We start from the raw sequence: 56,997 nt of genomic DNA, 5'->3' as shown, positions 1-56,997 counted from the left end.
GCACTTCATCGTGACCGGTGAGGTACAGGTCCTGGGAGCCTACGACTGGCAGGTCGTCGGTGCGCTTGACTTCGAACATGGTGTTGCTGGTCCACTGGCTGTTCTGCCAGCTCCACACTTGCCCGGTGAACTCGCGGAAGTTGATTTCCGGGTCGAAGTTGGTGGCAAAGTATTTGCCGTGCGAGCCAGCATTGACGTCGAGGATGTCGATCGAATCAATGCGGTCGAAATATTCTTGCTGCGCCAGTGCGGCGTAGGCATTGACCACACCCGGGTCGAAACCGATACCGAGAATGGCCGTGATGTTCTTCTGTTGGCATTCCTCGAGGTGTTTCCACTCGTAGTTGCCATACCAGGGCGGCGTTTCGCAGACCTTGCCCGGCTCTTCGTGGATAGCGGTATCCAGGTAAGCCACGCCGGTGTCGATGCAGGCACGCAGGACCGACATGTTGAGGAAGGAGGAGCCGACGTTGATCACGATCTGGGACTCGGTCTCCAGAATCAGCGATTTGGTCGCTTCGATGTCCAGCGCGTTCAGGGCATAGGCCTTGATTTCCGCAGGCTGCTTGAGGCTGCCCTTGGCGTTGACGCTGTCGATGATGGCCTGGCACTTGGAGATGTTACGCGACGCGATAGCAATACGACCGAGTTCGTCGTTGTGCTGCGCGCACTTGTGGGCCACCACCTTGGCGACACCTCCCGCACCAATGATAAGAACGTTCTTCTTCAATTTGTTTCTCTCTCCTTAAAATCCGCCAGCTTACGAGAGGCTGGACAGGTAATCGTCAAAACCGAACTCACGAACCACCTCGACAGTACCGTCGAGTTGTTTCACTGCAATGGACGGCATTTTCAGGCCGTTGAACCAGTTCTTCTTGACCATGGTGTAACCCGCGGCGTCAACGAACGACAGACGGTCGCCGATGGCCAGCGGACGCTCGAATTGGTATTCACCGAAGATGTCTCCGGCCAGGCACGACTTGCCGCATACCATGTAGGTGTGATCGCCTGCGCTTGGGGCGAGTTTCGCGTCCAGGCGGTAGATCAGCAGGTCCAGCATGTGGGCTTCGATGGAGCTGTCGACCACGGCCAGGTTCTTGCCGTTGAACAGGGTGTCGAGCACGGTCACTTCCAGCGAGGCGCTCTGGGTGATCGCTGCTTCGCCCGGCTCCAGGTAAACCTGCACGCCGTATTTCTGCGAGAAGGCCTTCAGGCGCGCGCAGAACTGGTCCAGCGGATAACCTTCGCCGGTGAAGTGGATGCCGCCGCCCAGGCTTACCCACTCGACCTTGTGCAGCAGGTGGCCGAAGCGCTCTTCGATGGTCGACAGCATCTGGTCGAACAGGCTGAAGTCGCCGTTTTCGCAGTTGTTGTGGAACATGAAACCTGTGATCTCGCCGATCACCTTCTCGATTTTAGCCGGGTCCCATTCGCCCAGGCGGCTGAACGGACGAGCCGGGTCGGCCAGCAGGTAGTCAGAGCTGCTGACTTGCGGGTTGACGCGCAAGCCGCGGACCTTGCCGGCGCAGGCAGGGGCGTGGCGCTCCAGCTGGCTGATGGAGTTGAAGATGATCTTGTCGCAGTTGTCGAGCATCTCCTCGATCTCGTCATCTGCCCAGGCCACGCTGTAGGCGTGCGCTTCGCCGGCGAACTTCTGGCGACCCAGTTTCAGCTCGTACAGCGAGGAGGAGGTGGTCCCGTCCATGTATTGCTGCATCAGGTCGAACACCGACCAGGTCGCAAAGCACTTGAGGGCCAACAGGGCTTTCGCACCGGAGTTCTCGCGCATGTAGGCGATCTTTTCCATGTTGCGCAGCAGCTTTTGTTTGTCGATGAGGTAGTACGGCGTTTTGATCATTTCGTGGCCTCCAGCAATGCCAGCCGAAAAAGGACGGCGATTGTGCCTTCACTCGCAGGGGATCGAAAGGGCGAAACCGATTTTTTGCGTCCATATGCGACGCAGCAGCGCGGAATTGCCCATTGCTGAAACATTTTGACGCCTGTTTGACCGCTCAAGCCCCCGCCTGCCTGACAACTCTTTCACTGTGCACAGCTTTTGTTTCAGCCATCATTTGGCAATCAAAAGCGTGACAAAATGTCGCAATTGCTTCCAGGCGAGTAAGATAGGCCCCCTGATTTTTTCAGCCCCTCATTTTTTCGGACGGAGCCTGCGTCGAGCGTCGTGAAAGACCGACCTCCGGGGCATCCCTTCGGGCATGTATTGATAGAGCAAATAGAGAAAAGGCGATTACTGATGACCAAAACTTCGCGACCTTTATATATTTCATACGCTGGTCCCTCGCTGCTGGAGATGCCGCTGCTCAACAAGGGCAGTGCTTTCACGCCGCAGGAGCGTGTGGATTTCAACCTGATCGGCCTGTTGCCACAGAACGTTGAAACCATCGAAGAGCAGGTGACCCGCGTTTACAACCAGTACCAGCAATGCGCGAGCGATCTGGACAAGCACATCTACCTGCGCTCGATCCAGGACAACAACGAAACCTTGTTCTTCCGCCTGCTGGACTCGCATCTGGAAGAGATGCTGCCGATCATCTACACCCCGACCGTGGGCCAGGCGTGCCAGGAATTCTCCAAGATCTACCGCACCCACCGCGGCCTGTTCATTTCCTACCCTGACCGCGACCGCATCGACGACATCCTGCGCAGCGCAACCAAAGATCGCATCAAGATCATCGTGGTGACCGACAGCGAGCGCATCCTGGGCCTTGGCGACCAGGGCATTGGCGGCATGGGCATCCCGATCGGCAAGCTGTCGCTGTACACCGCCTGTGGCGGCATCAGCCCGGCCTACACCCTGCCGATCGTGCTGGACGTGGGCACCAACAACCAGGAACTGCTGGACGACCCGATGTACATGGGCTGGCGCCACAAGCGCGTGACCGGCAAGGAGTACGAAGACTTCGTTGCACTGTTCATCGAAGCCGTTCAACGCCGCTGGCCGGACGTGCTGCTGCAGTTCGAAGACTTCGCCCAGACCAACGCCATGCCGTTGCTGGAGAAGTACCGCGACGAGCTGTGCTGCTTCAACGACGACATCCAGGGCACCGCGTCGGTGGCCGTGGGTACCTTGCTGGCCGCGTGCAAGGCCAAGAACGAAACCCTGGGCCAGCAGCGCGTGGTGTTCCTGGGCGCAGGTTCAGCCGGTTGCGGCATCGCCGAGCACATCATCGCGGCCATGGTCATCGAAGGCCTGAGCGAAGCCGAAGCACGCAAGCGCGTGATGATGGTCGACCGTTTCGGCCTGCTGACCGACAGCATGGACAACCTGCTGGACTTCCAGAAGAACCTCGCACAGAAAGCTGGCGACGTGGCGGGCTGGTCGTCGTCCGAAGAGTATCCGGGCCTGCTCGACGTGGTCACCAACGGCAAGCCGACCGTGCTGATCGGTGTGTCCGGCCAGCGTGGCCTGTTCACCGAGCAGATCATCCGCGAAATGCACAAGCACTGCGCCAAGCCGCTGGTGATGCCGCTGTCCAACCCGACCTCGAAAGTCGAAGTCACGCCGCAGGAAGTCCTGACCTGGACCAACGGCGACGCGCTGGTGGCCACCGGTAGTCCGTTTGCACCTGTGACTGTGGGCGATCGCACGTTCCACATCGCTCAGTGCAACAACTCCTACATCTTCCCGGGCATCGGCCTGGGCGTGATCGCGGCAAAGGCTACGCGCATCACCGACAAGATGCTGATGGCAGCGTCCAACGCGCTGGCTGAATGCTCGCCGATGGTCACCGGCAAGGGCGATGCAGTATTGCCGCCGCTCAAGGAAATTCAGGAAGTGAGCAAGAAGATCGCCCTGGCCGTGGCCAAACAGGCCCAGGCTGAGAACGTCGCGCTGGAAACCACCGAAGAGATGCTGGTGGAAGCCATCGAGCGTCACTTCTGGATGCCCAACTACCGCAGCTATCGCCGTAGCGCGGTGTAAGCCCGACTCGACGCAGTCCTCGTAGCAGCACGGCTTGCCGGCGGGGGCGGTGTGTCAGCCGACATATCCGTCACTGACCCACCGCTCCCGCCGGCAAGCCGTGCTGCTACGGGGAACTAGTGGAGTATGTAAAAGACCGCCTCACAAGGCGGTCTTTTGTTTTGCAGCAAAAGACTTCAGGATGACCCATCGATAGAAAACAACAAAATCATCGAGGGACGCATGCAAACGGACAGTGTGCTCTATGACTATGTGATCGTCGGCGCGGGCCCTGCCGGGTGCCTGCTGGCCAATCGACTGTCACACATCCCCTCCCATCGTGTGCTGCTGCTCGAAGCGGGCGGGCAGGACAACTACCCCTGGATTCACGTGCCGGTGGGTTACCTCTACTGCATCGGCAATCCGCGCACCGACTGGTGCTTCAAGACCGAAGCCGAACCCGGTCTGAACGGGCGCGCGCTCAACTACCCGCGGGGCAAGGTCTTGGGTGGCTGTTCCTCGATCAACGGCATGATCTACATGCGCGGCCAGTCCCGCGACTACGACGAGTGGGCTGCGCAGGGCAACAAGGGCTGGGGCTGGCAGGATGTGCTGCCGATCTTCAAACGCTCCGAAAGCCACTACGCCGGAGACTCCGAATTGCACGGCGCCAAGGGCGAATGGCGGGTAGAGCAGCAGCGGCTGTCATGGACATTGCTCGACGCGTTTCGCGAAGCGGCTGCCCAGACCGGCATCGCTTCGATCCCCGACTTCAACGGTGGCGACAATGAAGGCTGCAGCTATTTCCAGGTCAATCAGCGGCGCGGCGTGCGCTGGAATGCGTCCAAGGCGTTTCTGCGGCCAGTCGCCCAGCGCCCGAACCTGACCGTGATGACCGGCGCCGAAGTCTCGCGGATCGAATTTGAAAACGGCCGCGCCAGTGCCGTGCTGGCCAGGGTGGGCGGCCAGGAGCGCAAGCTCGGTGCTCGTCGTGAAATCATTCTCTGCTGTGGTTCGATTGGCTCGCCCATGGTGCTGCAACGCTCAGGGATAGGCCCGCGTGCGCTGTTGGAGAAGCACGGCATCGGCGTGCGGGTGGAACTGCCCGGTGTGGGCGCAAACCTTCAGGATCACCTGCAATTGCGTCTGATCTACAAGGTCAGCAACGGTCACACCCTGAATCAGATGGCGGGCAGCCTCTGGGGCAAGATGAACATGGGGTTGCGGTATGCGCTCAATCGCAGCGGGCCGCTGGCCATGGCGCCGAGCCAACTCGGTGCGTTTGCCCGGTCAGGCCCCGAGCAGGCCACCGCGAATCTGGAATACCACGTGCAACCCCTGTCGCTGGAGCGCTTCGGCGAACCCTTGCACGGCTTTCCAGCCTTCACCGCATCAGTGTGCGACCTGCGCCCGCAAAGCCGGGGGACTGTGGAAATCCGCTCGCCTCACGCCGACGCCGCGCCGATCATTCGCCCCAATTACCTGAGCCACGAGACCGACCTTGCGGTCGCCGCCGACGCCATCCGCCTGACCCGCCGCATCGCCGCCGCCCCGGCACTGGCCAGCTTCGAACCGGTGGAATACCTGCCCGGCGCCAGCCTGCAAAGCGAAGAGGAACTGCGCCAGGCCGCCAGCACCATCGGCACCACCATCTTCCACCCGGTGGGCACCTGCAAGATGGGCCACGGGCGCGACGCGGTGGTCGACGACCGGCTGCGGGTCCATGGCGTCACCGGACTGCGCGTGGTCGACGCCTCGATCATGCCCACCATCACCTCCGGCAACACCTGCTCGCCCACGGTGATGATCGCCGAGAAGGCAGCGCAGATGATTATCGAGGATGCCCTCATGCTTGGCCGCACCACGACGGACGGAATCGCCGCAGCACCTGAATACGCGACAAATCCCCTGTAGGAGCGCGCTTGCCCGCGATGGCGTCGTGTCAGGTTCACCGTCGTCGCGGGCAAGCGCGCTCCTACAGGGGCTGTGTTGAATGCAAGGAATTTGCGAGGAAAAGTCCTACAGCAAAAGAAGTCGCATCCCACCATTTGTTCGCATCCTTTTCACAAAAAATTGATGGCCAGCTGCCTAAAGTTTGCGATGTCGAAAGAGTTTTTGTTGCTCTTGATCGGCGGTGCCTTTTTTAGCCAAGTAGAGCCCCATGTTGAACGTAAAAGCAGTTCGCCCCGAGCTTGTGACTGTGCTCGCCAGTGCCTTTTTGTTGCTCGGTTTTAACCTGACGCTCTGGCAGCATTTGTTCACCATTACCGAATTCAACGGTAAAGGCCTGTTATTGCGCGGCGCTTTTGCGGTGATGGTGTTCTGTGCGTTCAATATTTTCCTGACCCTGTTTGCCTTCAGGAAAGTGCTTAAACCCGTGTTGATTGCGTTGTTCATGATCAGCGCCGGTGTCGCTTATTTCATGAGTCAGTACGGTGTATTGATTGACTCCGGCATGTTCCGCAACTTCGCCGAAACCGACGTCTCGGAAGTTCAAGGCCTGTTGTCGTTCAAGTTGGCGGCGTACTTGTTATTGCTTGGTGTTCTTCCTTCCGTCGTTCTCTGGAAAGTGCCGGTCAACTATCGTCGCTGGCCCCGTGAGGTGCTGAGCAAAGTAGTGGTCAGCGCGGTGTGCGCCGGTGTCATCGGCGGTGTTGCATTGATGAATTATCAGGGCTTGTCGTCGCTGTTCCGCAACCACCACGAGTTGCGGCTGATGGTAGTGCCCAGCAACTACATCGGTGCCTCCGTGGGCTACCTGAGCGAGCAGGTCAAGTCCGCGCAACAGCCCTTCGTCAGTATTGGCAAGGACGCGAAACTGGCCGCTGACTGGCAGCAGCACAAGCGCAAGTCGCTGACGGTGCTGGTGGTGGGCGAAAGTGCGCGGGCCGAGAACTTCGGTATCCTGGGCTACAACCGCGATACCACGCCGCAACTCAAGAAAGAACGTGGTCTGCTGACTTTTACTGATGTGCATTCCTGCGGCACGGAAACCGCTGTCTCGGTGCCGTGCATGTTCTCCGACATGGGGCGCAAGGACTACAGCGCAAGCCAGGCCAAGAACCAGGAAGGCATGCTCGACGTGCTCAAGCGCGCCGGCCTTGACGTGATCTGGCGGGACAACCAGTCAGGCTGCAAGGGCACCTGCGACCGTGTGACCCTGCAGGACGTCAGCAACCTCAAGGATCCGGTGCTGTGCGCCAATAACGAATGCCGCGATGAAATCCTGCTTCAGGGCCTGCAGAACTTCATCGACAACCTGGATAAAGATACGGTACTGGTGCTGCATCAGATGGGCAGCCATGGCCCTGAATACTTCAAGCGTTACCCGAAAGAGTTCGAAAAGTTTACCCCGGTGTGTGAAAGCAATGCGCTGAACAATTGCTCCCGGGAAAGTATCGTCAATGGCTATGACAACACTCTGTTGTACACCGACCATGTATTGGCATCCCTGATCGATATCCTGCGCACCAACCAGGACAAAGTGGACACCGCCATGTTGTACCTGTCCGATCACGGCGAATCGCTGGGTGAATACAACCTGTTCCTGCACGGCACGCCTTATATGCTGGCGCCGGATCAACAGAAACATGTGCCGATGATCGCCTGGTTCTCGGATAACTATCAGCAGTCGTTCGCCGTTGATACCCATTGTTTGCAGAAGGAACGTAATGCGCCTTTGAGCCAGGACAACCTGTTCCACTCGATGTTGGGATTGTTGAAGGTTCAGACCAGCGTTTATAACCCGTCGCTGGACATGTTTGCCGGTTGTCGGGGGATTTATACGGACGGGGTACTGGCCAATGAATGAACAGGCGACAGAGCGCGATCAGGTGCAGCAATACGTGCAACGCCATGAGCAAGGGCTGGCCCGCCGCCTGAGCCTGTGGCGCGATGCGCAACTGGCGCGCCAGGCGCTGCGCGATGCCGGCGAGCCGGGGCTGGTGCTTGATGTACCCTCGGGCGCCGGGCGTTTCTGGCCGGTGCTGGCCGAACACGCCAACCGGGTGATTCTGGCGGCCGACCCCTCGACCGACATGCTCGACGTCGCCAAGGCGCAGTCGGCCGAGCCCGTAAGCAAACGCATCCGCACCTTCCAGAGCTCGCCGCTTTCCATTGGCCTGCCTGCCAACGCGGTGGACTGCATCTTCTGCATGCGCCTGTTTCACCATATTGCCGACGGCGAACGGCGCATGGCGATCCTGGAGGAGTTTTACCGGGTGACTCGTGATACCGCCATCGTCGCCTTGTGGGTCGATGGCAACATCAAGTCATGGCGGCGCAAGCGTCAGGAGGGCAGCCGGCTGGGAGCCGACGGCCATCCGCAATCGCGCAATCGTTTCGTGGCCTGCCGGGCCGAGGTCGAGTCCGAGTTCCTGGCGACGGGCTTTCGTATCGTCACGCACCACGATTTCCTGCCGGGCTACGCCATGTGGCGCGTGTACATCCTGCGCAAGAACAGTTGATCGCTCCGATGAACGGTCGTCATCCTTTGCGATATCGATAAACACTCCACATGAAGTTGTTCAAGACTTGCAGGACGGATGCCCGGTAAACGCTCATAGCGATATATACTGCGCGCCATTCTTCAAGGGAGAGCCGTGTGGCCATCGATATTCACTGGATTCGCGACGACGACAGCCTCGCCCTTCATTGCGCACAGTGGCAGAAGCTGCCATTCGTCGCTCTCGACACCGAGTTCATGCGGGTCGACACTTTTTATCCCATCGCCGGGCTGTTGCAGATCGGCGACGGCTCGCGGGCTTTTCTGATCGATCCCTTGCTGATCGGCGACTGGCAACCTCTGGCTGCACTGCTGGAGAACGCCGACGTCATCAAGGTCGTTCACGCCTGCAGCGAAGATCTGGAAGTGCTGTTGCGCCTGACCGGCAGCCTGCCGGTGCCGCTGTTCGACACCCAACTGGCCGCCGCCTATCTGAACCTGGGGTTCTCGATGGGCTATTCGCGTCTGGTGCAGGAAGTGCTGAACATCGAGCTGCCCAAGGGTGAAACCCGCTCCGACTGGCTGCAGCGGCCGTTGTCGGAGACGCAGATCAGCTACGCCGCCGAAGACGCGGTGCACCTGGCCGAGGTCTACAGCCTGCTGCGCCCGCGCCTGTCGGACGAGAAGTACGCCTGGGTGCTGGAAGACGGCGCCGAACTGGTCGCCAACCTGCGCCGCGAAACCGATCCTTACGAGGTCTATCGCGAGGCCAAGCTGGCGTGGAAGCTGTCCCGGGCGCAACTGGCCGTTCTGCGCGAGCTGTGTGCCTGGCGCGAAACCCAGGCCCGCCTGCGCAATCAGCCGCGCAACCGGGTCCTGCGCGAGCACTCGCTGTGGCCGCTGGCCAAGACCCAGCCGGACAACCTCGCAGCGCTCGCGAAAATCGAAGACATGCACCCCAAGACCGTGCGTCAGGACGGCGAGTTTCTGCTCGACCTGATCAAGCAGGCCGGGAGTGTGTCGCCTGATCTGTGGCCGCCGGCGTTGCCCGAGCCGCTGCCGATCGAAGCGTCGAATGTACTCAAGAGCCTGCGCACTATCGGCCAGCAGCAAGCCGAGCGCCTGGACATGGCGCCGGAGCTGATGCTGCGCAAGAAGACGCTGGAAGCCTTGCTCAAGACCGGGTTCCCTGACGGTCCTTATAAACTGCCCGATTCGCTGCGTGGCTGGCGCCGCGAATTGATGGGCCAGATGCTGCTCGACAGCCTGGCCAATGCCGGAGAACAGCCTTGAAACAGATTTGCTCCATCTATCGCAGCCCGCGCAAGAACGAGATGTATCTCTACGTGCTCAAGAGCGAGGCCCTCGAGCGCGTGCCCGAAGGCCTGCTCACCGTGTTCGGCAAGCCGGTGCATGCTTTCGACCTGGTCCTGAGCCCCGAGCGTACGCTGGCCCGTGAGGACATCCACGCCGTCCTGGCCAATCTGGAGAAGCAGGGCTATCACCTGCAGATGCCGCCGGCCGAGGATGAGTACATCGAGCACCTGCCCGAAGAGTTGCTGCGCCGCAACGACCCGGTCTGATCGACGACTGCCCCTGCAACTCATCGCAGGGGGTTTACCGGACCGTTGTCTGCGTCTGGCCTGCGCCGTTGCCTGTCAAAGGGCCGGGGCGCCGGGCGCGATGCGGTCGCATGTCTTGCTTTTTCGAGTTTTTAATTCATGCGCGTGCTGATTGCCGAACACGATTACGTCCTCTACACCGATTTGCTGCGCAAGGCTGCTCCCGAGATCGAGATCCTGAGCAGTGGCGATTCCGCCGAGCTTGCGAAAATGGCCGCCGATACGCCGATCTGGCTGGGCCAGCCTGACCTGCTGGCCACGCTGTTGCGCCAGGGGCATTCGCCGCAATGGCTGCAATCGACCTGGGCCGGGATCACGCCGCTGCTGGCCGAAGGTCTGCAGCGCAATTACCGGCTGACCCGCGCCGTCGGAATCTTCGGTCAGGTCATGGCCGAATTCGTGCTGACCTACATGCTGGTGCATGAGCGCGAGGTGCTGGCGCGGCTGGTCAGCCAGGTGGAGCGCAAGTGGGACACGCGCACCGGTCCTGGTCTTGCCGGGCGCAAGGCGCTGATTGTTGGCACCGGCGATATCGGCGTCAGCGTGGCGCAGTTCCTGGTGCCGTTCGGCGTCGAGGTCTACGGCATAGCCTCCACCGCTCGCGAGCTGGCTCCGTTCAAGGAAGTCGCGGCGTTGCAGGATCTGCCGCGTCTGGTGGGGGAGGTGGATTTCGTCATCAACCTGCTGCCCAACACGCCGCAGACCCACGACATCTATGACGCGAAGCTGTTCGCCAGCTTCAAGCCGTCGGCGCTGTTCATCAATGTCGGGCGGGGTGTGGCGGTGGTGGATGCCGATCTGGTCGAGGCTTTGAAGGAAGGCCATCTGGCGGGGGCGGTGATCGATGTCTGCCGTCAGGAGCCATTGCCCCAGCGTCACCCGTTCTGGACCGCCTGGGGCCTGCTCCTGACCGGCCACAGTTCGGCGCCGACCTCGCCTGCTGCGATGACCCAGCTGTTCGTCGACAACCTCAAGGCCTACACGGCCGGTGAGGCGCTGCGCGGCGAAGTGGATTTCGCAAAAGGGTATTGATCCGCCGCAGCCTGTAGGAGCGCGCTTGCCCGCGACCGCGGTGTGTCAGCCGCTGAAGATGTGCCTGACACACCGCAGTCGCGGGCAAGCGCGCTCCTACAGGTCTTCGTTTAACGATGGAACTTACAAACTGAAATCCCCTTCAGCCGCCAATTCCGTCAACGGTCGGCGTGGGCTTGGGGTTTCGCGGGCTTGCAGGTATTCGGCCAGGGTCGACTTGTCGCCCAGTTTGCCGATCGCCACCGCCGCATGCAGCGCGTAGCCTTCCGGAATCTTCAGCTCCTTGCGGGTCAGTTCCTGATCGAAACCGGCCATGCCATGGGTGTGCCAGCCGCTCAGGCTTGCTTGCAGCGCCAGATGCCCCCAGGCGGAACCTGTGTCGAAGGTGTGCCACAGCGCAGGCGTTTCTTCGCTGGCGCCCGGTGCGGTGAAGGTGGTCTTGGAAATCACGATCACCAAGGCCGAGGCATGCTGTGCCCAGCCACGGTTGAATTCATTGAGCAGACCCAGGAAGCGCTCCCAGTTCGGCGTGTCACGGCGCGCGTAGAGAAAGCGCCATGGCTGCGAGTTGTAGGCCGACGGCGCCCAGCGGGCCGCCTCGAAGAAGCTCAGCAGGGTTTCCTGCGGGATGCTCTCGCCGGTAAAGGCCCGTGGCGACCAGCGATTGGTGAATTGCGGGTCAATGGCGTATTCGGCAACGCGAAGGTTGGCGCTCATGTTTGCAGGTCCTGAAGGTTGAATGAATCGCAGGGCCGGGTGCGGCCTGCGGGGACAATCGGATGGGCCGTGGACGGCAGGCATCGTCGAAAATACGGGGTCGTGCGCGTGTCGCAAGGGGCGCTCTGGCGCGGGCGTGCGAGGGCATAAAGCTACTGCGCGGCACCGCAACTGACAAGTGTGCGCTTACCGACAGTCGCCAACGCTTGGCCCGGCTGCGATGTGCCACTAGACTGGCGGCCTTTTCATTAGTCGATACCGATCCTCGCGAAATCATGGCCGCCAAAGTCGAACCGTTCTGGATGCGCAAAACCCTCGACCAACTCGATCCGGTCGAGTGGGAATCCCTGTGCGACGGTTGCGGCCTGTGCTGCCTGCAAAAGCTCGAAGACGAGGACGACGGCAGCGTCTACTACACCCGCATCGCCTGCCAGTTGCTGGACCTGAACACCTGCCAGTGCACCGATTATCCGAATCGCAAGGCCCTGGTGCCCGATTGCATTCAGTTAACGCCCGGTCAGGCCGATGAATTCAAGTGGCTGCCGCCGACCTGTGGCTACCGTCTGGTCAGCGAAGGCAAGGACCTGCCCCTGTGGCACCACCTGGTGTGTGGCGACCGCGAGCAGGTTCACAAGCAACGCATTTCCCAGTCCGGGCGCATGCTCAGCGAAAAGAGCGTGGCCGAAGATGACTGGGAGGATTACCTGATCTTCCGCGCGGGCTGATTCGCCCGGCGCCTCGTCACCCGATCCAAGAGCCTGTGGTTTCAGGAGTGGTCTGCTCGTGCGTTATCAACTGCCGTTGTGTGCTGCTGTTCTTGTTTTCAGCCTGCCGGTATGGGCGGCGAAGAAAGTCGACCTGGATTACCACATCACGTTGCTGCCCCAGAGCGACCAGGCCCAGGTGCGCCTGACGCTTGAGCAGGGCACGGCGGTGCGCAGCCTGGACCTGGACTTGGGCGAGCAGGGCCAGTTCAGCGATTTCAGCGCCGACGGCCAGTGGTCAACCGCCGCGGCCCGTACCGGCAACGCACTGCGCGGCGTCTGGAAGCCCGGCAGCGGCAAGGCGACGCTGACCTACCGCGTGCACATCGACCGCCACGCCCCCGACCCGCTCAACGGTAAACCCCGCTATGCCAGCCGCATGACCGCCGATTGGGCGCTGTTTCGCGGCGAAGACCTGGTGCCCAGGGCGCGCCTGGATCAGCAGGACGGCATACGCCTGCAAACCCGCATGACGGTCGATTTGCCGTCCGGCTGGAAAAACGTCGAAACCTCTTGGCCGCGCATCGGCAAGAACCGCTTTCGTATCGATGACGTCTCGCGTCTGTTCGACCGCCCCAACGGCTGGATGCTGGCCGGCAACCTGATCAATCGCCGCGCCAGGCTGGGCGAGACCGACGTCACGGTCAGCGCGCCGAAAGGGCAGGGCATGCGCCGCATGGAAACCCTGACCCTGCTCACATTCGTGTGGCCCAGGCTGCAAGCGGTGTTCCCGCGCACCCCGGACAAACTGCTGGTGGCCGGCGCCAGCGAGTCCATGGCGCGCAATGCCGGCGCCGCCCATGACTCGATCTACCTCAACGCCAATCGCCCTCTGATCAGCGAGAGCGGGGCCAGCCCGTTGCTGCGTGAATTGGTGCAGGTGTTCGGGCGCATTCAGGTGCGTGATCGCAGCGACTGGATCCGCGCAGGCGTTGCCGAGTATTACTCGGTCGAATTGCTGCGTCGGGCCGGTGGCATGACCCAGGATCGTTTCGAGGACTGGCAATCGATTCTCACGCGACTGGGGCGCAAGGTGACGACCCTGCGTGCCGAGCACGTCGATCCGGGGATGACCGCCCGAGCGGCGATGCTGTTGTCGGCGCTGGATCAGGAAATCCGTCAGCAGACCCGCGACCAGAAATCGCTGGATGATGTGATTCAGGGGCTGGTGCGGATGGGCAAGGTGAGCACCGAGGACTTCGTGCAGCTTGCCGCAGGAGTGATTGGCGAGCCGTCGAAGGTGCTGGCTACTTCGTTGCTGCAATAGTGGCCTGCCCCTGACGGCGGGCAGGCCACGTGTCGCTTACTTCAGGTTACCGCTCAGGAACTGCTTGAGGCGCTCGCTCTTGGGGTTGCCCAGCACGTCGTCCGGGTGACCGATTTCTTCGATCTGGCCCTGGTGCAGGAACACCACTTGATTGGCCACTTTGCGCGCAAAGCCCATCTCGTGGGTCACCAGAATCATGGTCCGGCCTTCTTCGGCCAGCCCCTGAATCACCTTCAAGACTTCGCCGACCAGCTCCGGGTCCAGCGCCGAGGTCGGTTCGTCGAAGAGCATGATTTCCGGCTCCATCGCCAGCGCCCGGGCAATCGCCACGCGTTGTTGCTGGCCGCCCGAAAGGAACGCCGGGTATTGATCGGCGACGCGGGCAGGCAGGCCGACCTTCTCCAGGTACTTGCGCGCACGGTCTTCGGCTTCGGCCTTGGACACGCCCAGCACCCGGCGCGGGGCCATGGTGATGTTCTCCAGCACCGTCATGTGGCTCCACAGGTTGAAGTGCTGGAATACCATGGCCAGGCGTGTGCGAATGCGCTGCAGCTCGGCAGGGTCGGCCACGTGCATGCCGCTGGCGTTGCTGACCATCTTGACCGGCTTGCCGTCCAGGGTCATGGCGCCGTCGTTGGGCTGTTCGAGAAAGTTGATGCAGCGCAGAAAGGTACTCTTGCCCGAGCCGCTGGCGCCGATCAGGCAGATCACGTCACCGACGTTGGCCTTGAGCGACACACCTTTGAGCACTTCGTGGTCGCCGTAGCTTTTGTGCAGACCATCGATGGTCAGTTTGTACATGTCAGGCAATCCTCAAGGAGAAAGTAGGTAGCCGCTGCGAAAGGCCTCGGTGCCGGCGACATGGGCTATCACCATGCCGGCCGTGGCCATGCGTCGCAAGGAGCGGGCGTACATGAGTCCGGCGTTGGTCGCGTGGACCGGGGTCACCTGATCGTTGATCGGGTCGATGACCTCGGCGATCAGTTGACCCGCCTCGACGTATTCGCCCGGCAGGGTGCAGAACACCAGCAGGCCGCCTACAGGGGTGGCAACCGGTTCGACCGCCGCCAGGGGCGTCGCCGGATAAATCAGTTCAGGGGCCGGCGCAGGCACGCCGGCGATGGCGCCGTACTGCATCAGGTAACTGATGATCGCCTGGCAATCGCGGCTGCCCAGGGCGTGATTCACGTCCCCCTGGCCGCGCAGTTCCAGGGTTACGGAAAAGCTGCCCAGCGGGATCGGGAAGCGCTTCTCGAAGCGCTGCTGCAATTGCCACCAGACCAGCGTGAAGCATTCGTCGAACGACTGCCCGCCCGAATCGGTCGCCAGCAGGCTCGCCTGTGCGCCCAGATAGCGCGACAGCGGCTCGACCCGGGACCAGGCTTCCGGCGTGGTGTACAGGTGCTCCACCGATTCGAAATCGCAGTGCAAGTCCAGCACCATGTCGGCGTCGCAGGCCAGGGTCTGCAAAGCCAGGCGCAACGAATCCAGTTGAGTGGAGCCGCTGCGCGCTTGCAATGCAGCGCGCAGGCTCTTGCGGATCAGCGCCACGTTGCTTTTCGGGTCATCGCCCAGAAGCGGCTCGACTTCATCGCCCACCTGTTGCGCCACATCGACGAACCAGCGGTTGAAGTTCTGCCCGCTTTCCAGCTCGTAGCGGCCCAGTGGGGTGTCCATCAGGACCTGTTCCAGGCCGATCGGATTGGCCACCGGAACGATGACGATTTCCCCCAGCAACTGGCCGGCCTTTTCAAGCTCGGCCAGGCGTTGCTTGAGGTACCAGGACACCAGCATGCCGGGCAGTTCGTCGGCGTGCAGGGAGGACTGGATATAGATCTTGCAGGCACCGTCCTGCGGGCCGTAGTGAAAGCTGTGAATCTGCCGCGCGGTGCCTGGCACCGGCGACAGCAGGTCATGAGTCTGGTGGCGCATCTGCGAGTCCTAGTGAGTCGGGCCGAGGAAGGCCAGCCAGCGGCGTTCGGCCAGGCGGAACAGGCCCACCAGCATGAAGGTGACCGCAAGGTAGATGAGGGCGGCGATGCCGAACGACTGGAAGGTCAGGAAGGTCGCCGAGTTGGCGTCCCGCGCAACCTTGAGGATGTCCGGCACGGTGGCGGTGAAGGCCACGGTGGTGGAGTGCAGCATCAGGATCACTTCGTTGCTGTAGTAGGGCAGCGAACGACGCAACGCCGACGGCATGATGACGTAGGTGTACAGGCGCCAGCCGGTCAGGCCGTAGGCCTTGGCCGCCTCGACCTCGCCGTGGTTCATGCTGCGGATGGCACCGGCGAAGATTTCCGTGGTGTAGGCGCAGGTGTTCAGGGCGAAGGCCAGGATGGTGCAGTTCATCGCATCGCGAAAGAACGTGTTGAGCATGGGCTGGTCGCGCACCACCTCCAGGCTGTAGATCCCGGTGTAGCAGATCAGCAACTGGATATAGAGCGGTGTGCCACGGAACAGGTAGGTGTAGAACTGCACCGGCCAGCGCACCAGCGGGTTGGGTGACACGCGAGCGATGGACAGCGGGATCGAGGCGATGAAACCGATGGCGATCGAGGCGCTGAGCAGCCACATGGTCATAGCAAGGCCAGTGATGTTCTGCCCGTCGGTGTAGAGAAACGCGCGCCAGTATTCTTGCAGCAATTCGATCATCGTTGAGCCTCCCGGCTGCCTGCGGCGTAACGCCGTTCAGCCCAGCGCAGGGCGAAGTTGGAGACGCTGGTGATGACCAGGTAGATCAGCGCCGCGAGCACCAGGAAATAGAACAGTTGATAAGTGCTTTTGCCCGCGTCCTGCGAGGCCTTGACCAGGTCCGCAAGGCCGATGATCGACACCAGTGCCGTGGCCTTGAGCACCACTTGCCAGTTGTTGCCGATACCTGGAAGGGCGAAGCGCATCATCTGCGGAAACACCACGAAGCGAAAACGCTGGCTGCGGCTCAGGCCGTAGGCGGTGGCGGCTTCGACCTGGCCACGGGGCACCGCGAGGATCGCGCCACGGAAGGTTTCGGTGAAGTAGGCGCCGTAGATGAAGCCCAGGGTGATGACACCGGCGGCGAAGGGATCGATCTCGATGTAGTCCCATTCCATCGCTTCGGTAAAGGTCGTCAGCCAGGTTTGCAGGCTGTAGAAGATCAGCAGCATCAGCACCAGGTCCGGTACGCCACGGATCAGCGTGGTGTAGACCTGTGCCGGAATCCGCAGGATCGCAGCCTTGGACAGTTTGGCACTGGCGCCCAGCAGGCCAAGCACGATGGCCAGCAGCAGCGACATTACCGAGAGTTTGACGGTCATCCAGGTGCCCTGAAGCAGCAGCGGGCCGAAGCCCTTGAGGCTGAACGCGGACAGTCCCAGGTTTTGCAGGAGAGTTTCGAACATGTGGAACCTATGCAGTCAATAAAAACGCCCATCGTGCTCAGAGGGGGGATTCGGATGACCCCCTGAACGCGACAGGCGTTTGTTTTCTTACTTACCGCTGTACAGATTCAGATCGCCGAAGTGCTTCTTCTGGATCTCGGCGTATTTGCCGTCATCGTGTAACGCTTTGATACCTTTGTCCAAGAGCGCTTTCAGGTCTTTGTTACCTTTGGCGATGCCGACGGCAGTCTTGGCTGGCAGCAGTGGATCGTCGATAGGCTTGCTGACTTCGTAGTCGGCGCCTTGTGGCGACTTCAGGAAGCCCAGTTCGGCTTGCAGCATGTCTTGTACGGAGGCGTCCAGACGACCGGACACCAGGTCAGCGTAAACCTGGTCCTGGTTGGCGTAGGCCTGGGTCTTCACGCCAGCCTTGTCCAGGATGGCCTTGGCGTAGGCTTCCTGAATGGTGCCTTGCTCGTAGCCAACGGTCTTGCCCTTGAGCGACGCGGTGTCAGCCGACAGGCCCGAGCCTTTCTTGTAGACCAGGGAAGTCGGGCCGGAGAACAGTTCGCTGGAGAAGTCGATGACTTTCTCGCGAGCCGGGGTGACGGTCATGGAGGAGATCACGCCGTCGAACTTGTTGGCTTTAAGACCGGGAATCATGCCGTCGAAATCGCTTTCGACCCACTTGCACTTGACCTTCAGCTCGGCACAGATCGCGTTGCCCAGGTCGATGTCGAAGCCCACCAGGCTGCCGTCGGCAGCTTTCGATTCGAACGGAGCGTAGGAAGGGTCAACGCCGAAACGCAGCTCCTTGTACTCCTTGGCCATTGCGTTGCCAGCGGCCAGACAGATGGCCAGTGCAGAGAGGGTCAGCCATGCTTTTTTCATCGTTCAGTCCTTAAAACCAAATTGAGCGTTGGGAACACGCGAAGGCTTGCTACCGGCGGGTGCCAGACTGAAAAAAGACAGCAATTTCCGAACCAAAGAGACGAACGTGCGTTTTAAATGTACGGAGTTGTCGCAATGATGACTTTGAGCCATCTATTGTCTTTTTATCAGGCGCCGCAGGCAGGGGGAGATTAGCGGAAATGGTTCGAAAGGGCGCGTAAAACTTGTGGGAGCGCGCTTGCCCGCGAACGCTTTTGAAGTACACAGGAAAATTCGAAACACTTTGCAAACCGAACGTGCGCAGGTCGCGGGCAAGCGCGCTCCTACACGGCGCAAATTTCATGACTCAAGAACGACCTCGTGCACCAGAACGGTGCTCAGGCCAGCAAATCCTGCAAGGTCGCCAGGGTGTCGGCCTCGGCCACAGGCTTGTCCAGCCGCCAGCGGAGCATCCTCGGGAACCTTACGGCGATGCCGCTCTTGTGGCGTTTGGACAAGGCGATGCCTTCAAACCCCAGTTCGAACACCAGGGTCGGGGTAACACTTCTCACCGGGCCGAATTTTTCCACCGTGGTCTTGCGGATGATCGCATCGACCTTGCGCATCTCTTCATCGGTGAGCCCCGAATAGGCCTTGGCGAAAGGCACCAGAGTTCGTTCGCTGGCGTCTGGCGGGCCGTCCCACACAGCAAAGGTGTAGTCGCTGTACAGGCTGGCGCGGCGTCCGTGGCCGCGCTGGGCGTAGATCAGCACGGCATCGACGCTGAACGGATCGATCTTCCATTTCCACCAGACGCCCATGTCCTTGGTGCGCCCCACGCCATACAACGCATCCCGCGCCTTGAGCATCATCCCTTCGACGCCGAGGCTGCGCGACGCTTCGCGCTGGCGCCCGAGGTCGAGCCAGTCCTTCCCGGTGAGCACCGGCGAAGGCATTAGCACCGGGCTGTTGGCCTGGGCGATCACCCGCTCCAGTTGAGTGCGTCGCTCATGCTGCGGCCGGCTGCGCCAGTCGTGGCCATCCCACTCCAGCAGGTCGTAGGCCAGGACCACCACCGGCACCTCGTCGAGGATCTTCTTGCCCAGCGTCTTGCGGCCGATGCGTTGTTGCAGCAGGGCGAAAGGCTGGACCGAGGGCGCAGATTCGCCCGGTTCGGCAGGCGAGGGCGTGCTGAGGGCGAAGGCGTTTTCGCCGTCGGGGGCGGGATTCGACGGCTTCCATACGACGATTTCGCCGTCGATGACCGTGCCATCGGGCAGGCATTGGGTCAGGCTGTGCAGCTCCGGGAAACGATCAGTGACCAGCTCCTCACCCCGCGACCAGATCCACAGTCGTCCTTCGCGCTTGACCACTTGCGCGCGGATGCCGTCCCACTTCCATTCCACCTGCCAGTTTTCGGCAGGGCCGAGCAGGGTCTCGAACTGGTCCACCGGTTGTTGCAGTGCGTGGGCGAGAAAAAACGGGTAGGGCTGGCCGCCGCGCTGGGCGTGTTCGTCGTCCGACTCTTCGGCGATCAGCTTCAGGTAGCCTTCGGCGCTCGGGCGATGGGACAGGTCGGTGTAGCCCACCAGGCGCTGGGCCACCCGTTTGCTGTCGATCTCGGCCAGCGCCGCCAGTGCCCGGGTCACCAGCAACTTCGACACGCCGACGCGAAAACTCCCGGTGATGAGTTTCAGGCAGACCATCAGCGACTGGCGATCCAGTTGCGCCCAGAACGTCGGCAGCCGCTCTTGCAATTCCTCCGGTGGCAGGCCGCGCAAAGGCAGCAGCTTGTTCTCCATCCAGCTCGCCAGGCCTTCGTCGGAGCTGTGCTCGGCCTGAGGCAGGAGCAGCGACAGGGTTTCAGCCAGATCGCCCACGGCCTGATAGCTCTCCTCGAACAACCATTCGGGCAACGCCGAAAGCTGCATCGCCTGCTCGCGCAGCAGGCGCGTGGGCACCAATTGACGAGGACGGCCGCCGGCGAGGAAGTACACAGCCCAGGCGGCATCTTCCGGTGCTGCGTGGGCGAAGTAGTGCTGCATCGCCGCAAGCTTGGCGTTGCTGGATGTGGTGGCGTCGAGCTGAGCGTACAGTTCGGCGAAGGCTTTCATGACGCAGTCTCTTGCTCGGGCTGCTCTTTGGCGGGCGCGTCGTCTTCTTCGTCGCCGTATTCGGTGGTGAAACCCTGTGCGTCCAGGCCCAGTTCACGCAGGTAGCGCACCAGCACCGCGACCGAGCCGTGGGTGACCATCACCCGTTCGGCCCCGGTGTTTTCGATGGCCCACAGCAGGCCGGGCCAGTCGGCGTGGTCGGACAGCGCGAAACCTCGGTCCACCCCACGGCGCCGCCGCGTGCCGCGCAACATCATCCAGCCGCTGGCAAAGGCATCGCTGAAGTCGCCAAACCGCCGCATCCAAGTGCTGCCCCCAGCCGAGGGCGGGGCAACGATCAGGGCCTGGCGCAGGGCCGGGTCGGTCTTCTTGAAGTCACCTGCGTACCGGGTTTCGGGGATTCGTATCCCGGCTTCACGGTAGACACGATTGAGCGGCTCCACCGCGCCGTGGACCAGGATCGGGCCGATGCTCGGGTCGATGCCGTGGAGGATTCGCTGGGCCTTGCCGAAGGAATAGGCGAACAGCACGCTGGCCTTGCCCACGGCCGCATTTGCCCGCCACCAGTCGTTGATCCCGGCGAAGATGTGCGCCTGGGGCTCCCACTGGTAGATGGGCAGGCCGAAGGTCGATTCGGTGATGAAAGTGTGGCAGCGCACCGGCTCGAATGGAGCGCAGGTGCCGTCGGGTTCGACTTTGTAGTCGCCGGACGCGACCCAGACTTCGCCGCCGTATTCGAGCCTGACCTGCGCCGAACCCAGCACGTGGCCGGCCGGGTGCAGGCTCAGTTTCACCCCGTGGTGGGTGATGGATTCGCCGTACTCGAGGGTCTGCAGGTTGATGTCCCGGCCCAGCCGCGAGCGCAGGATGCCTTCGCCGGGAGCTGCGGCGAGGTAGTGCTGGTTGCCGGTGCGGGCGTGGTCGCCATGGCCGTGGGTGATGACCGAACGCTCGACCGGACGCCACGGGTCGATATAGAAATCTCCGGGCGGGCAGTACAGGCCTTCGGGGCGGGCGATGACAAGGTCCATGGGCTTGGCCGGGGTGGAGGGCTTGTCAGGTAGAGCAGCGGGGGGATCGAGAAGTTCGGTCTGTTTACCTACAGGAGCGCGCTTGCCCGCGACAGCGGTGGACCAGATGCATCATCAACATCTGACCTGCCGCAATCGCGGGCAAGCGCGCTCCTACAGCGACAGCGGTGTGTCAGCCACATCGTCCACCCTGACTTACCAGGTCCCCCTGTAGGAGCGCGCTTGCCCGCGACAGCGGTGGGCCAGATGCATCATCAACATCTGACCTGCCGCCGCCGTTGTAGGAGTGAGCTTGCTCGCGATTGCGGTGTGTCAGGCAGCGGTGATGTGCCTGAAAGGACGAATCGCGAGCAAGCTCACTCCTACAGGTTTGCGTGTTGCCTGGGGTTACTTCCCAGGCGTCAGCGTCAACCGTTGCTTGCCATACACCTTCTCGAAATTCTCCGGTTGCATCGGCACCGACATGTACAGCCCCTTGACCCACGGATCGATTCCGTCGGCGTAATGAGGGCTGGCAGGGTTGCCCGACTGGCCGCCCGCGTTCTGCGCCATCATCGGTTCCTGCTGGGCGAAGTCGACGATCATGCGCATCGCCGGGATCACCGCTGCGTCGAAGTCCTGGCCCCAGTGGAAGCCCGAAGCGTTGAGCGTCGTGTGGTCGCCGCCGGCTGCCATCGGGCCCTTGATCGTGCTCGCCTTGCTACCCCCGAGGGCCGCGGTGATCTGCGCGCTTTGCGAGGTCCATTTGTACTGGTGCAGCTTGCCCCACTGCCAGGCCTTGTGGTCAGCACCCAACTGGCTTTCGCCGGCAGTGATTGCCGCCGCCAGGCTGCGGGCGAGGATCGCGGGTTTGTCTTCCTTCTGTGGGGTTTTGACGTCGTCCCAGTAAGGACTGTCCTCGCGCCCCAGCAGGTGGTCGGCCTGTGGCGAGTAGGAAAGGTCTGCGCTCTGCACCAGCGCTTTCCAGGCCGGGCTGCTTTCAGGGCCCAGTTCATCGAGGAAGATCTGCCGCGCGCTTTCCTGCAGGAACAGCTCATAGATCGCCGCGTCAGCCGACACCGGCGACAGGCGCCCGTCGAACGCCATCAGCCGGCTCAGTGCTTCGCGAGCCTTGTCGCGGTCGCCGGCCGGGAGTGCGTCGATGGCCTGTTTCAGCGGCGTGGCCATGCCCGGCGCTTCGAACATCTTCTTCAGTTTGGCCGCGAAGGTGGTGGTCTGGTCGTACTGCATGCCGATGGTGCTGCGGGTGTCCTGCTTGCCGCTGCCTGCCAGTTGCGCGATGCGCTCTGCACGCTCGGGGTAATCCCAGGAGTTGGACAACTGCATGCCATAGCCCTTGGGCATGGTGCGCTGGTTGGCCGTGGCGATCCAGCCTTGCTGCGGATCCTGATCGTAAGGATGCAACATGGCGTCGGCGTAACCGTCCCAGTCGAAACGGCTTTCCCAGCCCGGCGACGGAATCAGGCCCAGGCCTTCGCGACGGTTGGGGTAGCGGCCAGTGACCTGCCAGCCGGTGTTCGAGGCATCGGCGAACACCATGTTCAGGGTAATGCCGCGGATTTCCCGGGTGGTGTCGAAGGCGCGCTCCACGTTCTGCGCGCGCGTCAGGTCGAACAGTGCGTCCAGGGATTTGTCGTCCTTGGCGTCCGGGGTCTGCAGGGCGATGCCCAGACCGTTGGCCAGTTGCGCCGAAGCGCCGTTGAGCAGGCCGCCATGGCGCGTCGTGTAGGCCGCCTCGCGCACGGGCCGGTCACCGCGCACGAAATAGGTTTCCTCGTGGGCGCCAGCAGGCACCCACTTGCCGTCGGCCATGACCATCAGGCGGTTGCCTTCGCGCTTGAGTTTCTCCAGGAACAGGTCCTGGTTGTCACCCATGGCCGGGCCCATGCCCCAGGCCAGCTTGCCGTTGAAGCCCGACAGCACCAGCGGGAAACCGGCCACGGTGGCGCCTGCAGCCTGGTACTTGGGCGCGCGAATCTGCACGAAATTCCACATCGACGGCAGCGTGGCCGGCAACTGGCTGTCGGTGGCCAAGAGGCTCTTGCCGGCACGGGCGCGTTGCGGGGCGATCACCCAGTTGTTGGAGGCCGACACGCCCAGCAGGTTGAGGTCGGACAGTTGCAGGGCGGCCTTGTCCAGGTCGCTCAACCCAGGCAACTGAGTGCCCAGGTTCAGGCCCTTGAGTTTGTCTGCTTCGGCGAACGGCAACTCTTCGTCAGGGTAGGTCGGCAGCAGCCACGCCAGCTTCTCGGGCCCGACCTTCTGCGCCAGTACCAGCGAGGAAATCTCTTCCTGCAGGTTCACCGACAGGCTGAAGTTGAGCAGCGCGAAGATCAGCGCCGAGTCTTCCGGCTTCCAGTACTCGGGTTTGTAGCCAGCATCGGCCAGGTCCGCAGGCAGCTTGTCGCGGTAGCGGAACAGGTAGGCGTTGACGCCCCGCGCGTAGACTTCGAAGAAGCGCTTGAGACGAGGCGAGGAGGCGTTGTACAGATCGCCCGCAGTCTGCTTGAGGTTGGCGGCGCGCAGCATGCGATCCAGATCCAGCGCGCCGGGCCCTGCGATTTCCGACAGACGGCCCTGCGCCAACAGGCGCATTTGCACCATTTGCGAGATGCGGTCGCTGGCGTGAACGTAACCCAGGGTGAACAGCGCGTCATGGAAGGTGCTGCTTTCGATCAGCGGCATGCCCAGGTTGTTGCGGCGCACCGAGACGTTCTGCGCCAGGCCCTTGATCGCGTATACACCGCTGGTGGGCGGCAGGTTGTCACGGTCTTCGCCGCCCAGTTGGCATCCGGCGAGGCTCAACAGCCCCATCATGGCAGCGGCCGTGCCGAGTCGGGATTTCAAAGGAAAGCGGGCTGGCGAGGCCATGATGTAGCTCCTGCGGAGGGATGCGTTTGGAAACGCGCTACGTTAGTGAGCAGGCAGGCGCCGTGCAAGCGGAAGGCGGGGGTATTTTCACGATTTTGCAGCCCCCGTAGCAGCACGGCTTGCCGGCGGGGGCGGTGTGTCTGTATCGGATACGTCGACTGACATACCGCTCCCGCCGGCAAGCCGCGCTGCTACGGGGCGTGGGGTGACGTCAAACGTCCATCACGCGCCGTGGCATTTCTTGAATTTCTTCTCGCTGCCGCACGGGCAAGGATCGTTGCGGCCCACGTCCTTGAGCGCGTTGCGTGCAGGCTCCTGGGGTTCGTGGTTGCAGTGCGGACCGTGCACGTGGCCGTGGTCATGATGGTGGTCGTGATGGTCGTGATCGTGGTTGCAGTCAGGACCGTGCACGTGGGTTTGCTGGTTCATGGGGTTACTCCGGAATCAAATCGCCGGGGATTATCTCGCCATTGCGATCAATACGCACGCTGTGTCCGAAGATAAATCCGGTCTTGAGCTTGCCTTCCAGCCGGTAATGAATAGGCTGGTTGGGTTTGCCGAGCATCCGCGTGACGTCCTTGAGGTGTTCCCACAGGTTGGTGCGGATCGGCACCGTGAAATTGCGGTGGCTGTTGCCCTTGACGATGAACCAGTCGCTGTAATCGCCGTCTGCTATCAAGATGTCGTTGAGAATCACCTTGTAGCGCAGGCCGCGCACCCAGATGCTCGCGTCATTGGGATTGTCGACGCGAAAGCGCAGCTTCATGTCCTGCTTGAGCAGCTTGGCCTTGACCACGTCAACCCGAAGCAGCTTGACGTTGGCATCCTCGGCGCCGCCAGTGAACAGCGACGCACAGCCTGATGACGCCAGCATCATGAAGATGCAGAGGACCCGGATAAGTTTTGCCTGAAATACCATTGATTCACTCCCTGTCGGGTCTTGAGTCTAGCAGCAGCCGGTTCAGGGCAACTCGCCGTTCTAAAGAGCCTGCGCCATACTTACGCCATGTGTCGAAGGAGTATTGACCCATGAAGTTGTACGAAATTGTTTTTTCCGGCCAATTGGTACCCGGCGCACAACTTGATCGCGTCCAGGCCAACCTGGCCAAGCTGTTCCAGGCCGACGCCCAGCGCATCGCCTTGCTGTTCTCCGGGCGGCGGCTGGTGTTGAAGAACAACCTCGATCAGGCAGGCGCTGAAAAATATCGCTCGACCCTTGAGCGCGCTGGCGCCCAGGTACAGGTGCTGGAAATGCCGGGGCAGGTGACGGCCGAGCCGGAACCGGCGCCGGTCGAAGTGGAAGAGGTCGAACTGGCACCGCCGCCGGATGAGCCAAGCTGGACGCGCAGATCCTCATTGGTTGCGCCATTGGCGAAGGGTGAAGCCAAAGGCGGGCCTGCGTCAAAGCTCGAACCGCGGGACGTCTACATGGCGGCGTTCGTCGATGTCGAGGCGCCGGATTTCACCTTGTCCGAACTGGGCAAGGATGTGCAGGACCCCAAAGCCGCCCCGGTGGCGCCGCGCCTTGATCTGTCCGGCCTGAGCCTTGCGCCAGCGGGCAGTGACATGGGGCAGGAGAAATCCGAAGAGCATGTGCTGGTGCCGGATGTTTCACATCTGAAATTGGCGTGAGTCGCACGTTGTGGCAAAGAAACCCCTGCACACCACAAAGTCGCTGTAGGAGCGCGCTTGCCCGCGATTGCGTTGTGTCAATCACCCTTGTAGGGACAGATACTCAGCAATCGCGGGCAAGCGCGCTCCTACGGGAATGTCAAATCCGACTCAGGCCATATAGGCCGAACAACACTTCTTGAATTTCTGCTCACTGCCACACGGGCATGCATCGTTGCGTCCGGCCTTGAGTTGCACGGTGGGGTCGATGAAATACCAGCGGCCCTGGTTCTGCACGAACGCCGAACGCTCGTGGTGGCTGTGCTCGCCGCCTGCATCGTGCCAGCGGGCGGTGAAGGTCACGAACGCATGCTCGGGCTTGCCGCCCAGCAACTCGGCACTCTCGACTTCCAGTCCCAGCCAGGTGCTCTGCGCACTCCACTGGCTGATCGACTCCCGATCCAGACTGCCTTTCTGCACGGGCAGCGTGGTGTCCAGCAGATAGTCCACCAGGCCCAGTACGTAGGCGCTGTAGCGCGAGCGCATCAGGGCTTCGGCACAGGGCGCAGGATTGCCTGCGTGATAGCGACCGCAGCAGCCGTCCAGAAGGTCGCCGCTGCCACAGGGGCAAATTGCACTGCTCATGTTGCGGATCTCACCACCAATACTTGCCAAAGTTTTCCGGGTTGGCCCAGAACTTCGCGTTCAGCCAGTCCGGCACCTGTTTGTATTCGCGCAGGTCGTAGGTGAACAGCGTCAATACCTGATCGTCCCGGGCGAAGCGCTCGCTTGCTTGCAGGGCCAGCGAATAGAAATCGGTTGTCTGCCAGCCGCAGGCGTTCAGGTCGGCCAGAACGGCGATGCGGCTGGCGTTGAGGTTGCGGATGCCGCCCAGCAGCTCCAGGCCTGCGCGTTTGGGGATGTGTTCCAGGCAATCGACCACCAGCGCCAGATCGAAGCGCTGCCCGGCCAGGTCCGCAGGCAGCGGGCCAGGGGCGGCCTGCGCCAGTTCGGTGTCCGGGTGCGCGTCCTTGAAGGCCTGCAGGGCCGGAAAACTGTCGGCGCCGATCAGCAGCAGCCGCTTGGGCGCGTAGCGGTCCAGCAGGGTGGCCAGCGCTTGCTGGGGCGTGCGGGTGGAGAAACTGTCGGTCATCGAAATCCCTCAATTGAGCTCGCAAGGTTAGCCTGCCGAAGGATCGTGGCCTAGTGCTTGAACTTTTTTATCGCTGGCCATGACAAAGGCTACGAAGTAGAGGCAAATGGCTATTTCAATAAAACACCCGGTTTTCCTGCCTCTGGCGGGCTTTGAGAGTGGAAAACTGGCTAGGGGCCGTCTTTACTGCATTTCAGTCGGTTTAAGCCGATACCAAAGGAGAAGAACTGTATGAGCATGATTCGCACAGCGTTACCTCTGATTTTGGTTACCAGTGTGTTGACCGGCTGTGCCGGCTTGCAAAAAACCGACTGGCCTCTGTGCGCCGCCGGTGGCGCGCTCACCGGCGCTGCAATCGGTGCATTCCAGACGGCTTCCGTTGCGGCGGGGCTGGGTGGTGCGGTGGGTGTGATGGCGGGCGCCTATTGCTGGGTTCACGGTGACGGCGATGATGATGGCGACGGCGTTCTGAACAGCGTCGACAAGTGCCCGAACACGCCAAAAGGCACGCCTGTCGATGCGACCGGTTGCCCGATCGTGACGCCAGCGCCTGAGCCAGTAGCCCCTGTGGTGCTGCCGAAGGAAGAAGTCATCACGATCCGTGACGTGCATTTCGAGTTCAACAAGGCGACGCTGACTCCAGGCGACAAGCAACAACTGGATACGGTGGCTACCAAGTTGAAAACCGAGGCGTCCAACGTGCAACTGCATGTGAGCGGCCACACTGACAGCGTGGGCAGCGATGCCTACAACCAGAAACTGTCGGAGCGTCGTGCGCATTCGGTGACGGATTATCTGGTCGGTGCCGGTGTCTCGCGCAGTGCGTTCGTGTCGGTCGAAGGTGATGGCGAGAGCCGTCCTGTGGCGGACAACAAAACCGCTGAAGGTCGTGCGTTGAACCGTCGTGTCGAGATCAAGATCAATCGTTGATTGATGGCGCTACACAAAAGCCCCGCTTCGGCGGGGTTTTTCATGGGCCGAATCCGGCGTTCGAACCCATGACATTTTGACCTTCCTCTGGAAAAGTCGGCCCCTTCGCCGTACTGTGCGCGAAGCGTTTTTTTGCGCCAGAAAACTAAAAATACCAGGGGCGTGTCATGAAGCTGTTCTGCGGGTTGGGGAAAATCCTGACATTGGGATTCTGGGCGGTGGTGCTGGCCAGTCAGGCCATGACCCTGCCGGTGCCCTTCGAATTACTGTTCAAACTGGCGGGCGTGTTGCTGATCTCGGTTCACGTGCTTGAGCTGCTGTTTTTCAACGCCAGCCTGCGGGGGCGAGCGCATCCCTGGTCTGACCGTTTCAAAATCCTGATCTTTGGCATTTTTCACCTGCAATCCTTCGGTCGCCGGCAGGCGGAGGTTCACCATGCGTAATGCGTTGTTGATGACGGCGGGCGTGCTGTCGGCCCTGAGCAGCTCCCTGGTGTTGGCCCAGGCCATTTCGGTGGAGCCGCACTCGTTGATGCGCCTGCCGAGCAACACCAGCGTGTTGCAGCTGGATCGCCTGGAAGTCGCCGACTACGGCACCTTGCTGATTCCCGCCGGGTTGACCGAAGTGCAGGTCGGAAAACTGGTGATGGGCCATGAGTCGCGCATTGCGATCGTGCCCGGCACCGAGCCGTTCAAGCTGCAAGTCAGGCAGGGCGAGCTGGGCAGCGGTGCGCAGATCACCGCCCGTGGTGCGCCGGGCACCTTCGAGAAGGCGCCTTTGCCGGGTCGCAACCTGAACCTGCGGGTTGAGCAGCTGAATGCGGACCTGCTGTCCATCGATGCGCGGGGCGGTGCGGGTTCGCCCGGTTATGTGGGACTGGACGGCGGCAATGGCAAGGATCCGGGCTGCACCTGGGGCTCGGCCAGCCGTGGCTTCGACGGCGATAACGGTGGCAACGGCCGCGATGGCGCACCGGGCGCGCTGGTGCGTCTGGAACTGCCCCAGAGCTTTCCCGATGACCGGGTGAAGGTCAACGTGCAGGGCGGCGCCGGTGGCGTCGGCGGCGAAGGCGGGCGCGGCGGCAAGGGCGGTACGTCCAAGGGTTGTCTGGTGTACCGGGCCGACGGTGCCAAGTCGGGCAAGAACGGCGAGAAAGGCCAGACGGGCTCTGTCGGGCCAGCGGGCTCCGTCAGCGTCCGCAAGCTTTAACGTGCTGTAGGAGCGCGCTTGCCCGCGACCGCAGGGTGTCAGACACCTTTTTGTTGTCTGACACCCTGCGGTCGCGGGCAAGCGCGCTCCTACGGGTGGGGTAGGTTGGCGTGCCGCAAAAAATTAGAACCCCGGCCGCGCTGCGGCGATCGCCACCACTGCAATCCCCACCAGCAGATTGATACCCACCAGCCGCCGGATCCCGCCCAGCGCCGCGGCCCCTTCGGCCCATTGCTCTGCCGCCACGGCCTTCTGCAACTGCGGCAGGTTCAGGGTCGAGATGCGCAGAAACAACGCCACCATCACCACATACAGCCCGATCATCACCTGCACATAGCGTGGCGCGGTCTGGAAACCGCTGAAATTGATGTTGATCATCCCGATCCCCGTGACCGGCAGCATGATCACCGCGCACCAGACCCAGACGAAAAATCGCGGAAACACCTGCGCCCACAACTTCAGCCGCATCGGGCCTTCGAGGGCTGCGATGACCGCTGGTCGCAGAATCATCCAGGCAAAGAACATCCCTCCTACCCACAAGACCGCAGATAACACATGCAAGGTGTAGACAAAGGCTACAGGCGACATCGAGAACTCCGATCTGCACAGAAAGAATTAGCGCGGTATGATAGCCGCCCCGCTGCGACCACTGATAATTTATCCAGCGTTTTTTCATTTGCAACCCTGTGACGCCGAGCCAGCTACCCAGCCCATGATCAGTACCGAACTCAAATCCCAGATTCAGGGCGCCTATTCGCGTTTCCTCGAAGCCAAGAGCCTCAAGCCTCGCTACGGCCAGCGTTTGATGATCGCCGAGGTGGCCAAGGTGCTGGGCGACGTCGAGACCGACGAGGAAGGCCGGCGTTCGGGGGATCCTGCGGTGGTCGCGGTCGAGGCGGGTACCGGTACCGGCAAGACGGTGGCCTACGCCATCGCCTCCATTCCCACCGCCAAGGCCGCCGGCAAACGGCTGGTGATCGCGACGGCGACCGTGGCCCTGCAAGAGCAGATCGTGCACAAGGACCTGCCGGACCTGATGCGCAACAGCGGCCTGAACTTCTCGTTCGCCCTGGCCAAGGGCCGGGGGCGCTACATGTGCCTGTCCAAGCTCGACATGCTCCTGCAAGAAGGCAACGCGCAAAGCGCCACGGCCCAGTTGTTCGAGGAAGAAGGCTTCAAGATCGAGGTCGATGAGGCCAGCCAGAAGCTGTTCACCACCATGATCGAAAAGCTGGCGGGGAATAAGTGGGACGGCGACCGTGACAGTTGGCCGCAAGAGCTGGCCGACCAGGACTGGGCGCGGCTGACCACCGACCACAGCCAGTGCACCAACAGGCATTGTCCGAATTTTCAGCAGTGCGCCTTCTACAAGGCTCGCGAAGGTATGGGAAAAGTCGACGTCATCGTCACCAACCACGACATGGTCCTTGCCGACCTGGCGCTGGGCGGCGGTGCTGTCCTGCCCGATCCGCGGGACACCCTTTACGTGTTCGACGAAGGCCACCACCTGCCTGACAAGGCCATCGGCCATTTTGCCCATTTCAGCCGCCTGCGCTCCACCGCCGACTGGCTGGAGCAGACCGCCAAGAACCTCACCAAGTTGCTGGCGCAGCACCCGTTGCCCGGCGACCTCGGCAAGCTGATCGAGCAGGTGCCGGAGCTGGCCCGGGAGATCAAGGCGCAACAGCAGTTCATGTTCACTGCCTGCGAGCAACTGGCCGACTTCAAGACCGGCGAAGACATGGAAGGCCGCGAGCGTCCGCGCCATCGTTTCGTGGGGGGCGTGGTGCCCGAGCACATGCGCGAGATGGGCATCGAGCTGAAGAAGGGTTTCGCCCGGCTCGACGACCTGTTCACCCGCCTGACCGAACTGCTCAAGGAGGGCATGGATGGCGAGGTGAACATCGGCATCGCCAGCCACCAGGCCGAGGAATGGTACCCGTTGTTCGGCAGCCTGCTGGCCCGTGCCCACGGCAACTGGGAGCTGTGGACCGCCTTTACCGCAGAAGACCCTGAAAACAGCCCGCCCATGGCGCGCTGGTTGACCCTGGCCGAAAGCGGCTCGCTGTTCGACATCGAGGTCAATGCCAGCCCGATCCTTGCGGCCGAAATGCTGCGCCGCAACCTGTGGAACGTGGCCTACGGCGCGCTGGTCACCTCTGCGACGCTGACCGCGCTGGGCAAGTTCGACCGCTTCCGCATGCGGGCCGGCCTGCCCAAGGATGCGGTCACCGCCGTGGTGCCGAGTCCGTTTCATCATTCCGATGCCGGCGTACTGCGCGTTCCGGATCTGAACGCCGATCCGCGCAATGCCGCCGAGCATACCGCGGCGATCATTCGCGAACTGCCGGGGCTGGTCGAGGGCTCCAAGGGCACGCTGGTGCTGTTCTCGTCGCGCAAGCAGATGCAGGAAGTGTTCGATGGCCTGGAGCGCGACTGGCGCAAGCGGGTGTTCATCCAGGGCAACCTGTCCAAGCAGGAGACCCTCAACAAGCACAAGGCGCGGGTCGATGGCGGCGATGAAAGCGTGTTGTTCGGCCTGGCCAGCTTCGCCGAAGGCGTCGACCTGCCGGGGGCTTACTGTGAGCATGTGGTGATCGCCAAGATCCCGTTCGCCGTGCCGGATGACCCGGTGGAAGCCGCGTTGGCCGAGTGGATCGAGGCTCGCGGCGGCAATCCGTTCATGGAAATCGCCGTGCCCGATGCATCGCTCAAGTTGATTCAGGCCTGTGGCCGCCTGCTGCGCACCGAGCAGGATCGCGGCATCATCACCCTGCTGGACCGGCGAGTGGTCACCCAGCGCTATGGCAAGGCGATCCTCAATGCGTTGCCGCCGTTCCGTCGCGAAATTTCCTGAAACCCATCGGGGATGAAACGGGGTTGATCGGGTCTTATCTCGGCCTGCCTGAGCATCGCGGCTAACGCCCTTGCTCGGGTGTCCGAAGATTCTGGAGCCCCGATCCCATGATTCGCCCCACGCTGTCCGCCGTTCTCGCACTGGCCTGCATTGCACCTGTGTACGCGGCGCCCGATGGTCAGCAGACACTGTTCAACTTTGTGCGTCCTGCCGATGTGGTGCAGGTCACCACACAGGACGCCACGCTGCCCCAGGCCAACGCCGAGCAGACGCCTGAGGGCGATGTGCTGCGCCGGGTGACTTTCAACCCGGCCGCCAACCCCAGCCTGAGCTTGACCCCACAGAGCGGCGTCTGGGACTGGAGCGCCGACAGCGCCATGACCCTGCGCCTGCAAAGCGCGATGGACTGGGCGCTGACGCTGCATGTGCGAATCGAGAGTGCCGACGGCAAAATCCTGGACAGCCGCATCGACCTGCCGGCGGGCCCTGCGCAAACCCTGATCGTGCCGCTCAAGGCCAGCTCCCCGCTGAGCCAGGGCATGCGCGTCGGGCCGCCCATGCCCTGGACTTACGAAGGCCAGCGCGTGCTGCTGGCCAGCACCGAGGGCGATCTGGACCTGGCCCAGGTGAAGTCGGTGACTGTGTCGATGTCCCGGCCTGACGTTGCCCAGAGTGTGCTGATCGAGAAATTCGGTGTGCAGCAGGGCGATGCGGTGATGAAGGCCGCCTACAGCAATCTGCTGGACGGCTATGGCCAATACACCCGTGGCAAATGGCCGGACAAGATCACCAGCGATGACCAGCTCAAATCCCTGGCGGCCAAAGAGCAACAGCAGCTCAAGGGCTGGCTCAAGGACCGCCCGGCCCATGACAAATACGGCGGCCTGCTCAAAGGCCCGACCTTCGAGGCCAGGGGCTTCTTTCGGACTGAAAAGCGCAATGACCGCTGGTATCTGGTGACCCCCGAAGGCCACCCGTTCTACTCCCTGGGCGTCAACGCCATCGCGGCGGATGACAGCCAGACCTACGTCGAAGGGCGAGAATCGATGTTCGGCAGCCTGCCCGGCAACGATGACCCGCTGGCGGTGTTCTACGGCACCGGCAATGACCACCGCGAGACGGGGGCGAGCAAGGGGCGACAGTTCGATGCAGGGCGCTGGTTCGATTTCTACGGTGCCAACCTGCAGCGCACCTATGGCGTGCAACCGGTCAGCCTGGATCTGAAGCGCTGGACTGACCACACCCTGCAACGCCTCGAGGCCTGGGGCTTCAACACCATCGGCAACTGGAGCGAGCCCGAGCTTGGCAACCGCGGGCGCGTGCCCTACACCTTGCCGCTGTCCATCGTCGGTGATTACGTCAGCATCAGCACCGGCCACGACTGGTGGGGCGGCATGCCCGATCCGTTTGATCCGCGTTTTGCCATGGCCACCGAGCGCGCGGTGGCCATCGCTGCACGGGATCACCGTGACGATCCCTACCTGATCGGCTACTTCGCCGACAACGAACTGGCCTGGGCCGGGCCCGGAAACGATCCGAAGGACCGTTACGCGCTGGCCTATGGCACGCTGAAACTGACCACCGACGTTCCGGCGAAGCGGGCGTTCCTCAAGCAACTGCGCGACAAGTACCGCAACCAGGAAGGGCTGTCCAAGGCCTGGGGCATCGATCTGCCGGCCTGGGAGTTGATGGAGGATCCGGGGTTCGAGCCGCCGCTGCCGAACCCCGAGCATCCGGAGATCGAGAACGACTTCAGGCATTTTCAGCACGTGTTTGCGCAGACCTACTTCAAGACCATTTCCGATGCCTTGAAGTGGCACGCGCCCAACCACCTGCTGCTGGGCGGACGTTTCGGTGTCAGCACCCCGGAAGTGATTCAGGCCTGTGCCCAGTACTGCGACGTGCTGAGCTTCAATCTGTATGCGCTCAAGCCCCAGGACGGCGTGGACTTCGCGCAGCTCAAGGTGCTGGACAAGCCGGTGCTGGTCAGCGAGTTCCATTTCGGCTCGCGGGATCGCGGACCGTTCTGGGGCGGCGCCGTCGAAGTGCCTCGCGAAGAAGACCGTGGGCCTGCCTACGCCAACTTCCTGAAAAGCGCATTGGCCGAGCCTTCGATTGTCGGTGTGCACTGGTTCCAGTACCTGGATGAGCCTGCCACCGGGCGCATGCTCGATGGCGAAAACGGCCATTTGGGGTTGGTGAGCATTACCGACGTGCCGTATCAGGGGTTTGTCGAAGCGGTGCGCAAGGCCAATGGGCAGGTGATTGACGTGATCGGCAAGCCACAATGACCCGTAGGAGCGCGCTTGCCCGCGACGGTGGTGTGTCTGTAACGAATGTTCCGCCTGACACACCGCCATCGCGGGCAAGCGCGCTCCTACAGGTTTTGTCGTAAGTCTGACAGCGTGCCGCTGTTCCCAAACCGCTCAATCGCTGGAACAATGCACGCCATTTTTCTGCAGCCTGACCGGAGGGCGACACCGTGCAGATCCAGGGTCATTTCGAGCTTCAATTCGAAGCCGTGCGCGAAGCCTTTGCCGCATTGTTCGACGATCCGCAAGAGCGCGGCGCTGCGCTGTGCGTGCAGATCGGCGGCCAGACGGTGCTCGACCTGTGGGCAGGCTGTGCCGACAAGGACGGCGCCGAGGCCTGGCACACAGACACCATCGCCAACCTGTTTTCCTGCACCAAGACCTTCACCGCAGTCACCGCCCTGCAGTTGGTGGGCGAGGGCAAGCTGAACCTGGACGAGCCGGTGGCGCGCCTGTGGCCTGAATTCGCGGCTGCGGGCAAGCAGGCCATCACCCTGCGCCAGTTGCTGTGCCACCAGGCCGGATTGCCCGCCCTGCGCGACATGCTGCCGGCCGAAGCGCTCTACGACTGGCAAGCGATGACCGACGCGCTGGCTGCCGAGCAGCCCTGGTGGACGCCGGGGCAGGGGCACGGTTATGCCGCGATTACCTACGGCTGGCTGGTCGGCGAAGTCATCCGCCGTGCCGAAGGGCGCGGGCCGGGTGAGTCCATCGCGGCGCGCATCTGCCGGCCGCTGGGGCTGGATTTCCACGTCGGTCTGCCGGACGAGGAATTCCATCGCGTGGCCCATATCGCCCGCGGCAAGGGCAACGTCGGCGATGAAGCGGCCCAGCGCCTGCTCCAGGCGACGATGCGCGAACCCACCTCCATGACCGCCCGCGCGTTCACCAACCCGCCGTCGATCATGACCAGCACCAACAAACCCGAATGGCGGCGCATGCAACAACCTGCCGCCAATGGCCACGGCAACGCCCGCAGCCTTGCCGGGTTCTATAGCGGTTTGCTCGATGGCAGCCTGCTGGACGCCGAGCTGATCAACGAGCTGACCCGCGAGCACAGCATCGGCCAGGACAAGACCCTGCTGACCCAGACCCGCTTCGGCCTGGGCTGTATGCTCGACCAGCCCGAGGTGCCCAACGCCACCTTCGGCCTGGGCGGCAAATCCTTCGGCCATCCTGGCGCCGGTGGTTCGGTGGGGTTCGCCGATCCGGAGCGCGATGTGGCCTTTGGCTTCGTCACCAACACGCTGGGCCCCTATGTGTTGATGGATCCCCGGGCACAGCGTCTGGTCCGGGTGCTTGGTGAGTGTTTGCAATAACTGTCGCTGATAAGTGCTTGTTCTACCGACTGTCAGTTAAACCGCCCATATGGGAACCGTAGGGCGGTTTCTTTTTCCAACTCGGCGTTTATGCGTGTTATATGGGCGCTGCTTCGTTCATTTTCTGATCAATTTTTTGTGGGTCACCCATGTCTGCCAACAAAAGTCTCGCATTTGCACTGTGCCTCGCCGTTACCGGTTGCGCGCAAACCCCTCAGGACTCGTCGGCCAGCAACGACCATTGGTGGTCGTTCGGCTCCGGCAACAGCGCCGACGCTGCCAAGGCCGCGCCGGTGAAGACTGCGGCCAGCCCGGCTGCCGCTGAAGTGGCCAAGACTGAAGCCGAGAGCGGCAGCCACTGGTACTGGCCGTTCGGCTCCGACCACGGCACCACCGAGAAGAAGCCGGAAGTGGCAGCGACCAAGCCGAGCGCCCCTGAAGTCGCCAAGGCCGATACCGGCAGCAAGTGGTGGTGGCCATTCGGCGGCAGCGAAGCGAAGAAAGACGCAGCGCCTGCCTTGCCGAAGATCGACCCGAAAGTCACCCAGGCCTGGCTCGACCTCAACGAGCCGAAAGTGCGCGAGGCGATCAAGGACAGCAAGTTCGAACTCGAGCGCCGTGAAGACGTGCTGGTCGTGACGGCACCGGTGGACAGCACCTTCAACCCGGACCGTCCGGAAATGCTGCTGCCGATCAACCTCGGCCCGATCACCCGCATGGCCAAGCTGGTCGAAGGCGATCAGAAATCCGCCGTGCTGGTACTCGGCCACGCCGACGTCGCCAGCGACAGCAACCTCAAGATCAGCCAGCAGCGCGCACAGTCGGTGGCGGCGATCTTCCGCCTCAGCGGCCTGGAGCGTAATCGCCTGAACCTGCGCGGCATGGGCGCGGCAATGCCTCGTGTCACCGCAGATACCGCTTCGGCGCGTGCCCAGAACCGTCGTGTTGAAGTGATCCTCACGCCGCAGGATTCCATGGTCGCCTTGTTGGCCAAGTACAACCTGCCAGCGGTACCGGCGCCGACCATGGTCGCTGTGAAGGAAGCCCAGCCAGCAGTCGCCCCGGCACCGGCCACCAAGGCCGCGCCTGCCAAATCCGCCGCCCCGGCCAAGAAGGCAGCGCCGACCAAGGCTCCCGCAACCAAGAAAGCGCCTGCCAAGAAAGCCACTGCTACCAAGGCCAAGGCCGCACCCGCCAAGCCTGCCGCCAAGAAAGCAGCCAGCGACGCGCAAGCCAGCAGCAACTGAGGGTAATATCGCTATCCCGTCCACGGATTTCGATAAAGGAAGGCAGTGATGAGCCAGCGTCTGGCTGACATGCGTCGCAACTACGCCCGCGAGGGTCTGACCGAAGCCCAGGCTCCGGAAGAACCCTTCGCGCTGTTCCACCAGTGGTTCGACGAGGCGGTGAAGACCGAGCAGGCGCCGGTCGAAGCCAACGCCATGACCCTGGCGACCGTCGATGCCGACGGTCGTCCTCACTGCCGGGTCCTCCTGCTCAAGGGGCTGGACGCTCAGGGGTTCACCTTCTTCAGCAACTACGACAGCGCCAAAGGCCAGCAGATGGCGGCTCACCCCTTTGCCGCCATGACTTTCTTCTGGCCGACCCTGGAGCGTCAGGTGCGCATCGAGGGGCGGATCTCGAAGGTTTCCCACGAAGAATCCGACGCCTATTTCCAGGTTCGTCCTCTGGGCAGCCGCCTGGGAGCGTGGGCTTCGCCGCAAAGCCGGGTGATCGCCGACCGCGAAGAACTGGAAGGACTGCTCAAGGCCACCGAGGCGCGGTTCAGCGATGGCCAGCCGCACTGCCCTGAACATTGGGGTGGCTACCGCCTGGTGCCGGACCGGATCGAATTCTGGCAGGGCCGGCCAAGCCGCCTGCACGACCGGCTCAATTATCGGCTGGTCGATGGTGCCTGGACCCGCGAACGCCTGGCGCCCTAGACCTGCGATTCTGCCGGTCGGGAGGTTGGATCGGCATTTCTTTGAATCAATCGCCCATGCCGTCGTCCATACTGATAGACGCTGGCGGCTTTCTGTATAGCGCCTGAATGAACGTAAATAATCGGTACAGGTTCGTGACATGACTCAGCGCCGCAGAGTTTAATCGCCACCTGTTCCTTTGGAGATGAATGTTATGCGTAAGTCTGTTCTGTTGGTTGCTTCGTTCACTGCCATGGCGCTGACGCTGGGCGGCTGTACTTCGAGCCTGACCGGCGACTCGTATTCGCGCGATGAAGCTCGCCAAGTCCAGACCGTACGCCTGGGCACCATCGAGTCCTTGCGCCCTGTGAAGATTGAAGGCACCAAGACCCCGATCGGCGCCGGTGCCGGTGCGATCGTCGGTGGTGTGGGTGGTAGCGCCATTGGTGGCGGTCGCGGCAGTATCGTTACCGCCGTGATCGGTGCGGTGGCCGGTGGCCTGCTCGGTTCGGCCGCCGAGGGTGGCCTGACCCGTGCGCAGGGTGTGGAAATCACCGTGCGTGAAGATGACGGCAGCATGCGTGCCTACGTGCAGGAAGTTCAGGAAAACGAGATCTTCCGTGTTGGCGAGCGTGTTCGCATCATGACTGTGAACGGGACCAGCCGCGTTACTCACTGATCCTGCCGCAAATAAAAACGCCCCGATTTTCGGGGCGTTTTTGTTCGTGGGATATCACTCCTTTTCGTAGCAGCACGGCTTGCCGGCGGGAGCGGTGGGTCAGACAAAGAGGCAGTGCCTGATACGACGCCCCCGCCGGCAAGCCGTGCTGCTACGGTTCAGTGCGCCTTGCGGCTGGAAAGCGCGGTGATTGCGTAGCCGATCAACGCGGCCAGGATCGAGCCGGTCAGGATGCCCATCCGGTCCACCCCGGCGAATTCGCTTTGTCCCGGCACGAACGCCAGCGAGCCAACGAACAGGCTCATGGTGAAGCCGATGCCGCACAGGATCGACACACCCAGCACCTGGCCCCAGTTGGAGCCGGCCGGAAGCGTGGCCATTCCGGTCTTGATCGCCAGCCAGGTGAGGCCGAACACGCCCAGCATCTTGCCCAGCAGAAGGCCCGCAGCGATGCCCATGGGGACGTGATGGGTGAAGCTGTCCAGGCTCACGCCCGTGAGCGAAACCCCGGCATTGGCGAAGGCGAACAGCGGCAGGATGGCGTAGGCGACCCAGGGGTGCAGGGCGTGTTCCAGCGTCTGCAGGGCAGAGGCGGTTTGCCCCGTGGATTTGAGCGGAATGCAGAACGCCAGCACCACGCCGGCCAGGGTGGCATGCACGCCGCTCTTGAGCACGCACACCCACAGCACCAGGCCGACCAGCAGGTAGGGTGCGAGTTTCGTCACCCCCAGGCGGTTCATCGCGATCAGGGCCAGGATCGAGGCGCCGGCCAGCGACAGCGACAGTGTGGACAACTCCCCCGAGTAAAAGAGTGCGATAACGATGATCGCGCCCAGGTCGTCGATGATCGCCAGGGTCATCAGAAACAGCTTGAGCGATACCGGTACGCGCTTGCCCAGCAGCGCGAGTACGCCCAGGGCGAAGGCGATGTCGGTCGCCATGGGAATCGCCCAGCCGCTCATGGCCGCAGGGACGTCCTTGTTCAGCGCCCAGTAGATCAGCGCCGGCACCACCATGCCGCCGATGGCGGCCACGCCCGGCAGGACGATCTGCGAGGGACGCGACAGATGACCCTGAAGCACCTCGCGTTTGACCTCAAGGCCAATAAGCAGGAAGAACAGCGCCATCAGGCCGTCGTTGATCCACAGCAGGAGCGGTTTGGCGATCTTCAATGCGCCGATCTGCGCCACCACCGGCGTGTCGAGCAGGCCGTTGTAGAGCCAGGAAAGCGGCGAGTTATTGATCAGCAGGGCGAGGGCGGCTGCAGCGATCAGCAACAGACCGCCAGCCGCCTCGAGCTGGAAAAAGCGTTTGAATGTATTGCGTACGGGCAAGGTCATTCTCCATGGACATGCGCAAAAGGAGCGACACCGTACCGCGTGTTCTTATTGCTGAAAACAAAAGTTATATTCGATTTTGTTATAAAAAATTGAATATGAACCTGTATACAAAGGATTTGTGTGAAGTGTTACAAAGTGCTGCAGGACTTATGCGACGGGGCTTGTAGGAATCTTCAACAAACCCGTAGCAGCCCGGCCGGGCGGCGCTCCGCTTGCCGGCGGGAGCGATCTCAAGGACGCCCCCGCCGGCAAGCCGTGCTGCTACGGTCGGTATAGTTCAGGTATTGCGTTTGTTACTCGACGATACCCAACATGCTCTTGGCCAAGGCTTCGGCGATGCGAATCCCGTCGACACCCGCCGACATGATCCCGCCCGCGTACCCTGCGCCTTCACCGGCCGGGAACAGGCCCTTGACGTTGAGGCTCTGCATATCGGCCCCGCGGGTGATGCGCAGCGGCGAGGAGGTGCGGGTTTCGATGCCGGTCAGCACCGCATCGGCCTGGGAAAAGCCGCGGATCTGTTTTTCGAACGCCGGCAACGCTTCGCGAATTGCCTCGATGGCGAAGGCGGGCAGGGCATCGGCCAGGTCCGTGAGTTTCACGCCGGGCTTGTAGGACGGCTCGACGCTGCCCAGCTCGGTGGACGCCTTGCCTGCGATGAAATCACCCACCAGTTGCGCAGGCGCTTCGTAGTTCTCGCCGCCCATGATGTAGGCGTGGGATTCCAGGCGTTCCTGCAGCTCGATACCGGCCAGCGGGCTGCCCGGATAGTCTTCGTCCGGGGTGATGCCGACCACGATGCCCGAGTTGGCGTTGCGCTCGTTGCGCGAGTACTGGCTCATGCCGTTGGTAACCACGCGGTTCGGCTCGGAAGTCGCCGCCACCACGGTGCCGCCCGGGCACATGCAGAAGCTGTACACCGAACGTCCGTTTTTCGCGTGGTGCACCAGTTTGTAGTCGGCAGCGCCGAGCTTCGGGTGCCCGGCGTACTTGCCCAGGCGCGCGCGGTCGATCAGCCCTTGCGGGTGTTCGATGCGGAAACCCACCGAGAACGGCTTGGCTTCCATGTACACGCCACGGCCGTGGAGCATGCGGAAGGTGTCACGGGCGCTGTGGCCCAGGGCCAGGATTACGTGACGGGATTCGATGCGCTCGCCGCTGGCAAGCTCCACGCCTTGCAACTGGCCGTCTTCGATCAGCACGTCGGTGACGCGCTGTTCGAAACGCACCTCGCCACCCAGCGCTTCGATCTGCTGGCGCATGTTTTCCACGACGCCGGTCAGGCGGAACGTGCCGATGTGCGGCTTGCTGACGTAGAGGATTTCTTCCGGCGCGCCGGCCTTGACGAACTCGTGCAGGACCTTGCGCCCGTGGAATTTCGGGTCCTTGATCTGGCTGTAGAGTTTGCCGTCGGAGAAGGTGCCTGCGCCGCCTTCACCGAACTGCACGTTGGACTCGGGGTTGAGCACGTTCTTGCGCCACAGGCCCCAGGTATCCTTGGTGCGCTGACGGACTTCCTTGCCGCGTTCGAGGATGATCGGCTTGAAGCCCATCTGCGCCAGCAGCAGGCCGGCGAAGATGCCGCACGGGCCGAAACCGACGACCAGCGGGCGTTCGGCGAGATCGGCAGGCGCCTGGCCAACGACCTTGTAGCTGACGTCCGGTGCGGGTGTCAGGTGCTTGTCGTGGCTCAGGCGCTTGAGCAGCGCGGCTTCGTCGCGCACTTCAAGGTCGATGGTGTAGATGAATTGCAGTTCGGTGGATTTCTTGCGCGCATCGTAGCTGCGCTTGAAGAGGGTGAAATCCAGCAGCTCGTCGCTGTCGATGCCCAGGCGTTGCAGCAGCGCAGGGCGCAGCTCTTCATCCGCGTGGTCCAGCGGCAGTTTGAGTTCGGTGATTCGTAACATTGAAAGGTCCGGTTTCGGGCCGCAGGATCGGCCCGGCAGCGCTACAAGAACCGGAGATTATAAGCCAGAATGCACCCCAAGCGACGTTTTGTAGGAGCGCGCTTGCCCGCGACTGCGGTGTGTCAGACATGCTGAAACACCGCAGTCGCGGGCAAGCGCGCTCCTACAAGGGAACAGCGTCAGATTTTTCAATCGTTACGCATCGCCCCGAAATACGCGCAGCCACGCTGGACCTGGCCGTTGACCCGCAGTTCGGCGGTCAGGTGCTGTACCGAGCCGGTCACCGGGTCCACGCAACGCTGCGGCGCCACGTACAGCTCCACATGCTGGTCGTTGGCGTCGGTGATCAGGTTGAAGCGGCCTTCGGGCATCTGCTCTTCCATGTACGGCACCGCGAATGCGTCCATGCCCTCACGTTCCAGGACCATGCCCTTGCCGCTGGCATTGAGGTTCCATTTCGGCGCGTTGCCGCTGGCGTGAATGGTCAGGCGCTTGAAGTTGGCGTCTTCGCAGGCATTGCTCGGGCGCTCGACGCGATACAGCTGGTAGACATCACCCTGGCCGTCACTGCCCTGGGCGCGGCTGGCGACGAAATTGCCACGGATGTCGGCGAAGGCCTTGCCGCTCTTGTCCACCACCGAGGCAGCTTCCTGCAGGATGCCGGTGTTGCCTTTGTCGGTCAGGGCGTAGCGGCGCTGCTCGTTGCAGGGTTCGAAGAACAGCTTGCCGCCGTCGCCGGTCAGGGTGCCTTGCATGCGGATCATGCCGTCGGTGGACACCTTGTCGGCAGCCGATTGCGAAGGCAGGAACTGGCAGCCGGCGAACAGAGGCACGAGGGCAAACAGCAGGACGGAACGAGCAGCGAACATGGGGCGGTCTCCAGACAAGTGCCGCCACGTTACTCAGCCTGCTCGCTCATCACAAGAGGCGATTAACCGACGCGGAAAGTGTGTCCGGTTTGTAGCCCTTCCACGCTCTTGGCGTAGGCCAGCGCCGCATCCGCAGCAGAAACCGGCTTGAAGCCACGGAAGAACGGGCCATAGCTGTCCATGGATTCTTCCAGCACGGTGGGGCTGACGCTGTTGACCCGCATGCCGCGCGGCAGCTCGATGGCGGCCGCCCGCACGAAGCCGTCGATGGCCGAGTTGACCAGCGTTGCCGATGCGCCGCTGGCAATCGGGTCATGACTCAGCACGCCGGTGGTGAAGGTGAACGAGGCGCCGTCGTTGGCGAATTCGCGCCCGATCAACAGCAGGTTGACCTGGCCCATGAGCTTGTCGCGCAGGCCCAGGGCAAAGGACTCCTCGGTCATCTGGGCCAATGGCGCGAAGGTGACGTTGCCGGCCGCGCAAACCAGTGCATCGAAAGGACCCGTCCGTTCGAATAGTTTGCGGATCGAGGCGCTGTCACTAATATCGACGGTTTCATCACCGCTGTTGCGGCCGATGCGCACGATCTCGTGGCGAGGCGCCAGTTTCTTCTCGATGGCCGAGCCGAGGGTGCCGCTGGCGCCGATCAGTAGAATTTTCACAGTGCTGTCCTTTGGGTGAGTGAGTCAGGTCCACAGTGTGTGCCGCGCTCGTCATCGCGATAAAGGGGGCGGACGGCAACCTCGGGTTGTCGAAAAGGAAACAATCATGAGCGAAATGGAGGACCTGGCGGCGTTCGCCCTGCTGGTGGAGGCCAACAGCTTCACCCTGGCCGCGCAATGGCTGGACACCAGCACCAGCCAGCTGTCCAAGCGCATCAGCAAGCTGGAGAAGAGCTACGGGGTGATCCTGCTGCACCGCACCACCCGCAGCCTGACGCTGACCTCGGCCGGGGCGATCCTGCTTCCCGAGGCCCGGGCGCTGCTGGCCCAGCGTGACAGGATTCGCGACGCCGTGGCCTACCTCAGCGAAAGTCTGAGCGGTACGGTTCGGCTGACGGTGCCGGTTTCGCTGGGTGAGACTTTCTTCGAAGGCGTGCTGACGGATTTCGCCAAAAGCTATCCCGACCTTCAGGTCGAGCTGGACCTGAACAACCAGTTCCGGGATTTGCGCCGCGACGGCTTCGACCTGGGGATTCGTTCCAGTGTCGGCATCGACGAGCGACTGGTGGCCAAGCCGCTGCTGTCGCTGCAGGAACTGACCTGTGCCAGTCCCGCTTATCTGGAGCAGCACGGCCAGCCACAGACGCCGGAGGCCCTGCGGGTGCACCGTTGCCTGCTCAACAGCCATTACGCGGGCAGGGAAACCTGGGCTTATCACCAGAATCACGAACTGACGCGGATCAACGTGCGCGGGACGTTCGCCAGCAACCACTACGGCTTGCTGAAGAAGGCTGCGTTACTGGGGGCGGGGATTGCGCGGCTGCCGTCGTACATGGTGCATGACGAGCTCAATGACGGCCGGTTGAAGTGGTTGTTGCGCGAGTATCAGACGCCGGTGTCGTCGCTGTTCATGGTGCATCCGTTCGAAGGGCAGTTGCCGAGGCGGATTCAGGTGATGGCGGATTACCTGACCGACTGGTTCGAGCGCAGGACGCTGGCGCTGGAAAACCTCTGACCAACGACGCCATTCTTGTAGGAGCGCGCTTGCCCGCGACGGCGGTGTGCCAGACAACATCTGAGTTGCTGAACCAACGCAATCGCGGGCAAGCGCGCTCCTACAAGGCTATCGCGTATACACGATAACCCTGTACCCATACCCAATGGGGGGCCTTAACCGCCCAGGTAGGCATCCCGCACTTTCGGATCGACCAGCAACTCCTCGCCCGAGCCCTGCATCACCACCCGGCCGTTCTCCAGAACGTAGGCGCGGTCGGCGATTTTCAGGGCCTGGTTGGCGTTCTGCTCGACCAGGAACACGGTCACCCCGTCACGGCGCAACTGTTCGACGATCTCGAAGATCTGCTGAATGATGATCGGTGCCAGACCCAACGACGGCTCGTCGAGCAGCAGCAGCTTGGGCTTGCTCATCAGCGCACGACCGATGGCGAGCATCTGCTGTTCACCGCCGGACATGGTGCCGCCGCGCTGGTTGAAGCGTTCCTTCAGGCGCGGGAACAGGGACAGCACCTTGTCCATCTGCTCCTGATAATCGCCCTTGTCGGTGAAGAACCCGCCCATGGCCAGGTTTTCCTCGACGGTCAGGCGGGCGAACACACGGCGGCCCTCAGGCACCACCGCGATGCTCTTGCGCATGATCACCGACGACTCAAGGCCCACCAGTTCCTCGCCCATGTAGCGGATGCTGCCGCTGTGGGCGCGGGGCGATCCGCAGAGGGTCATCAGCAGGGTCGACTTGCCGGCACCGTTGGCGCCGATCAGGGTGACGATCTCACCCTGTTGCACATCGATGCTGACGCCGTGCAGCGCCTGGATCTTGCCGTAGAAGGTGGAAACGTTTTCGAACTGCAGCATTTACGCTTCCCCCAGGTAGGCTTTGATCACATCAGGATTGTCACGGATCTGCTCGGGCGTACCGTCGGCCAGGGGCGTGCCCTGGTTGATGACGACGATGTGGTCGGAAATGCTCATGACCAGCTTCATGTCGTGCTCGATCAGCAGCACGGTCACGTTGTGGTCGTTGCGCAGCAGGCCGATCAGCGCCTTGAGGTCCTCGGTTTCCTTGGGGTTCAGGCCGGCCGCCGGCTCGTCGAGCATCAGGATGCGCGGGCGAGTCATCATGCAGCGGGCGATTTCCAGACGGCGTTGCTGACCATAGGCCAGGGTGCCGGCAGGGCGGTTGGCGAATTCCTTCAGGTTGACCGCGTCCAGCCAGTGCTCGGCGTATTCCATGGCCTCGCGCTCGCTCTTGCGATACGACGGGGTCTTGAACAGGCCGGACAGGAAGTTGGTGTTGAGGTGACGATGCTGGGCAACCAGCAGGTTTTCCACCGCAGTCATTTCCTTGAACAGGCGCACGTTCTGGAACGTCCGCACCACGCCCTTGCGCGCGATCTCGTGACCGGCCAGGCCCTGGATCGGCTCGCCGTCGAGCAGGATGGTGCCCGCCGTCGGTTTATAGAAGCCGGTCAGGCAGTTGAACACGGTGGTCTTGCCGGCGCCGTTGGGGCCGATCATCGACACGACCTGTTTCTCGTTGACGGTCAGGCCCACGCCGTTGACCGCCAACAGGCCGCCAAAGCGCATGCTCAAGCCCGAAGCTTGCAGAAGTGGACGGCTCATCAGCGTTCCCCCTTGAGTTTCATGACGGGACGCTGCATTGGCAGGAAGCCCTGAGGACGCCAGATCATCATCAGCACCATCAAGGCGCCGAAGCCCAACATCCGGTATTCGCTGAATTCGCGCAGCAATTCAGGCAGCAGGATCATCACCACGGCCGCCAGGATCACGCCCAGCTGGGAACCCATGCCGCCCAGTACCACGATGGCGAGGATGATCGCCGATTCCAGGAAGGTGAAGGATTCAGGGGTAATCAGGCCTTGGCGCGCCGCGAAGAAGCTACCGGCGAAACCGGCAAACGCAGCACCCAGGGTAAACGCCGAGAGCTTGATGATCGTCGGGTTCAGGCCCAGCGCGCGGCAGGCGATCTCGTCTTCACGCAGCGCTTCCCACGCACGACCGATCGGCATGCGCAGCAGGCGGTTGATGACGAACAGCGCCGCCAGTGCCAGCAGCAGGGCGACCAGGTACAGGAAGATCACCTTGTTGACGGAGTTGTATTCCAGGCCGAAATACTCGTGGAACGTCTGCATGCCTTCAGCCGCCTTGCGCTCGAAGGTCAGGCCGAACAGCGTCGGCTTTTCGATGTTGCTGATGCCGTTCGGGCCGCCGGTGAGGTCGGTCAGGTTACGCAGGAACAGACGGATGATTTCACCGAAGCCCAGAGTCACGATGGCCAGGTAGTCACCTCGCAGTCGAAGTACCGGGAAGCCCAGCAGGAAACCGAACGTGGCCGAAGCCAGGCCGGCCAGTGGCAGGCAGATCCAGAAACCGAAGCCGTAGTAGTGCTGCAGCAGGGCATAGGTGTAGGCGCCGACCGCGTAGAAGCCGACGTAACCCAGGTCCAGCAGGCCTGCAAGGCCAACCACGATGTTCAGGCCAAGGCCCAGCATCACGTAGATCAGGATCAGGGTCGCGATGTCCACCGCGCCGCGCGAGCCGAAGAACGGCCATACCAGTGCCACGATGATGATCGCGCCAAGGAACCAGCGCTGGGTCGACGGCAGGGTCATGAAGTTGCTGGCGCGCGAGGACACCAGCTGCTTCTGCGGACTCGAACGCCACATGGCGCTGATCTGCTCGTTGTACAGCACGCGCAGGAACATCAGCAGCGCTGCGCCGAAGATCACCAGCAAGGTGTTGGTGGTGGCGCCGACGACCGCCAGGTTGACCCCGACGATGTCCAGCTTGAGCCCGAGGATCGGGTAGGCAACCAGCAGCACCAGTACAGCGCTGAACAGGGCCGATTTGAGATTCCTGGTCATACTTTTTCAACCTCCGGACGGCCGAGCAGGCCGGTTGGCCGGAACAACAACACCAAGACAAGAAGACCGAACGCCACCACATCCTTGTACTGGTCGCCGAAGATATCGGCGCCAAACGCTTCAGCCACACCCAGCACCAGACCGCCGAGCATCGCGCCCGGGATACTGCCGATACCGCCCAGTACCGCTGCGGTGAAGGCCTTGATGCCGACCAGGAAACCGGCGTTGGGGTTGATCACGCCGTACTGCATGCTCAGCAGGACCGCAGCCACTGCCGCCAGCGCAGCGCCGATGACGAAGGTCAGGGCGATAATGTTGTTGGTGTTAATACCCAGCAGGTTGGCCATCTTGATGTCTTCGGCGCAGGCGCGGCAGGCGCGGCCCAGGCGGGAGCGGGAGATGAACCAGGTCAGGCCGAGCATGGCGACCACGGTGACGATGAAGATCAGGATCTGCATGTAGGAGATCACGACTTCATGGGTCGAACCCGGGCCGAACACGAAGTTGCCAGGGATCAGGTTGGGGATCGATTTGTCCTTGGAGTCCTGCGACAACAACACCGTGTTCTGCAGGAATATGGACATGCCGATCGCCGAAATCAGAGGGATCAGGCGGTTGCTGCCGCGAAGGGGGCGGTAGGCGACCCGTTCGATGGCGTAACCGTAGGCGCTGGTCACCACGATACTGGCGACGAACGCGGCAGTAATCAGCAGGGGCAGGCTGTCCAGGCCCAGCATGGTCAGGCCGGCCAGGGCGATGAACGCCACGTACGAACCGATCATGTACACCTCGCCGTGGGCGAAGTTGATCATGCCGATGATGCCGTAGACCATGGTGTAGCCGATGGCGATCAAGGCGTATGTGCTGCCAATGGTCATGCCATTAACCAGCTGTTGGAAAAAATGATAGATGTCTATCTCGGGCATTTGCCGCGCTCCTAAAAACCTTCTCGGTGTTTCACTGGTGAAGTCTTTTTCCCGCTCGCGCGTCGTGATCTACGTCCGCGTTCGGCACGAGCCCAGTGATTCACTGGTGCGGTTTCAAGATGTTCAGGGCATCGGGGTTCTTGTGAAACCCCGCGTCCCAGCTAAAACAAAGCCCACTGCGGTTGCAGTGGGCTTCGGGTAAGCATGAAGGCTGCGATTACTTCACAGGGGCTTCAGTCTTGGTGCCATCTTTGTGCCAGGTGTAGACGACGAATTTGAAGTCTTTCAGGTCACCCTTGGCATCGAAGGACAGATCGCCGGTAGGCGTCTTGAAGGTGCCTTTGTGGATGGCTTCGGCCACTTTGGCGGTGTCTTCGGACTTGGCGGTCTTGATGCCTTCGGCGATCACTTCGACAGCGGCGTAGGCCGGGAACACGAAAGGACCGCTCGGGTCTTCTTTCTTGGCCTTGAACGCGTCAACCAGCGCCTTGTTGGCAGGGTCCTGGTCGAAGGATTTCGGCAGGGTCACCAGCAGGCCTTCGGAAGCGTCCTGGGCGATCTGCGAGATCGAGGCGTTACCCACGCCTTCCGGACCCATGAAGCCGGCCTTCAGGCCTTTTTCCTGTGCCTGGCGCAGGATCAGGCCCAGCTCAGGGTGGTAGCCGCCGTAGTAGACGAAGTCGACGTTGGCTTGTTTCATCTTGGCGATCAGCGAGGAGAAGTCCTTGTCGCCGGCGTTGATGCCTTCGAACAGGGCGACTTTCACGCCGTCTTTTTCCAGAGTGGTTTTAACGGCGGTGGCGATGCCTTCACCGTACTGCTGCTTGTCGTGGATGACCGCAACGATTTTCGGCTTGACCTGCTTGGCGATGTATTCGCCAGCGGCCGGGCCCTGGGCGCTGTCCAGGCCGATGGTGCGGAAGACCAGCTTGTAGCCACGGGCGGTGATGTCCGGGCTGGTGGCCGCTGGGGTGATCATGATCACGCCTTCGTCTTCGTAGATGTCGGACGCAGGCTGGGTGGAGCTGGAGCACAGGTGGCCGACCACGAACTTGACGCCATCGTTGACCACTTTGTTGGCCACGGCTACGGCTTGTTTCGGATCGCAGGCGTCGTCGTACTCAACGGCTTCGAGTTTCTTGCCATCCACGCCGCCTTTGGCGTTGATCTGCTCGATGGCCATCTTGGCACCGCTGAACTGCATGTCGCCGTATTGGGCTACAGCACCGGTTTTAGGGCCGGCGATGCCGATCTTGATGGTGTCGGCTGCGAACGAGTGACTGGCAACCCCCGCCAGAACCAGTGCGGCAAACAACTTGGAAATCTGATTAATACCCTTAGTCATGATGCTCCACTCTTGCGTTTGTAGTTTTTATAATCCTGACGGCCAGAAGCTGCAGGACCGGATTGATTTATCCAGGCCTTACCCCAGGCAACTGTACCGGAACAGTTTAGAGCGCCGGTCGAGCGCTTGAAAAGCTGGCTGCGGGGGGCAAAACCTGTTGATGTCGCTTAATCGAAAGAAAGATACACAATCAAGCCGGTGGATTCCCCAACCGGGTCACTCAATCTATCGGCCTGAGCGAAGTTCTCTGCAATCAATCACTTGAATCCGGGTTTGAGCGCAGGGAAGGCGGCGGTATCATTTGCGCCGAATTTCCAGACGGTGAAACCCATGACGCAAGAACCTAGCACCCTCTATGCCAAGCTGCTTGGCGAAACGGCTTCAATCACGTGGAAAGAATTGCAACCGTTCTTTGCCAAGGGTGCCCTGTTGTGGGTCGAACCCTCGCAGGATCTGATCGCCGTGGCCGAGGCTTTTGCCGAAAATGCTGAGGCAAAAGTGGCTGCGTGGCTGGCCTCGGGGGAGGTCGGGAAGGTCTCTGAATCAACGGCTCTGGACCTGCTGGAGCGCGATCCGCCGCTGTGGGCGGTGGTGGTGGCGCCTTGGGTGTTGATCCAGGAGAGGGCGCCGCAGGCTTGAGCGCACCGATTTGGTGCTTTGCATGATGGCAAAGTGGGTAGGTAGGTAACCTTGGGGTGTGGTGGGTAGCAGTTCGGGTTGGCTTCGGCTTCTTACCCTGATGCCCTGTCGGGCGCTAATCGCGGGCAAGCGCGCTCCTACATTTGTTGCAACGTGCCATGGCCTGATGGACCGCGTCGGTAGCCTTTAAAGGCTGACCACTCGGTTTATCAGAATGCGGTTCGTTGCAAAAAATGTAGGAGCGCGCTTGCCCGCGATAGGCCCGCCAGGGCATCAATGTGGCGATTTCAATCCGAAACCCAGCAATCTCACCCCAAATACCCCGTCTTCCCCGTATGCTGATTCAACGAAATCACCCGCGTCTTGCCAATCCGGTGACGGTAAATCTCCCGCAAATACTTCACCGCCTTCTTCACGCTCTCCCGGGAAATCCGGATGTCGTTGATCGAGATGAACCGCGATTTGTCGTCGATCAGCTCGCGGTACTTCTTCTCGTACATCGGTTTGATCGCATACCAGTTGGTGTCGAGAATTTTTGCCGGGTTTTCGTATTCATTGAGCAGATCATCGATGCGATCTTCGTCGAACTCATCGCTCATGATGAAATCCAGAATCGAGTTGTCCAGCGTGTCGTCGAAGCGATACGGCTGTCTGGCGAAGCAACGTTTGATGAACGCGACGATCAGGGTCAGGAAATCGTCTGACAGGCACGGGCTCTTGGCGATCAGGGTGGTCAGCGACAGGTTGGCCGAGGCGCCGATCACCAGCGCGTAACGCTTGAGCGTGGTGTTGGGGAACAGGCTGTTGAGGTGGGTCTTGAGCCGGTTCAGATCCATATAGGACAGCTTGTAGTCCTTGGGCAGCGAGACAATCGACACCACCGACGAGCAGTTCTTGAAGAAATGCAGGTCATGCAGCGCCGCAGCGTCGTAACCGGATGCCTTGTACTGCTCCAGCGCCGCGCGATACCGGCGCGATTCGATCGGCAGCAGGCTGATGCCTTCGATGGCCTGGGTCATCTTGTTGAAATGCGGCAGGTCGATGGAGCGGAAGAACAGGTCGTCGATGTCCAGGCGCGGCTGTTCTTTCTCGAACAGCTTGAGCTTGTCCGAGCCCGGCAGCGGGGTTTCCGGCACCACGGATTCTGCGTAGGCAATCGCCACCGGGCCTGCCAGGCTCATGAACAGGTCGTTGGCGTCCAGGCGAATGGTCTCGCCGATGTCGATGCCAGCCCTGCGGAAATAGTTCTGGTCGTAGTCAGTGGTGACCGCCTGGGCGGTCAGAATGTTGAATATCTGTTGTGAGATGTACTGGTTGGCGTGACGCTCCATGGCGTTGACGTCGATGTTTTCGATGATGCCGTCATCGCTCTCTTCGGCGTAGCGCATGATGTCGTTGGAAATCAGCATCATCGCGTTCCATGGCCGGATGCGGCCCATGACGCTGGCTTCGCTGCTGTCTTCGTTCTCGAAGTTGTACGAGAAATCCCATTCCTCTGCCAGATACTTGCACAGCAGCCGTCCGGCGTTGATGTGCAGGGCTTCCGACATTTCGCTGCGATGGTCGGAAATGTTCGGCAGAACGCAGATGCCGCTGGTGAAGATCGGCTCGAACACGAAGGAGCGCCCGCGCTTGCTGTCGTTCTCGCTGGCGGGCTTGGTGTCGAACGTCTTGTTCATGTACGAGAACTGCTGGGCCAGGCCGAATTCCGAGGCCATCCCCGAACCCGTACCGCCCCCTGCACTGAAGATGTAGAAGTACAGGCGCGACTGGTTGGCCTTGATGCCGCAGGAGTCGATCAGGTAGGAGTGGATCAGCTTCCAGTCGGCGCTGGAGAAGTGCTCGGTGTCCTTGTTGAGGATGATCTTGGCCAGATACTGGCCCAGGATCGGCGCGTTACCGGCGCCGCCGGCATGAACCTCCGAGAGGTCCATGATCTTCATCTTGCTGTAGTCCTTGATGAAGCCGCTTTTCTCGCCCTTGCGCGAAAAACGGATGCGCCCGGCGATGTCCTTGTCCAGGTCGCCGAGCATCACCAGCGGTTCGACCAGAAACACCGGCTTGCTGGATTTGTTCTGCACCAGACGCAGGTTGTTGCGAATCCAGCGTGCGGGGCTGTAGCCCTTGTCGTCACGCAGGCGGTCATCGTTATTCAACTGGTTCAGGTAGAAGGTGCGGGCGTTATAGACAAGCTCCGCCACGTCCAGCGCGATGTTCGAGCCGCAGCGGCCCAGGCCGATCAGGCAGACCGAAGGGAACTGCTGATCGCTGCGGTCTTGCGCTTCCTCGAAGTGGATCGACGGTGGAAACACCATGTCGCGCAGGCCGTCGAGGTTGTCGAGGATGCGGTCAGTGTCGGTTTCGGTGAAATAGAGGTACGACTGGGCAGGCACCGGTTGCGGGCGGTAATCGCCATGGGGCGCCACGCTGTGCTGATCGAGTACGGTTTGCAGAAGTTCGGATACAGCGCCTGCTGCCTCGGTTTTATTGGTCATTGCCTGCCATGCCTGAAGGATGGCGCACAGGTGTCAACGCGCCATCACAGAAAAGAAAGCCGGACTTTACAGCGGCTCATCGATGGCTAGCGATAGGGCCCAACCCTAGCGGTGCCTAGGGGAAACCCCTCCGCGAGCTGCCTCGGACGATCAGGCTTTTACAGGCAAAGGCTCTGTGTCGGGCTGGGAGGCCGCAGCACGCAACGCGGCGACGTGGGGGCGGTTCAGTTGCTCCACCACCGGGCCCAGGTCCCTGAGCGGCAGTGGCTTGCTGAACAGGTAGCCTTGCACGTAATCGCAGCCGTATGTACTGAGAAACTCCAGTTGTGCCGGGGTTTCCACGCCTTCGGTGACCACTTTCAGATGCAGCGTGTGGGCCATGAGGATGATCGCCTGGACGATTTCCATGTCCTGTGGCGATTTGGGAATGTCGATGATGAACGAGCGGTCGATCTTGACCGTGTCCAGCGGCAGGCGCTTGAGGTACGCCAGGGACGAGTAGCCGGTGCCGAAGTCGTCGATGGACAGCCCGACCCCCAGCGCGCGGATCTGCTTGAGCAGCAGGATGGTGTTGCTGATATTGCCCATCAGGGCGTTTTCGGTCACTTCCAGTTCCAGCCTGCCGGGTGCGACGCCGGCCTGTTTCAGCGCGCTGTCGACCTCTGCGGGCAACTCTTCGCGGGCCAGGTTCAAGGCCGAGCAGTTCACCGCGATCACCAGATGATCGAATCCCGGTTCAGTGAGCTGGCCCAGGTCACGGCAGGCCCGGCGCAAGACCCAGTTGTCCAGTTCGGCGATCAGGCCGTTGTTTTCCGCGATGCCGATGAAGCGGTCCGGCGTCAGCAGGCCGTGGGTCGGGTGCTGCCAGCGCACCAGCGCTTCCAGTTTTGCCACGTGCCCGGTGCGCAGGTCGACGATGGGCTGGTAATACAGCTGCAGGCCGCTTTCTTCGTGCAGGGCCGCGCGCAACTCCTCTTCCAGATGCAGTTCCAGGCTGGCCTTGGTCCTGAGGTTGGAACTGAAGAAATGCGTGCTGTTGCGACCGTTTCCCTTGGACTGGTAAAGCGCGAGGTCGGCGTGCTTGAGCAGCTCTTCGCACGTCTGGCCATCGTCGGGGAAAACGCTGATCCCGATGCTGGTGGTCATGACCATGCGCCGGCCGGACAGCGCAATCGGGTCTTTCATCTTTTGCATGACGCGCTGGGCCAGAGCCAGCGCTTCGTTGTTGTTATGGTGCAGCGCCATGAGGATGCAGAATTCGTCGCCACCGAAGCGCGCCACCACGTCGCTGGCGCGGGTCGCGTTGCGAATGCGCTCGGCGATGACCTTGAGCAACTCGTCCCCCGCGTCATGTCCCAGGCTGTCATTGATGCGCTTGAAGTGGTCGATGTCCAGAAACATCACCGCCAGCTTGCCCCCGGCCTGGGTCTGTTCCCGCAGGCGCTCGGCGAAGATCTGGTTGAAGCCGCGTCGGTTGATCAGGTTGGTCAGGGCGTCGTAATGCGCCACCTGCTGCAAGGAAACCCGCGCCTGGTCGAGCTGGCTGAGCAGGGCATTGACCCGGCGCAGGTCGCGCTCCTTGGCTTGCAGCTTCTTGTCGGCCAGCGCGGCGCTGACGCTGCCAACGATGATCAGCAGCACGATCAGGGTAATGGTCAGTGCCAGTTGCAGGCTGTTTTCGGTGGTCGAGACCTGCAATTGCGCGTCGGCAGGGACCACCAGGTGCAACGCCCACATGCCCATGAAGTGCGTGCTCACGATGCCGGCGCCGAGCACCAGGCTGGCGCCGTACTTGAGCCGTTGATGAAGCACGCCACTGCCCCTGCGCAGGCGCATGGCCAGGATCAGCGCGGCGCAGCTGCTGGCGATGGCAATGATGATCGAGGCGGTGAATCGCGCAGGCTCGTAGTACTGGGTGGCGCCTGAGCGCATCGAGGCCATGCCGGTGTAGTGCATCGCGGCGATGCCCAGGCCCATGAGGACCGAGGCGACGAGGTATTGCGTGGGGCGCAGGGATGGGTGGCTCAGCGCTTCCATGGCCACCATGCCGGCAATCAGGGCGATGGCCAGCGAGGCGACGGTCACGGACAGCTCGTAATGCATGTCCAGCGGGGCCTTGAAGGAGAGCATGCTGATGAAATGCATTGCCCAGATGCCCACAGCCAGGCACAGGGCACCGAGCGCGCGCCAACGAATCCTGGCCTTGAAATGGTCGACATGCCCGACCCGCTCGGCGATGTCGAGCGTGGCGAAGCTGGCGGCGCAGGCCACCACATACGCGAGCAGGACCAGCAGAGGATCGTGGCTGCAGTCCAGCAGCATCCGGCCATCTGCCGGCATCGACGAAAGCAAGTGCATACCCAGCCAATCCATAGCCCACTCCATGTGTTCACTGCCGGAGCGCCTTCAGTCGGGTAGCTGATGGCACTTTGCAATGATTATAGAGATGGCCGGGTTTGAAACACCTGTTGGGAGACGAACGTACTAACTATTTCGCAATAACACCCTGCTTCGATAGATCCAAAGGTTCAGGCGACGGCTATCAGGGTTGGCTGTTCAATGGGGGCCAATCCGAAGGCCGCCCTGGCTGCATCGCAGTCGGCGTTATGGATGCCATCGGTCCAGGACGCTTCGAATTCCCGGCAGGGGCTGGAACGCTGTTCATAAATTGAGCAATGAGTGCCCTTGCCGACTTCACCCTCCAGCGCGGTACAGCGCGGCGACTTGCAATCAGTGCCCAGCATCGCCACGCGGCTGGGGCTGATGCTGGCGACCAGATCGTCCGGCACTGTCCCGCCCGCCGATGCACATTCACCCCAAAAGAAAGACACGCGAAAGTATGAACAACAGGCACCACAATTCAGGCACGGGCTGACATCGGACATGGCGATGAACTACGAAAGAGGGGAGGGAGGGGGGATCGGTTGGACGCTCATTCTAGGCTTTCCATTGCGGCTGGGAAGGGGGGCTGAAGACTATATTTTCAGGCGCCCGTAGCAGCCCGGCCGGGCGGCGTTCCGCTTGCCGGCGGGGGCGTCGTGTCAGGCAGTACATCATTGGCTGATCCACCGCTCCCGCCGGCAAGCCGTGCTGCTACGGGCGCAGGCCGATGCTGAGGTATCAACCCCGCGAATGATCACAGACAGACCTGCCAACCCTGACTAGATTCCAGATTCCTGGCTTGGTTGTGTCTGGCCCGATAACAATAAAAGAGATCGACACATGGATCATTCGACTCAAGCGGCGAACGCGTGGCGGGTGCTGTTTCTGCTGTTTCTGGCCAACCTGTTCAACTTCTTTGATCGCACCATCCCGGCGATCATCATCGAGCCGATCCGCAAGGAATGGCTGCTCAGCGATTTCCAGCTCGGCATCATCGGCACGGCGTTCACCCTGGTCTATGCCGTCGCCGGCCTGCCGCTGGGGCGCATGGCCGATACCGGCTCGCGCAGCAAACTGATGGGCTGGGGCCTAGCGGCCTGGAGCGGGCTGACGGCGGTCAACGGCCTGGTCGGCAGCTTCTGGACGTTTCTACTGGTGCGCATGGGCGTGGGGATTGGCGAAGCCAGTTATGCGCCTGCTGCCAATTCATTGATCGGCGACCTGTTCCCGGCACACCGCCGCGCCCGGGCCATGGGCATTTTCATGCTCGGCTTGCCGCTGGGGTTGCTGCTGGCGTTCTTCACCATCGGGGCGATGGTCAAGGCTTTCGACAGCTGGCGCGCTCCGTTCTTCATCGCCGCCGTGCCAGGGCTGATCCTGGCGGTGTTCATGTTCTTCATTCGCGAACCGGTGCGCGGCGCGGCGGAAGCTGTGGCGACGTCCCAGGAGAAGATCGACCGGCCCATCCGCCGCGTGCTGTCGATCCCGACGTTTCGTTGGCTGGTGCTGGCGGGACTGGCGTTCAACTTCGCCACCTACGCCTGTAACTCGTTCATGGTGCCGATGTTGCAGCGCTATTTCTTGCTGCCCTTGCAGGAAGCGGCGATGGCGACCGGGATGATCGTCGGCGTGACCGGGCTTGTGGGCTTGACCGCCGGTGGCTGGATCGCGGACAAGGTGCATCAGCGCTGGGCCAGCGGGCGACTGGTGTTTGCCGCGCTGAGCATGGCGGTGGCCAGTGTGTGCACCGGTTACGCGCTGCATGCCGGGCGGATCGAGATTGGAGTGTTCGTTGCGGTGTTCAGCGTTGGCTGGCTGTTTTCCTACAACTTCTATACCTGCGTCTACACCGCGATTCAGGACGTGGTTCAACCGCGTTTGCGGGCAACGGCGATGGCGCTGTTCTTTGCCGGGTTGTACCTGCTGGGCGGAGGATTGGGGCCGGTGGTGGTGGGGTTGCTGTCCGATCATTTTGCGCATTCGGCGATGTACGCCGCGCAGGTCGAACAGATGACCGAGCCGTTCAAGGCCGTGGGCCTGCATGACGCGATGTACCTGATCCCGGTGGCGCTGTTCTTTGCCCTGGTGTTTCTGGTGCGGGCGTCCAAATGCTTCAGCCGCGATGCACAGCGCATGCGCGAAGGCACGACAATCCCGGAACCACGCTCCCCCGCCACGGCAGTGGATGGGCCAACGGCTGTCTGACTGACACCACCGCCCTGCGTAGGAGCGCGCTGCCCGCGATGGCGATCTATCAGTGATGAAGATGTCGGCTGACACACCGCAGTCGCGGGCAAGCGCGCTCCTACAGCGTTAGCGGTGTGTCTGGGATGAGCATGCCACCTGGCAGACCGCAATCGCGAGCAAGCTCACGCCTACAGATGTGCACCACTGTAGGAGCGCGCTTGCCCGCGATGGCGGTGGATCGGCGACGGCTGTCTGACTGACACACCACGGCCCCCTGTAGGAGTGAGCTTGCTCGCGATGGCGATCTATCTTTGATGAAGATGTCGGCTGACACACCGCGG

Annotated in this window: 50 protein-coding genes (1 of these 50 only partly in view); 22 read left to right on the top strand and 28 right to left on the bottom strand. The window is 62.0% G+C overall.

Features of this window, described 5'->3' with window-relative positions; translation table 11 throughout:
- Both ACIPO9_RS27350 and ACIPO9_RS27345 read right to left on the bottom strand, forming a co-directional pair.
- Positions 1–730 carry the 5' portion of a saccharopine dehydrogenase family protein gene (locus tag ACIPO9_RS27350; RefSeq protein WP_274134593.1) on the bottom strand. The gene continues 509 nt to the left of window position 1, outside the view, so 730 of the gene's 1,239 nt are visible here — the first part of the coding sequence; its start codon is at positions 728–730; its stop codon lies off the left edge, out of view.
- A 30-nt stretch (positions 731–760) separates the two neighbouring features.
- Entirely contained in the window at positions 761–1,858 is a 1,098-nt protein-coding gene (locus ACIPO9_RS27345; protein ID WP_274134595.1) for a carboxynorspermidine decarboxylase, read from the bottom strand.
- A gap of 396 nt (positions 1,859–2,254) precedes the next feature.
- Here ACIPO9_RS27345 and ACIPO9_RS27340 point away from each other — a divergent pair, with 396 nt between their 5' ends.
- The 7 genes from ACIPO9_RS27340 (at position 2,255) to ACIPO9_RS27310 (ending at position 11,020) form a co-directional block, all read left to right on the top strand.
- Positions 2,255–3,943, top strand: a complete 1,689-nt coding sequence (locus ACIPO9_RS27340) for an NAD-dependent malic enzyme (RefSeq protein WP_274134596.1) — start codon at positions 2,255–2,257, stop codon at positions 3,941–3,943.
- Between the two features lie 222 nt (positions 3,944–4,165).
- Positions 4,166–5,836, top strand: a complete 1,671-nt coding sequence (locus ACIPO9_RS27335) for a GMC family oxidoreductase (protein ID WP_400784443.1) — start codon at positions 4,166–4,168, stop codon at positions 5,834–5,836.
- A 247-nt stretch (positions 5,837–6,083) separates the two neighbouring features.
- Positions 6,084–7,733 carry a phosphoethanolamine transferase gene (locus ACIPO9_RS27330; protein ID WP_400784442.1) on the top strand — a complete coding sequence of 550 codons (1,650 nt, stop codon included), beginning with the start codon at positions 6,084–6,086 and terminating at the stop codon, positions 7,731–7,733.
- Positions 7,726–8,388, top strand: a complete 663-nt coding sequence (locus tag ACIPO9_RS27325) for a class I SAM-dependent methyltransferase (protein ID WP_274134599.1) — start codon at positions 7,726–7,728, stop codon at positions 8,386–8,388. Before ACIPO9_RS27330 ends, ACIPO9_RS27325 begins: the two co-directional genes overlap by 8 nt.
- A 137-nt stretch (positions 8,389–8,525) precedes the next feature.
- The gene (rnd, locus tag ACIPO9_RS27320; protein WP_400610775.1) at positions 8,526–9,659 is read left to right on the top strand and encodes a ribonuclease D; all 1,134 of its coding nucleotides are present in this window, start codon (positions 8,526–8,528) and stop codon (positions 9,657–9,659) included.
- On the top strand, positions 9,656–9,949 hold the full coding sequence (locus ACIPO9_RS27315) for a YcgL domain-containing protein (RefSeq protein WP_274134602.1): 294 nt from the start codon (positions 9,656–9,658) through the stop codon (positions 9,947–9,949). The genes rnd and ACIPO9_RS27315 overlap by 4 nt, the downstream gene beginning before the upstream one ends.
- Positions 9,950–10,087: 138 nt before the next feature.
- Positions 10,088–11,020 (top strand): D-2-hydroxyacid dehydrogenase, encoded by a 933-nt coding sequence (locus ACIPO9_RS27310; RefSeq protein WP_274134603.1) that lies wholly within the window; start codon positions 10,088–10,090, stop codon positions 11,018–11,020.
- 123 nt (positions 11,021–11,143) lie between these two features.
- On the opposite strand, the gene ACIPO9_RS27305 is transcribed toward ACIPO9_RS27310, so the two are convergent.
- On the bottom strand, positions 11,144–11,737 hold the full coding sequence (locus ACIPO9_RS27305) for a nitroreductase family protein (protein ID WP_400784441.1): 594 nt from the start codon (positions 11,735–11,737) through the stop codon (positions 11,144–11,146).
- Between the two features lie 275 nt (positions 11,738–12,012).
- Here ACIPO9_RS27305 and ACIPO9_RS27300 point away from each other — a divergent pair, with 275 nt between their 5' ends.
- Both ACIPO9_RS27300 and ACIPO9_RS27295 read left to right on the top strand, forming a co-directional pair.
- A complete protein-coding gene (locus tag ACIPO9_RS27300) occupies positions 12,013–12,462 on the top strand; it encodes a YcgN family cysteine cluster protein (RefSeq protein ID WP_274134605.1) in 450 nt (149 codons plus the stop codon).
- Between the two features lie 52 nt (positions 12,463–12,514).
- Positions 12,515–13,768 (top strand): hypothetical protein, encoded by a 1,254-nt coding sequence (locus ACIPO9_RS27295; protein ID WP_400784446.1) that lies wholly within the window; start codon positions 12,515–12,517, stop codon positions 13,766–13,768.
- 36 nt (positions 13,769–13,804) lie between these two features.
- Here ACIPO9_RS27295 and ACIPO9_RS27290 read toward each other — a convergent pair whose 3' ends face one another.
- The 10 genes from ACIPO9_RS27290 to ACIPO9_RS27245 all read right to left on the bottom strand — a co-directional run bounded on the left by ACIPO9_RS27290 (position 13,805) and on the right by ACIPO9_RS27245 (position 24,929).
- Positions 13,805–14,569: an ABC transporter ATP-binding protein gene (locus ACIPO9_RS27290; protein ID WP_274134606.1), complete on the bottom strand. Its 765-nt coding sequence runs from the start codon at positions 14,567–14,569 to the stop codon at positions 13,805–13,807.
- Between the two features lie 12 nt (positions 14,570–14,581).
- Entirely contained in the window at positions 14,582–15,700 is a 1,119-nt protein-coding gene (locus tag ACIPO9_RS27285; RefSeq protein ID WP_400610771.1) for a succinylglutamate desuccinylase/aspartoacylase family protein, read from the bottom strand.
- A gap of 9 nt (positions 15,701–15,709) precedes the next feature.
- Complete coding sequence (locus ACIPO9_RS27280) at positions 15,710–16,420, bottom strand: ABC transporter permease (protein ID WP_274134608.1); 711 nt, start codon at positions 16,418–16,420, stop codon at positions 15,710–15,712.
- Entirely contained in the window at positions 16,417–17,145 is a 729-nt protein-coding gene (locus tag ACIPO9_RS27275; protein WP_274134609.1) for an ABC transporter permease, read from the bottom strand. Before ACIPO9_RS27275 ends, ACIPO9_RS27280 begins: the two co-directional genes overlap by 4 nt.
- A gap of 87 nt (positions 17,146–17,232) precedes the next feature.
- On the bottom strand, positions 17,233–18,015 hold the full coding sequence (locus ACIPO9_RS27270) for a transporter substrate-binding domain-containing protein (protein ID WP_274134610.1): 783 nt from the start codon (positions 18,013–18,015) through the stop codon (positions 17,233–17,235).
- A 377-nt stretch (positions 18,016–18,392) separates the two neighbouring features.
- On the bottom strand, positions 18,393–20,108 hold the full coding sequence (locus tag ACIPO9_RS27265; protein ID WP_400784439.1) for an ATP-dependent DNA ligase: 1,716 nt from the start codon (positions 20,106–20,108) through the stop codon (positions 18,393–18,395).
- Positions 20,105–21,139 carry a ligase-associated DNA damage response exonuclease gene (locus ACIPO9_RS27260; protein WP_400784438.1) on the bottom strand — a complete coding sequence of 345 codons (1,035 nt, stop codon included), beginning with the start codon at positions 21,137–21,139 and terminating at the stop codon, positions 20,105–20,107. The genes ACIPO9_RS27265 and ACIPO9_RS27260 overlap by 4 nt, the downstream gene beginning before the upstream one ends.
- Before the next feature lie 387 nt (positions 21,140–21,526).
- The gene (locus ACIPO9_RS27255) at positions 21,527–24,010 is read right to left on the bottom strand and encodes a penicillin acylase family protein (RefSeq protein ID WP_400784437.1); all 2,484 of its coding nucleotides are present in this window, start codon (positions 24,008–24,010) and stop codon (positions 21,527–21,529) included.
- 222 nt (positions 24,011–24,232) lie between these two features.
- Complete coding sequence (locus ACIPO9_RS27250; protein ID WP_274134614.1) at positions 24,233–24,439, bottom strand: SEC-C metal-binding domain-containing protein; 207 nt, start codon at positions 24,437–24,439, stop codon at positions 24,233–24,235.
- A gap of 4 nt (positions 24,440–24,443) precedes the next feature.
- Positions 24,444–24,929, bottom strand: a complete 486-nt coding sequence (locus ACIPO9_RS27245) for an LEA type 2 family protein (protein ID WP_274134615.1) — start codon at positions 24,927–24,929, stop codon at positions 24,444–24,446.
- A 110-nt stretch (positions 24,930–25,039) separates the two neighbouring features.
- Here ACIPO9_RS27245 and ACIPO9_RS27240 point away from each other — a divergent pair, with 110 nt between their 5' ends.
- Positions 25,040–25,642: a hypothetical protein gene (locus tag ACIPO9_RS27240; RefSeq protein ID WP_400784436.1), complete on the top strand. Its 603-nt coding sequence runs from the start codon at positions 25,040–25,042 to the stop codon at positions 25,640–25,642.
- 150 nt (positions 25,643–25,792) lie between these two features.
- Here the strand turns inward: ACIPO9_RS27240 and ACIPO9_RS27235 are convergent, their stop codons facing one another.
- Positions 25,793–26,266, bottom strand: a complete 474-nt coding sequence (locus tag ACIPO9_RS27235) for a YchJ family protein (protein ID WP_400784435.1) — start codon at positions 26,264–26,266, stop codon at positions 25,793–25,795.
- A 10-nt stretch (positions 26,267–26,276) separates the two neighbouring features.
- Positions 26,277–26,774, bottom strand: coding sequence for a DUF6231 family protein (locus ACIPO9_RS27230; RefSeq protein ID WP_400784433.1), 498 nt, complete (start codon positions 26,772–26,774; stop codon positions 26,277–26,279).
- Between the two features lie 231 nt (positions 26,775–27,005).
- Here ACIPO9_RS27230 and ACIPO9_RS27225 point away from each other — a divergent pair, with 231 nt between their 5' ends.
- From ACIPO9_RS27225 to ACIPO9_RS27215, 3 genes are all read left to right on the top strand, one after another.
- Positions 27,006–27,704 (top strand): OmpA family protein, encoded by a 699-nt coding sequence (locus ACIPO9_RS27225; protein WP_274134619.1) that lies wholly within the window; start codon positions 27,006–27,008, stop codon positions 27,702–27,704.
- A 167-nt stretch (positions 27,705–27,871) separates the two neighbouring features.
- Positions 27,872–28,147, top strand: coding sequence for a DUF1145 domain-containing protein (locus ACIPO9_RS27220; protein ID WP_274134620.1), 276 nt, complete (start codon positions 27,872–27,874; stop codon positions 28,145–28,147).
- Entirely contained in the window at positions 28,140–28,913 is a 774-nt protein-coding gene (locus ACIPO9_RS27215) for a collagen-like protein (protein ID WP_274134621.1), read from the top strand. The genes ACIPO9_RS27220 and ACIPO9_RS27215 overlap by 8 nt, the downstream gene beginning before the upstream one ends.
- A gap of 123 nt (positions 28,914–29,036) precedes the next feature.
- On the opposite strand, the gene ACIPO9_RS27210 is transcribed toward ACIPO9_RS27215, so the two are convergent.
- Positions 29,037–29,501 (bottom strand): CopD family protein, encoded by a 465-nt coding sequence (locus tag ACIPO9_RS27210; RefSeq protein ID WP_274136718.1) that lies wholly within the window; start codon positions 29,499–29,501, stop codon positions 29,037–29,039.
- A 124-nt stretch (positions 29,502–29,625) separates the two neighbouring features.
- On the opposite strand from ACIPO9_RS27210, the gene dinG reads away from it, so the two are divergent.
- The 6 genes from dinG (at position 29,626) to ACIPO9_RS27180 (ending at position 38,002) form a co-directional block, all read left to right on the top strand.
- Positions 29,626–31,770: an ATP-dependent DNA helicase DinG gene (gene dinG / locus ACIPO9_RS27205; protein ID WP_274136719.1), complete on the top strand. Its 2,145-nt coding sequence runs from the start codon at positions 29,626–29,628 to the stop codon at positions 31,768–31,770.
- 107 nt (positions 31,771–31,877) lie between these two features.
- Positions 31,878–34,061: a beta-galactosidase gene (locus ACIPO9_RS27200; protein ID WP_400784431.1), complete on the top strand. Its 2,184-nt coding sequence runs from the start codon at positions 31,878–31,880 to the stop codon at positions 34,059–34,061.
- A gap of 191 nt (positions 34,062–34,252) precedes the next feature.
- Positions 34,253–35,401, top strand: a complete 1,149-nt coding sequence (locus ACIPO9_RS27195; protein WP_400610753.1) for a serine hydrolase domain-containing protein — start codon at positions 34,253–34,255, stop codon at positions 35,399–35,401.
- Positions 35,402–35,550: 149 nt separating this feature from the next.
- The gene (locus ACIPO9_RS27190; RefSeq protein ID WP_400784430.1) at positions 35,551–36,648 is read left to right on the top strand and encodes an OmpA family protein; all 1,098 of its coding nucleotides are present in this window, start codon (positions 35,551–35,553) and stop codon (positions 36,646–36,648) included.
- Between the two features lie 48 nt (positions 36,649–36,696).
- On the top strand, positions 36,697–37,344 hold the full coding sequence (gene pdxH / locus ACIPO9_RS27185; protein ID WP_274136723.1) for a pyridoxamine 5'-phosphate oxidase: 648 nt from the start codon (positions 36,697–36,699) through the stop codon (positions 37,342–37,344).
- A gap of 193 nt (positions 37,345–37,537) precedes the next feature.
- Positions 37,538–38,002, top strand: coding sequence for a glycine zipper 2TM domain-containing protein (locus ACIPO9_RS27180; RefSeq protein ID WP_274136724.1), 465 nt, complete (start codon positions 37,538–37,540; stop codon positions 38,000–38,002).
- Positions 38,003–38,160: 158 nt separating this feature from the next.
- Here ACIPO9_RS27180 and nhaA read toward each other — a convergent pair whose 3' ends face one another.
- The 4 genes from nhaA to ACIPO9_RS27160 all read right to left on the bottom strand — a co-directional run bounded on the left by nhaA (position 38,161) and on the right by ACIPO9_RS27160 (position 42,780).
- Positions 38,161–39,336 carry a Na+/H+ antiporter NhaA gene (nhaA, locus tag ACIPO9_RS27175; RefSeq protein ID WP_400784428.1) on the bottom strand — a complete coding sequence of 392 codons (1,176 nt, stop codon included), beginning with the start codon at positions 39,334–39,336 and terminating at the stop codon, positions 38,161–38,163.
- Positions 39,337–39,635: 299 nt separating this feature from the next.
- The gene (locus tag ACIPO9_RS27170; RefSeq protein WP_274136726.1) at positions 39,636–41,249 is read right to left on the bottom strand and encodes an NAD(P)/FAD-dependent oxidoreductase; all 1,614 of its coding nucleotides are present in this window, start codon (positions 41,247–41,249) and stop codon (positions 39,636–39,638) included.
- Between the two features lie 188 nt (positions 41,250–41,437).
- Positions 41,438–42,118 carry a COG3650 family protein gene (locus ACIPO9_RS27165; RefSeq protein WP_274136644.1) on the bottom strand — a complete coding sequence of 227 codons (681 nt, stop codon included), beginning with the start codon at positions 42,116–42,118 and terminating at the stop codon, positions 41,438–41,440.
- Between the two features lie 62 nt (positions 42,119–42,180).
- On the bottom strand, positions 42,181–42,780 hold the full coding sequence (locus tag ACIPO9_RS27160) for a short chain dehydrogenase (protein WP_400784426.1): 600 nt from the start codon (positions 42,778–42,780) through the stop codon (positions 42,181–42,183).
- A gap of 106 nt (positions 42,781–42,886) precedes the next feature.
- Between ACIPO9_RS27160 and ACIPO9_RS27155 the strand changes: the two genes are divergently transcribed.
- A complete protein-coding gene (locus ACIPO9_RS27155; RefSeq protein ID WP_274136648.1) occupies positions 42,887–43,795 on the top strand; it encodes a LysR family transcriptional regulator in 909 nt (302 codons plus the stop codon).
- 155 nt (positions 43,796–43,950) lie between these two features.
- On the opposite strand, the gene ACIPO9_RS27150 is transcribed toward ACIPO9_RS27155, so the two are convergent.
- The 5 genes from ACIPO9_RS27150 to ACIPO9_RS27130 all read right to left on the bottom strand — a co-directional run bounded on the left by ACIPO9_RS27150 (position 43,951) and on the right by ACIPO9_RS27130 (position 48,953).
- A complete protein-coding gene (locus ACIPO9_RS27150; RefSeq protein WP_400784425.1) occupies positions 43,951–44,652 on the bottom strand; it encodes an ABC transporter ATP-binding protein in 702 nt (233 codons plus the stop codon).
- A complete protein-coding gene (gene livG, locus ACIPO9_RS27145; protein WP_274136650.1) occupies positions 44,653–45,420 on the bottom strand; it encodes a high-affinity branched-chain amino acid ABC transporter ATP-binding protein LivG in 768 nt (255 codons plus the stop codon). It abuts the gene before it with no gap.
- On the bottom strand, positions 45,420–46,682 hold the full coding sequence (locus ACIPO9_RS27140; protein ID WP_400784423.1) for a high-affinity branched-chain amino acid ABC transporter permease LivM: 1,263 nt from the start codon (positions 46,680–46,682) through the stop codon (positions 45,420–45,422). Before ACIPO9_RS27140 ends, livG begins: the two co-directional genes overlap by 1 nt.
- A complete protein-coding gene (gene livH, locus ACIPO9_RS27135) occupies positions 46,679–47,608 on the bottom strand; it encodes a high-affinity branched-chain amino acid ABC transporter permease LivH (RefSeq protein ID WP_274136652.1) in 930 nt (309 codons plus the stop codon). The genes ACIPO9_RS27140 and livH overlap by 4 nt, the downstream gene beginning before the upstream one ends.
- Before the next feature lie 217 nt (positions 47,609–47,825).
- The gene (locus ACIPO9_RS27130; RefSeq protein ID WP_274136654.1) at positions 47,826–48,953 is read right to left on the bottom strand and encodes a branched-chain amino acid ABC transporter substrate-binding protein; all 1,128 of its coding nucleotides are present in this window, start codon (positions 48,951–48,953) and stop codon (positions 47,826–47,828) included.
- Positions 48,954–49,283: 330 nt separating this feature from the next.
- Here ACIPO9_RS27130 and ACIPO9_RS27125 point away from each other — a divergent pair, with 330 nt between their 5' ends.
- Positions 49,284–49,592 carry a DUF2288 domain-containing protein gene (locus tag ACIPO9_RS27125; protein ID WP_274136656.1) on the top strand — a complete coding sequence of 103 codons (309 nt, stop codon included), beginning with the start codon at positions 49,284–49,286 and terminating at the stop codon, positions 49,590–49,592.
- A 308-nt stretch (positions 49,593–49,900) separates the two neighbouring features.
- Here the strand turns inward: ACIPO9_RS27125 and ACIPO9_RS27120 are convergent, their stop codons facing one another.
- From ACIPO9_RS27120 to ACIPO9_RS27110, 3 genes are all read right to left on the bottom strand, one after another.
- Positions 49,901–52,087 (bottom strand): hypothetical protein, encoded by a 2,187-nt coding sequence (locus ACIPO9_RS27120; protein WP_400784422.1) that lies wholly within the window; start codon positions 52,085–52,087, stop codon positions 49,901–49,903.
- A 150-nt stretch (positions 52,088–52,237) separates the two neighbouring features.
- Positions 52,238–54,460, bottom strand: coding sequence for a putative bifunctional diguanylate cyclase/phosphodiesterase (locus tag ACIPO9_RS27115; protein WP_400784420.1), 2,223 nt, complete (start codon positions 54,458–54,460; stop codon positions 52,238–52,240).
- 155 nt (positions 54,461–54,615) lie between these two features.
- Entirely contained in the window at positions 54,616–54,972 is a 357-nt protein-coding gene (locus ACIPO9_RS27110; RefSeq protein WP_400784419.1) for a YkgJ family cysteine cluster protein, read from the bottom strand.
- Between the two features lie 280 nt (positions 54,973–55,252).
- Here ACIPO9_RS27110 and ACIPO9_RS27105 point away from each other — a divergent pair, with 280 nt between their 5' ends.
- Complete coding sequence (locus ACIPO9_RS27105; RefSeq protein WP_274136662.1) at positions 55,253–56,674, top strand: MFS transporter; 1,422 nt, start codon at positions 55,253–55,255, stop codon at positions 56,672–56,674.
- The last annotated feature ends 323 nt before the right edge of the window (positions 56,675–56,997 follow it).

Origin of the sequence: Pseudomonas sp. NPDC090203 (assembly GCF_044746765.1) — a bacterium.
In the GTDB taxonomy this organism is placed as follows: domain Bacteria; phylum Pseudomonadota; class Gammaproteobacteria; order Pseudomonadales; family Pseudomonadaceae; genus Aquipseudomonas; species Aquipseudomonas putida_AD.
Note: the sequence above shows the minus strand (reverse complement) of the source record. Positions and strands in the feature narration are given on the sequence as shown.

Excerpts from the sequence above, each read along its gene's own strand:
- ACIPO9_RS27345 (WP_274134595.1), bottom strand. The coding sequence starts at position 1,858 with ATGATCAAAACGCCGTACTACCTCATCGACAAACAAAAGCTGCTGCGC.
- ACIPO9_RS27340 (WP_274134596.1), top strand. The coding sequence starts at position 2,255 with ATGACCAAAACTTCGCGACCTTTATATATTTCATACGCTGGTCCCTCG.
- ACIPO9_RS27335 (WP_400784443.1), top strand. The coding sequence starts at position 4,166 with ATGCAAACGGACAGTGTGCTCTATGACTATGTGATCGTCGGCGCGGGC.
- ACIPO9_RS27330 (WP_400784442.1), top strand. The coding sequence starts at position 6,084 with ATGTTGAACGTAAAAGCAGTTCGCCCCGAGCTTGTGACTGTGCTCGCC.
- ACIPO9_RS27325 (WP_274134599.1), top strand. The coding sequence starts at position 7,726 with ATGAATGAACAGGCGACAGAGCGCGATCAGGTGCAGCAATACGTGCAA.
- ACIPO9_RS27310 (WP_274134603.1), top strand. The coding sequence starts at position 10,088 with ATGCGCGTGCTGATTGCCGAACACGATTACGTCCTCTACACCGATTTG.
- ACIPO9_RS27305 (WP_400784441.1), bottom strand. The coding sequence starts at position 11,737 with ATGAGCGCCAACCTTCGCGTTGCCGAATACGCCATTGACCCGCAATTC.
- ACIPO9_RS27300 (WP_274134605.1), top strand. The coding sequence starts at position 12,013 with ATGGCCGCCAAAGTCGAACCGTTCTGGATGCGCAAAACCCTCGACCAA.
- ACIPO9_RS27290 (WP_274134606.1), bottom strand. The coding sequence starts at position 14,569 with ATGTACAAACTGACCATCGATGGTCTGCACAAAAGCTACGGCGACCAC.
- ACIPO9_RS27285 (WP_400610771.1), bottom strand. The coding sequence starts at position 15,700 with ATGCGCCACCAGACTCATGACCTGCTGTCGCCGGTGCCAGGCACCGCG.
- ACIPO9_RS27280 (WP_274134608.1), bottom strand. The coding sequence starts at position 16,420 with ATGATCGAATTGCTGCAAGAATACTGGCGCGCGTTTCTCTACACCGAC.
- ACIPO9_RS27275 (WP_274134609.1), bottom strand. The coding sequence starts at position 17,145 with ATGTTCGAAACTCTCCTGCAAAACCTGGGACTGTCCGCGTTCAGCCTC.
- ACIPO9_RS27270 (WP_274134610.1), bottom strand. The coding sequence starts at position 18,015 with ATGAAAAAAGCATGGCTGACCCTCTCTGCACTGGCCATCTGTCTGGCC.
- ACIPO9_RS27265 (WP_400784439.1), bottom strand. The coding sequence starts at position 20,108 with ATGAAAGCCTTCGCCGAACTGTACGCTCAGCTCGACGCCACCACATCC.
- ACIPO9_RS27260 (WP_400784438.1), bottom strand. The coding sequence starts at position 21,139 with ATGGACCTTGTCATCGCCCGCCCCGAAGGCCTGTACTGCCCGCCCGGA.
- ACIPO9_RS27255 (WP_400784437.1), bottom strand. The coding sequence starts at position 24,010 with ATGGCCTCGCCAGCCCGCTTTCCTTTGAAATCCCGACTCGGCACGGCC.
- ACIPO9_RS27250 (WP_274134614.1), bottom strand. The coding sequence starts at position 24,439 with ATGAACCAGCAAACCCACGTGCACGGTCCTGACTGCAACCACGATCAC.
- ACIPO9_RS27245 (WP_274134615.1), bottom strand. The coding sequence starts at position 24,929 with ATGGTATTTCAGGCAAAACTTATCCGGGTCCTCTGCATCTTCATGATG.
- ACIPO9_RS27240 (WP_400784436.1), top strand. The coding sequence starts at position 25,040 with ATGAAGTTGTACGAAATTGTTTTTTCCGGCCAATTGGTACCCGGCGCA.
- ACIPO9_RS27235 (WP_400784435.1), bottom strand. The coding sequence starts at position 26,266 with ATGAGCAGTGCAATTTGCCCCTGTGGCAGCGGCGACCTTCTGGACGGC.
- ACIPO9_RS27230 (WP_400784433.1), bottom strand. The coding sequence starts at position 26,774 with ATGACCGACAGTTTCTCCACCCGCACGCCCCAGCAAGCGCTGGCCACC.
- ACIPO9_RS27225 (WP_274134619.1), top strand. The coding sequence starts at position 27,006 with ATGAGCATGATTCGCACAGCGTTACCTCTGATTTTGGTTACCAGTGTG.
- ACIPO9_RS27220 (WP_274134620.1), top strand. The coding sequence starts at position 27,872 with ATGAAGCTGTTCTGCGGGTTGGGGAAAATCCTGACATTGGGATTCTGG.
- ACIPO9_RS27215 (WP_274134621.1), top strand. The coding sequence starts at position 28,140 with ATGCGTAATGCGTTGTTGATGACGGCGGGCGTGCTGTCGGCCCTGAGC.
- ACIPO9_RS27210 (WP_274136718.1), bottom strand. The coding sequence starts at position 29,501 with ATGTCGCCTGTAGCCTTTGTCTACACCTTGCATGTGTTATCTGCGGTC.
- dinG (WP_274136719.1), top strand. The coding sequence starts at position 29,626 with ATGATCAGTACCGAACTCAAATCCCAGATTCAGGGCGCCTATTCGCGT.
- ACIPO9_RS27200 (WP_400784431.1), top strand. The coding sequence starts at position 31,878 with ATGATTCGCCCCACGCTGTCCGCCGTTCTCGCACTGGCCTGCATTGCA.
- ACIPO9_RS27190 (WP_400784430.1), top strand. The coding sequence starts at position 35,551 with ATGTCTGCCAACAAAAGTCTCGCATTTGCACTGTGCCTCGCCGTTACC.
- pdxH (WP_274136723.1), top strand. The coding sequence starts at position 36,697 with ATGAGCCAGCGTCTGGCTGACATGCGTCGCAACTACGCCCGCGAGGGT.
- ACIPO9_RS27180 (WP_274136724.1), top strand. The coding sequence starts at position 37,538 with ATGCGTAAGTCTGTTCTGTTGGTTGCTTCGTTCACTGCCATGGCGCTG.
- ACIPO9_RS27170 (WP_274136726.1), bottom strand. The coding sequence starts at position 41,249 with ATGTTACGAATCACCGAACTCAAACTGCCGCTGGACCACGCGGATGAA.
- ACIPO9_RS27165 (WP_274136644.1), bottom strand. The coding sequence starts at position 42,118 with ATGTTCGCTGCTCGTTCCGTCCTGCTGTTTGCCCTCGTGCCTCTGTTC.
- ACIPO9_RS27155 (WP_274136648.1), top strand. The coding sequence starts at position 42,887 with ATGAGCGAAATGGAGGACCTGGCGGCGTTCGCCCTGCTGGTGGAGGCC.
- ACIPO9_RS27150 (WP_400784425.1), bottom strand. The coding sequence starts at position 44,652 with ATGCTGCAGTTCGAAAACGTTTCCACCTTCTACGGCAAGATCCAGGCG.
- livG (WP_274136650.1), bottom strand. The coding sequence starts at position 45,420 with ATGAGCCGTCCACTTCTGCAAGCTTCGGGCTTGAGCATGCGCTTTGGC.
- ACIPO9_RS27140 (WP_400784423.1), bottom strand. The coding sequence starts at position 46,682 with ATGACCAGGAATCTCAAATCGGCCCTGTTCAGCGCTGTACTGGTGCTG.
- livH (WP_274136652.1), bottom strand. The coding sequence starts at position 47,608 with ATGCCCGAGATAGACATCTATCATTTTTTCCAACAGCTGGTTAATGGC.
- ACIPO9_RS27130 (WP_274136654.1), bottom strand. The coding sequence starts at position 48,953 with ATGACTAAGGGTATTAATCAGATTTCCAAGTTGTTTGCCGCACTGGTT.
- ACIPO9_RS27125 (WP_274136656.1), top strand. The coding sequence starts at position 49,284 with ATGACGCAAGAACCTAGCACCCTCTATGCCAAGCTGCTTGGCGAAACG.
- ACIPO9_RS27120 (WP_400784422.1), bottom strand. The coding sequence starts at position 52,087 with ATGACCAATAAAACCGAGGCAGCAGGCGCTGTATCCGAACTTCTGCAA.
- ACIPO9_RS27115 (WP_400784420.1), bottom strand. The coding sequence starts at position 54,460 with ATGGATTGGCTGGGTATGCACTTGCTTTCGTCGATGCCGGCAGATGGC.
- ACIPO9_RS27110 (WP_400784419.1), bottom strand. The coding sequence starts at position 54,972 with ATGTCCGATGTCAGCCCGTGCCTGAATTGTGGTGCCTGTTGTTCATAC.